General features: G+C 70.7%; 52 protein-coding genes and 2 pseudogenes (2 of these 54 cut by a window edge). 30 read left to right on the top strand and 24 right to left on the bottom strand.

Annotated features, from left to right (window positions below; genetic code table 11):
- Positions 1–516: the 3' portion of an alpha/beta fold hydrolase gene (locus tag OG734_RS43995; RefSeq protein WP_330292978.1), read on the top strand. 306 nt of this gene lie to the left of the window's left edge; 516 of the gene's 822 nt are visible here — the last part of the coding sequence; the start codon falls outside the window, past its left edge; it ends in the stop codon at positions 514–516.
- Here OG734_RS43995 and OG734_RS43990 read toward each other — a convergent pair.
- The gene (locus tag OG734_RS43990; RefSeq protein WP_330292977.1) at positions 506–1,309 is read right to left on the bottom strand and encodes a class I SAM-dependent methyltransferase; all 804 of its coding nucleotides are present in this window, start codon (positions 1,307–1,309) and stop codon (positions 506–508) included. The two genes, OG734_RS43995 and OG734_RS43990, sit on opposite strands and share 11 nt — an antisense overlap.
- Before the next feature lie 76 nt (positions 1,310–1,385).
- Here OG734_RS43990 and OG734_RS43985 point away from each other — a divergent pair, with 76 nt between their 5' ends.
- The 4 genes and pseudogenes from OG734_RS43985 to OG734_RS43970 all read left to right on the top strand — a co-directional run.
- A complete protein-coding gene (locus tag OG734_RS43985) occupies positions 1,386–1,787 on the top strand; it encodes a nuclear transport factor 2 family protein (RefSeq protein WP_330292976.1) in 402 nt (133 codons plus the stop codon).
- 28 nt (positions 1,788–1,815) lie between these two features.
- A complete protein-coding gene (locus tag OG734_RS43980) occupies positions 1,816–2,643 on the top strand; it encodes a class I SAM-dependent methyltransferase (protein ID WP_330292975.1) in 828 nt (275 codons plus the stop codon).
- A gap of 319 nt (positions 2,644–2,962) precedes the next feature.
- Positions 2,963–4,105, top strand: coding sequence for a transcription termination factor Rho (gene rho, locus OG734_RS43975; protein WP_330292974.1), 1,143 nt, complete (start codon positions 2,963–2,965; stop codon positions 4,103–4,105).
- A 210-nt stretch (positions 4,106–4,315) separates the two neighbouring features.
- Positions 4,316–5,188 (top strand): annotated as a pseudogene (locus OG734_RS43970) (D-alanyl-D-alanine carboxypeptidase family protein); the annotation flags it as partial.
- Between the two features lie 35 nt (positions 5,189–5,223).
- Here the strand turns inward: OG734_RS43970 and OG734_RS43965 are convergent.
- The 13 genes from OG734_RS43965 to OG734_RS43905 form a co-directional block, all read right to left on the bottom strand.
- The gene (locus OG734_RS43965) at positions 5,224–6,603 is read right to left on the bottom strand and encodes a glycosyltransferase 87 family protein (protein WP_443065129.1); all 1,380 of its coding nucleotides are present in this window, start codon (positions 6,601–6,603) and stop codon (positions 5,224–5,226) included.
- 5 nt (positions 6,604–6,608) lie between these two features.
- Positions 6,609–8,015 carry a polyprenol phosphomannose-dependent alpha 1,6 mannosyltransferase MptB gene (mptB, locus tag OG734_RS43960; protein WP_330292972.1) on the bottom strand — a complete coding sequence of 469 codons (1,407 nt, stop codon included), beginning with the start codon at positions 8,013–8,015 and terminating at the stop codon, positions 6,609–6,611.
- Between the two features lie 174 nt (positions 8,016–8,189).
- Positions 8,190–9,137, bottom strand: a complete 948-nt coding sequence (locus tag OG734_RS43955; RefSeq protein WP_330292971.1) for a glutaminase — start codon at positions 9,135–9,137, stop codon at positions 8,190–8,192.
- A gap of 151 nt (positions 9,138–9,288) precedes the next feature.
- Complete coding sequence (aspA, locus tag OG734_RS43950) at positions 9,289–10,713, bottom strand: aspartate ammonia-lyase (protein WP_330292970.1); 1,425 nt, start codon at positions 10,711–10,713, stop codon at positions 9,289–9,291.
- Between the two features lie 56 nt (positions 10,714–10,769).
- The gene (locus OG734_RS43945; RefSeq protein WP_330294010.1) at positions 10,770–11,789 is read right to left on the bottom strand and encodes an asparaginase; all 1,020 of its coding nucleotides are present in this window, start codon (positions 11,787–11,789) and stop codon (positions 10,770–10,772) included.
- Positions 11,790–11,839: 50 nt separating this feature from the next.
- Positions 11,840–13,324, bottom strand: a complete 1,485-nt coding sequence (locus OG734_RS43940) for an amino acid permease (RefSeq protein WP_330292969.1) — start codon at positions 13,322–13,324, stop codon at positions 11,840–11,842.
- A complete protein-coding gene (locus OG734_RS43935) occupies positions 13,321–14,010 on the bottom strand; it encodes a FadR/GntR family transcriptional regulator (RefSeq protein ID WP_330294009.1) in 690 nt (229 codons plus the stop codon). The genes OG734_RS43940 and OG734_RS43935 overlap by 4 nt, the downstream gene beginning before the upstream one ends.
- 154 nt (positions 14,011–14,164) lie before the next feature.
- Positions 14,165–14,998 (bottom strand): undecaprenyl-diphosphate phosphatase, encoded by an 834-nt coding sequence (locus tag OG734_RS43930; RefSeq protein WP_330292968.1) that lies wholly within the window; start codon positions 14,996–14,998, stop codon positions 14,165–14,167.
- 81 nt (positions 14,999–15,079) lie between these two features.
- A complete protein-coding gene (gene crcB, locus OG734_RS43925; protein ID WP_330292967.1) occupies positions 15,080–15,436 on the bottom strand; it encodes a fluoride efflux transporter CrcB in 357 nt (118 codons plus the stop codon).
- A complete protein-coding gene (locus OG734_RS43920) occupies positions 15,433–15,816 on the bottom strand; it encodes a DUF190 domain-containing protein (RefSeq protein WP_330292966.1) in 384 nt (127 codons plus the stop codon). Before OG734_RS43920 ends, crcB (OG734_RS43925) begins: the two co-directional genes overlap by 4 nt.
- Positions 15,813–16,271, bottom strand: a complete 459-nt coding sequence (crcB, locus tag OG734_RS43915) for a fluoride efflux transporter CrcB (RefSeq protein ID WP_330292965.1) — start codon at positions 16,269–16,271, stop codon at positions 15,813–15,815. The genes OG734_RS43920 and crcB (OG734_RS43915) overlap by 4 nt, the downstream gene beginning before the upstream one ends.
- A 547-nt stretch (positions 16,272–16,818) precedes the next feature.
- A complete protein-coding gene (locus tag OG734_RS43910; protein WP_330292964.1) occupies positions 16,819–18,390 on the bottom strand; it encodes a glycoside hydrolase family 53 protein in 1,572 nt (523 codons plus the stop codon).
- 116 nt (positions 18,391–18,506) lie between these two features.
- A complete protein-coding gene (locus OG734_RS43905; RefSeq protein WP_330292963.1) occupies positions 18,507–20,528 on the bottom strand; it encodes a beta-galactosidase in 2,022 nt (673 codons plus the stop codon).
- A gap of 203 nt (positions 20,529–20,731) precedes the next feature.
- On the opposite strand from OG734_RS43905, the gene OG734_RS43900 reads away from it, so the two are divergent.
- Genes OG734_RS43900 through OG734_RS43880 form a run of 5 tightly spaced genes read left to right on the top strand, consistent with a single transcriptional unit; the run spans position 20,732 to position 25,366 of the window.
- A complete protein-coding gene (locus OG734_RS43900; protein WP_330292962.1) occupies positions 20,732–22,048 on the top strand; it encodes an ABC transporter substrate-binding protein in 1,317 nt (438 codons plus the stop codon).
- Positions 22,045–22,968, top strand: coding sequence for a carbohydrate ABC transporter permease (locus OG734_RS43895; RefSeq protein ID WP_330292961.1), 924 nt, complete (start codon positions 22,045–22,047; stop codon positions 22,966–22,968). The genes OG734_RS43900 and OG734_RS43895 overlap by 4 nt, the downstream gene beginning before the upstream one ends.
- Complete coding sequence (locus OG734_RS43890) at positions 22,965–23,870, top strand: carbohydrate ABC transporter permease (RefSeq protein ID WP_330292960.1); 906 nt, start codon at positions 22,965–22,967, stop codon at positions 23,868–23,870. The genes OG734_RS43895 and OG734_RS43890 overlap by 4 nt, the downstream gene beginning before the upstream one ends.
- Positions 23,867–24,898 carry a LacI family DNA-binding transcriptional regulator gene (locus OG734_RS43885; RefSeq protein WP_330292959.1) on the top strand — a complete coding sequence of 344 codons (1,032 nt, stop codon included), beginning with the start codon at positions 23,867–23,869 and terminating at the stop codon, positions 24,896–24,898. Before OG734_RS43890 ends, OG734_RS43885 begins: the two co-directional genes overlap by 4 nt.
- A 60-nt stretch (positions 24,899–24,958) precedes the next feature.
- On the top strand, positions 24,959–25,366 hold the full coding sequence (locus tag OG734_RS43880; protein ID WP_330292958.1) for a MarR family winged helix-turn-helix transcriptional regulator: 408 nt from the start codon (positions 24,959–24,961) through the stop codon (positions 25,364–25,366).
- 105 nt (positions 25,367–25,471) lie between these two features.
- Here OG734_RS43880 and OG734_RS43875 read toward each other — a convergent pair whose 3' ends face one another.
- Positions 25,472–26,320 carry a LysR family transcriptional regulator gene (locus tag OG734_RS43875; RefSeq protein ID WP_330292957.1) on the bottom strand — a complete coding sequence of 283 codons (849 nt, stop codon included), beginning with the start codon at positions 26,318–26,320 and terminating at the stop codon, positions 25,472–25,474.
- Positions 26,321–26,671: 351 nt separating this feature from the next.
- On the opposite strand from OG734_RS43875, the gene OG734_RS43870 reads away from it, so the two are divergent.
- The 9 genes from OG734_RS43870 to OG734_RS43830 are packed head-to-tail and all read left to right on the top strand — an operon-like array spanning position 26,672 to position 35,656.
- A complete protein-coding gene (locus OG734_RS43870) occupies positions 26,672–27,400 on the top strand; it encodes an alpha/beta hydrolase (protein ID WP_330292956.1) in 729 nt (242 codons plus the stop codon).
- On the top strand, positions 27,397–28,248 hold the full coding sequence (locus OG734_RS43865) for a sulfurtransferase (protein WP_330292955.1): 852 nt from the start codon (positions 27,397–27,399) through the stop codon (positions 28,246–28,248). The genes OG734_RS43870 and OG734_RS43865 overlap by 4 nt, the downstream gene beginning before the upstream one ends.
- Before the next feature lie 52 nt (positions 28,249–28,300).
- Positions 28,301–29,179, top strand: a complete 879-nt coding sequence (locus OG734_RS43860; RefSeq protein ID WP_330292954.1) for an ABC transporter permease — start codon at positions 28,301–28,303, stop codon at positions 29,177–29,179.
- A gap of 5 nt (positions 29,180–29,184) precedes the next feature.
- Complete coding sequence (locus OG734_RS43855; RefSeq protein ID WP_330292953.1) at positions 29,185–29,934, top strand: ABC transporter ATP-binding protein; 750 nt, start codon at positions 29,185–29,187, stop codon at positions 29,932–29,934.
- Positions 29,931–30,902, top strand: coding sequence for an ABC transporter substrate-binding protein (locus OG734_RS43850; RefSeq protein WP_330292952.1), 972 nt, complete (start codon positions 29,931–29,933; stop codon positions 30,900–30,902). Before OG734_RS43855 ends, OG734_RS43850 begins: the two co-directional genes overlap by 4 nt.
- 47 nt (positions 30,903–30,949) lie before the next feature.
- Positions 30,950–32,053, top strand: coding sequence for an LLM class flavin-dependent oxidoreductase (locus OG734_RS43845; RefSeq protein ID WP_330292951.1), 1,104 nt, complete (start codon positions 30,950–30,952; stop codon positions 32,051–32,053).
- Positions 32,054–32,109: 56 nt separating this feature from the next.
- Positions 32,110–33,135: an ABC transporter substrate-binding protein gene (locus OG734_RS43840; protein ID WP_330292950.1), complete on the top strand. Its 1,026-nt coding sequence runs from the start codon at positions 32,110–32,112 to the stop codon at positions 33,133–33,135.
- Complete coding sequence (locus OG734_RS43835) at positions 33,132–34,283, top strand: acyl-CoA dehydrogenase family protein (RefSeq protein WP_330292949.1); 1,152 nt, start codon at positions 33,132–33,134, stop codon at positions 34,281–34,283. The genes OG734_RS43840 and OG734_RS43835 overlap by 4 nt, the downstream gene beginning before the upstream one ends.
- Entirely contained in the window at positions 34,280–35,656 is a 1,377-nt protein-coding gene (locus OG734_RS43830) for an FAD-binding oxidoreductase (RefSeq protein ID WP_330292948.1), read from the top strand. The genes OG734_RS43835 and OG734_RS43830 overlap by 4 nt, the downstream gene beginning before the upstream one ends.
- Positions 35,657–35,668: 12 nt before the next feature.
- On the opposite strand, the gene OG734_RS43825 is transcribed toward OG734_RS43830, so the two are convergent.
- On the bottom strand, positions 35,669–36,079 hold the full coding sequence (locus OG734_RS43825) for an SseB family protein (protein ID WP_330292947.1): 411 nt from the start codon (positions 36,077–36,079) through the stop codon (positions 35,669–35,671).
- A 447-nt stretch (positions 36,080–36,526) separates the two neighbouring features.
- Here OG734_RS43825 and OG734_RS43820 point away from each other — a divergent pair, with 447 nt between their 5' ends.
- Positions 36,527–37,792, top strand: coding sequence for an alpha-L-fucosidase (locus OG734_RS43820; RefSeq protein ID WP_330292946.1), 1,266 nt, complete (start codon positions 36,527–36,529; stop codon positions 37,790–37,792).
- Between the two features lie 121 nt (positions 37,793–37,913).
- A pseudogene (locus OG734_RS43815) lies at positions 37,914–38,066 on the top strand (helix-turn-helix domain-containing protein); the annotation flags it as partial.
- 20 nt (positions 38,067–38,086) lie between these two features.
- On the opposite strand, the gene OG734_RS43810 reads toward OG734_RS43815, so the two are convergent.
- Positions 38,087–38,581 (bottom strand): NUDIX hydrolase, encoded by a 495-nt coding sequence (locus OG734_RS43810; protein WP_330292945.1) that lies wholly within the window; start codon positions 38,579–38,581, stop codon positions 38,087–38,089.
- A gap of 66 nt (positions 38,582–38,647) precedes the next feature.
- Positions 38,648–40,258, bottom strand: a complete 1,611-nt coding sequence (gene lnt / locus OG734_RS43805) for an apolipoprotein N-acyltransferase (RefSeq protein ID WP_330292944.1) — start codon at positions 40,256–40,258, stop codon at positions 38,648–38,650.
- Positions 40,259–40,480: 222 nt separating this feature from the next.
- Between lnt and OG734_RS43800 the strand changes: the two genes are divergently transcribed.
- Positions 40,481–41,545, top strand: coding sequence for an O-antigen ligase family protein (locus OG734_RS43800; RefSeq protein ID WP_330292943.1), 1,065 nt, complete (start codon positions 40,481–40,483; stop codon positions 41,543–41,545).
- Positions 41,546–41,569: 24 nt separating this feature from the next.
- Here OG734_RS43800 and OG734_RS43795 read toward each other — a convergent pair whose 3' ends face one another.
- A complete protein-coding gene (locus tag OG734_RS43795) occupies positions 41,570–42,130 on the bottom strand; it encodes a hypothetical protein (protein WP_330292942.1) in 561 nt (186 codons plus the stop codon).
- Between the two features lie 84 nt (positions 42,131–42,214).
- Positions 42,215–43,000, bottom strand: coding sequence for a glutamate racemase (locus OG734_RS43790; RefSeq protein WP_330292941.1), 786 nt, complete (start codon positions 42,998–43,000; stop codon positions 42,215–42,217).
- 70 nt (positions 43,001–43,070) lie between these two features.
- Between OG734_RS43790 and OG734_RS43785 the strand changes: the two genes are divergently transcribed.
- On the top strand, positions 43,071–44,237 hold the full coding sequence (locus OG734_RS43785; RefSeq protein WP_443065128.1) for a glycosyltransferase: 1,167 nt from the start codon (positions 43,071–43,073) through the stop codon (positions 44,235–44,237).
- A gap of 10 nt (positions 44,238–44,247) precedes the next feature.
- Here OG734_RS43785 and OG734_RS43780 read toward each other — a convergent pair whose 3' ends face one another.
- Positions 44,248–45,519, bottom strand: coding sequence for a TerD family protein (locus OG734_RS43780; RefSeq protein ID WP_330294008.1), 1,272 nt, complete (start codon positions 45,517–45,519; stop codon positions 44,248–44,250).
- A 275-nt stretch (positions 45,520–45,794) separates the two neighbouring features.
- Here OG734_RS43780 and OG734_RS43775 point away from each other — a divergent pair, with 275 nt between their 5' ends.
- The 4 genes from OG734_RS43775 (at position 45,795) to OG734_RS43760 (ending at position 50,477) form a co-directional block, all read left to right on the top strand.
- Positions 45,795–46,232, top strand: coding sequence for a DUF6643 family protein (locus OG734_RS43775; protein ID WP_330292939.1), 438 nt, complete (start codon positions 45,795–45,797; stop codon positions 46,230–46,232).
- 42 nt (positions 46,233–46,274) lie between these two features.
- On the top strand, positions 46,275–47,099 hold the full coding sequence (locus OG734_RS43770) for an MOSC domain-containing protein (RefSeq protein WP_330292938.1): 825 nt from the start codon (positions 46,275–46,277) through the stop codon (positions 47,097–47,099).
- A 213-nt stretch (positions 47,100–47,312) separates the two neighbouring features.
- Positions 47,313–47,918, top strand: a complete 606-nt coding sequence (locus OG734_RS43765) for an Rv1733c family protein (protein ID WP_330292937.1) — start codon at positions 47,313–47,315, stop codon at positions 47,916–47,918.
- A gap of 117 nt (positions 47,919–48,035) precedes the next feature.
- Positions 48,036–50,477, top strand: a complete 2,442-nt coding sequence (locus OG734_RS43760) for a right-handed parallel beta-helix repeat-containing protein (protein ID WP_330294007.1) — start codon at positions 48,036–48,038, stop codon at positions 50,475–50,477.
- Here OG734_RS43760 and OG734_RS43755 read toward each other — a convergent pair.
- Positions 50,447–52,849 (bottom strand): hypothetical protein, encoded by a 2,403-nt coding sequence (locus tag OG734_RS43755; RefSeq protein WP_330292936.1) that lies wholly within the window; start codon positions 52,847–52,849, stop codon positions 50,447–50,449. The two genes, OG734_RS43760 and OG734_RS43755, sit on opposite strands and share 31 nt — an antisense overlap.
- Positions 52,850–53,229: 380 nt before the next feature.
- Between OG734_RS43755 and OG734_RS43750 the strand changes: the two genes are divergently transcribed.
- Positions 53,230–54,045: a DeoR/GlpR family DNA-binding transcription regulator gene (locus tag OG734_RS43750; RefSeq protein WP_330292935.1), complete on the top strand. Its 816-nt coding sequence runs from the start codon at positions 53,230–53,232 to the stop codon at positions 54,043–54,045.
- 74 nt (positions 54,046–54,119) lie between these two features.
- Here the strand turns inward: OG734_RS43750 and OG734_RS43745 are convergent, their stop codons facing one another.
- Positions 54,120–55,244, bottom strand: a complete 1,125-nt coding sequence (locus OG734_RS43745) for a PLP-dependent cysteine synthase family protein (RefSeq protein WP_330292934.1) — start codon at positions 55,242–55,244, stop codon at positions 54,120–54,122.
- Between the two features lie 335 nt (positions 55,245–55,579).
- On the opposite strand from OG734_RS43745, the gene OG734_RS43740 reads away from it, so the two are divergent.
- Both OG734_RS43740 and OG734_RS43735 read left to right on the top strand, forming a co-directional pair.
- On the top strand, positions 55,580–55,903 hold the full coding sequence (locus OG734_RS43740) for a hypothetical protein (RefSeq protein ID WP_330292933.1): 324 nt from the start codon (positions 55,580–55,582) through the stop codon (positions 55,901–55,903).
- A 240-nt stretch (positions 55,904–56,143) separates the two neighbouring features.
- Positions 56,144–56,719: an ATP-binding protein gene (locus OG734_RS43735; RefSeq protein WP_330292932.1), complete on the top strand. Its 576-nt coding sequence runs from the start codon at positions 56,144–56,146 to the stop codon at positions 56,717–56,719.
- An 82-nt stretch (positions 56,720–56,801) separates the two neighbouring features.
- Here the strand turns inward: OG734_RS43735 and OG734_RS43730 are convergent, their stop codons facing one another.
- On the bottom strand, positions 56,802–56,856 hold the 3' end of the coding sequence (locus OG734_RS43730; RefSeq protein WP_330292931.1) for an ABC transporter permease. Its footprint extends 2,528 nt past the window's final position; the window shows 55 of its 2,583 coding nt (coding positions 2,529–2,583); its start codon lies beyond the right edge, outside the window — the gene reads right to left on this strand; it ends in the stop codon at positions 56,802–56,804.

Below are 56,856 nucleotides of genomic sequence, written 5' to 3'. Positions count from 1 at the left end.
CGCTACATCGGCCGCCACGGCACGGCGCGCGTCGCCAAGGTCGTACTGCTGGGTGCGGTGCCCCCGCTGATGCTGAAGACCGACGCCAACCCCGAGGGCACGCCCATCGATGCCTTCGACGGTATCCGGGCGGGCGTCGAGGCGGACCGTTCGCAGTTCTACTGGGACCTCAGCGAGGCCTTCTTCGGCTTCAACCGGCCGGGCGCGACCCCGTCCGAGGGTATGCGCCGCGCGTTCTGGCTGTGGAGCATGCAGGTCGGCCTCAAGGCGGCCTACGACTGCATCAAGCAGTTCTCGGAGTCCGACTTCACCGAGGACCTGGGACGCATCGACGTACCGACGCTGATCGCGCACGGCGCCGACGACCAGATCGTGCCGATCGCCGCGTCGGCGGAGAAGACGGCGCAGCTGGTCAAGGACTCGACGCTGAAGGTCTACCCGGGCGCCCCGCACGGCCTGGTGGGCGACTTCGAGAAGGCGTTCAACGCCGATCTGCTGGAGTTCATCAAGAGCTGACCGAGTACCCGCCGGCAGTCCGCGTCGCCACCACCATCCGGCAGCGCGGACTGCCGTCCGGGCGTCGCCCGAACTCGGGCAGGGCACAGGTCTCCACACCGAAGCCGGCGTGCGTCAACTCCCTTCGTACGTCTGCCAGTCGGAAGTCCCGGTAGTACATGACGAACCGTGGCTTCCAGACGGTGTTGCGCACTCTCATCACCGCGTCGAAGCCCAGCAGCGCCCAGTAGGCGCGCGTTCCCGGGCGGGCGGGGGCCACCACGGGGAACGCGAAGCGCCCGCCCTGCCGCAGTACGGAGTGGACCTGGGCGAACAGTCCCGGCAACTCACCCGACAGGAAGTGTCCGAACGCCCCGAAGCTGACGACCAGATCGAAGGCGGGAGCGACGGAGGGGGCGGAGGGCGCGGAGGCGAAGGGCAGAGCGCGGGCATCGCCGCGCACCAGGGCGACGCGCGGCCCGTCGGGCCGGTCGTCCATCCCCGCCCGCGTCCCCGTCCGCACCCGCTGACGGGCCACCTCCAGCATGCCCGCGCTGATGTCGATCCCGGTGACACTCTCCCGGCAGACCCGCTCCAGCACCGCCAGGCCGGCGCCGGTGCCGCAGCACAGGTCGAGGCCGTCGTCGAAGGGCCCGACCGGTCCGAGCGCCGACGCCACCGCGTCGAGGATCGTGTCCGGCGTGCGGAACGGTGTGTGATCGAACTTCGGTGCGAGCAGGTCGTAGCCGCGCTCGACGGACGACAGTGCCTGCACAGCGAGTTCACGGAGAGTGGGGCCTTCGGGGCTGAACATCGGCCCAGCTTAGAAGGAGCCCTCGGGTCGGCACCTCGGACGCCCGCTCGGACGGTTCACACTTTAGGGTGAGCGGATGCGTGCATTTCGTGAGGCGGTGGAGGCCGGGGATCTCGACGCCGTCGAAAAGCTGTTGGCGGAGAACGTCGTGTTCACCAGCCCGGTCGCGTTCCGGCCGTACCCCGGGAAGGCGATCACCGCGGCGATCCTGCGTGCTGTGATCCGGGTCTTCGAGGACTTCCGGTACGAGCGGGAGATCGGCGCCCCCGACAGCCGTGACCACGCGCTCGTGTTCAGGGCGCGGGTCGGCGGGCGCGAACTCCAGGGCTGCGACTTCCTGCACCTCGACGAGGACGGTCTGATCGACGAGCTGGCCGTCATGGTCCGCCCGCTGTCGGCCGCGCAGGAGCTGGCGGCGGCCATGGGCGCCCAGTTCGAGCAGATCGCGCAGGAGGCGAAAGCCGCCGAGTCCGCCTGAGCGGGCGCGTTTTGGTTGGATGACCCCCATGACCACCGACGAGCACGCGCGGATGATGCGGGCCAACGAGGCCAACTGGGACGCCCGTACCCCCGTACATCTCGCCAGCCGTTTCTACGGGTTGCCCGAGAGCCTCGATCCGTCGCGCTGGTTCGCCTCCTGGGAGTGGGAGGACCTCGGCGCACTGGCCGACCGCGATGTGCTCCACCTGCAGTGCCACCTCGGCACGGAGACCCTTGCCTTCGCCGAGCGCGGGGCACGGGCCGTCGGGCTCGACTTCTCCGAGGCGTCCGTGTCGGCCGCGCGCGGCATCGCGGCGAGGGCGGGCCTCGACGTGGCCTACGTACGGGCGAACGTGTACGACGCCGTGGAGGCCCTGGCGGAGCGGCGGTTCGACATCGTGTACACCGGGAAGGGCGCCCTGTGCTATCTGCCCGACCTGGACAGCTGGGCGGAAACGGTGTCCCGACTCCTGCGCCCCGGCGGCCTGTTGTACATCGTGGAGTTCCATCCGCTGCTCAACTCGCTCGGCCCGAAGCCTACTCCGGACGACACCGGTGAACTCCTGCTGCGGCACGACTACTTGGGGGCGCGGGGCGCCGTGCACCGCGATGCGACATTCACGTACACCGACGGGCCGGCCGTGGCGGGGGCGACCGAGAGCTTCGAGTGGATGCACGGAATGGACGAGGTCGTCAACGCGTTGATCGGGGCGGGACTGACCATCCGACGGTTGCGCGAGAGCGACGAACTGCCCTGGCCACGCTGGCCCCGTATGGAACGTACGGCGTCGGGCTGGTGGCGGTTGCCCGAGCCGCGCATCCCGCTCCTCTACGGACTCCTCGCGAGCCGCTGAGTCACAAATCACAGCCACACCCGCACATCATGTGTTACGGTGCCATCAGCACTTGTGTACGCCCCTTCTCGGGCGCCGGTGTCAGTTCCTCCTCAGTTCGCTGACCCGCCCGTCGGTTTCCGATCGGCACATCAGCTCTTCCAGTACCACCTCACCAGCGGCGACGTAGCTCTGCCGTACCCGGGGTGTTGCTGTCTCCCGCCGCCCGTAGCGCGCTCGGCGCGCTCAGCTCTCGCGGCTTCCCCCCTGTTTCTTCCTTCTCTTCCCTCCGCGTGCCTCATGCGGCATGCGTCTCCGTCCGTGAAAGGACTGTCCGACCATGACCACCACACTCGAACACCCCCCTGTAGAACAACTGCCCCCGGCCCGGATCGCGACCGGTGTCCTCGACATCGACGGCAACGGGAAGGGGTACCTGCGGGCCGCCGACAGCTGCCTGCCCACACCCACCGACCTCCAGGTCTCCCCCGCGCTGATCCGGCGTTACAGCCTGCGCAAGGGCGACCTCGTCGCTGGCTCACAAGGCAGCCAGCGCGCTCTGACCGAGGTCGGGCTGGTCAACGGCCGTACGCCCGAAGAGCTGCGCGGCCGTCGCCACTTCCGCGACCTCACCCCGCTGCACCCGCGCGACCGGCTCCGCCTCGAACATCCGGCGGCCGGACTCACCGGGCGCGTCACCGACCTGATCGCACCCGTCGGCAAGGGCCAGCGCGGGCTGATCGTGGCCCCGCCCAAGACCGGCAAGACGGTGCTGCTCCAGCAGGTCGCGGCGGCCGTCGCCGGCAACCACCCCGAGTGCCACCTGATGGTGGTGCTGCTCGACGAGCGGCCCGAGGAGGTGACCGACATGCGGCGCTCCGTGCGCGGCGAGGTGTACGCCTCGACCTTCGACAAGGCGCCCAAGCAGCACATCGCGCTCGCCGAACTCGTCGTCGAGCGAGCCAAGCGGCTCGTCGAGGCGGGCGAGGACGTCGTGATCCTCCTGGACTCCCTCACCCGGCTGTGCAGGGCCCACAACAACGCGGCCGCCTCCGGTGGCCGCACCCTCAGCGGCGGGGTCGACGCCGCCGCGATTCTCGGGCCGAAGCGGCTGTTCGGCGCCGCACGCCTGGCCGAGGAGGGCGGCTCACTGACGATCCTCGCCACGGCCCTGGTGGAGACCGGCTCCCGCGCCGACGACTTCTTCTTCGAGGAGCTGAAGGGCACCGGCAACCTGGAGCTGCGGCTGAGCCGCGAGCTGGCGTCCCGGCGCGTGTACCCGGCCGTCGACATCAACCCTTCCGGCACCCGTCGCGAGGAACTCCTGCTGTCCCCGGCCGAGTTGACGACCGTGCAGGGACTGCGGCGGGCCCTGCAGACGCGGGACGGCCAGGCGAGCCTGGAGACCCTCCTGGAGCGGCTCCGCGACACGCCCGACAACGCGACCTTCCTTCGGCGGATCCAACCGACGCTGCCTGCGTAAGCCCTCCACTGGACGCACGATGCATCGCCTGCGGGTCCACCATGGCCGGCCGCGACCGCACCACCGAGCCGCATATTGAGACCGCCCCGCGTCCCTTTGGGGCGCTGTCACCGACGCTCACATGGTTTCGCGTGTGGCATCCGGGTGTTCGGGCCCGGTTCTCGGCCCCGGCACCACGGTGTTCGGCACGCGCATTCTTACGTTTGCGGTATGACCATCAGATTCTCTTCCCGGATCGCCGCCTCCTGCTGTGCGCTGTGCGTGACGGGGGTGCTGGCGCTCGCGCCCGTCCCGGCGTCCGCCCGCACACGTGCCGACCCGGTCACCCCGACGGCGACGGACACGCGGCTGCTGTACCGCTCGGGCACCCACGCCCGGCTCCGCGCCGGCGCACCCCGCCTCCCCCGGGACGTGTCCGCACTGTCATGGGTGGTCGCCGACGCCGGTACCGGTGACGTACTCGCCGCGCACAACGCGCACCGCAAACTGCCGCCGGCCAGCACGCTTAAGACACTCTTCGCCCTGACGGTGCTGCCCACGCTGCCCGCGGGCCTGCGGCACAAGGTCACCGAGGCCGAGTTGGCGGGCATCGGCGACGGCAGCAGCCTGGTCGGGGTCGCCGCTGGGCGCACGTACCGTGTCTCGGACCTGTGGCGGGGAGTGTTCCTCAACTCCGGGAACGACGCCGTGCATGTCCTGGCCGCCATGAGCGGGGGCTGGCGCGACGCCGCGGTCCGGATGCAGGCCAAGGCCCGTTCCCTGGGCGCCCGCGACACCCATGTGCGCTCGCCCGACGGCTACGACACGTCGGGGCAGGTGTCCTCGGCGTACGACCTGGCGGTGTTCGGGCGAGCGGGGCTGCGCAACGCGGACTTCGCCGACTACTGCGGCACGGCCTGGGCGAAGTTCCCGGGCGGGGGCGGCCGGCCGTACGAGATCCAGAACACCAACCGCCTGCTGACCGGCGCCAACGGGGTCGAGCGCTACCGGGGTGTGGTCGGCGTCAAGAACGGCTACACCAGCAAGGCGGGCAACACACTGGTCGCCGCCGCGCGCCGGGGCGGGCGCACCCTGGTCGTCACGGTGATGAACCCTCAGGAGGGCGACGGGTTCGCCGTCTACGAGGAGGCCCGCTCACTGCTCGACTGGGGGTTCGAGGCCGCCGGACGCGTCGATCCCGTCGGCTCACTGGTCGCCGCACGGCCGGTATCGCCCGCGGGGCCCGAGGCGCCGGTGCGGGTGCCGGTGCCGGTGGCCGCCACCGTGACGTCCGACAGCGGGCCTGGGTGGCCCGAGACCTGGACGATCGTGGGAGCGGCCGTGCTCGGTGCCGGAGCGGTGTCGCTGGCGCTGCGGATCGGGGGCGTGAAGCGGGTCTGACCGGCATCGTCCACCGGCAGCCACAGCAGCAACCCGAACGTGACCCAGACGTACGCGCTGCCGCCGACGAAGCCGTCGACGCCGGACGCGTCGTCGAACCACAGCCACACCACGCTCGTGCACAGCACCGCGTACAGAACACCCGCCAAGCGCGCGTGCCCGCCGCGCAGCAGAACGGCGAACGACGGGAGCAGCCAGACGAGATGGTGCACCCAGGTGATCGGGCTGACCAGACACGCGGTCAGCCCGGTGAGGGCGAACGCGGCCCACCAGTCCCCCACCGCGACGGCCCGACGAGCCCGCCACACCCAGACACCGAGAACGACCAGAACCACCACCAGCCACACGGCACGGCTCGGTTCGCCGGGCGCGGCCAGTCGCGCGAGCACACCCTGGAGGGACTGGTTGGAGACGTACGCCGCCTTCCCGATGCGCCCGGTGTCCCACAGCGCCTCGCTCCAGTAGAACCGCGAGGCGTCCGGCGCGACCCACGCCGCGAGCGCGGTGGCCGCACCGGCGACAGCCGTCGCGACCCCGGCGGCCCGCCGTCGACCGGCGAGCAGCAGCAACCCGATGAAGAGGGCCGGCGTCAGCTTGATGGCGGCGGCGAGCCCGATCCCGATACCCGCCCAGCGGGCCCGACCGGTCGTCAGCAGCCAGGCGTCGGTGAGGACAAGGGCCAGCAGCACGAGGTTCACCTGGCCGAAGCTGACGGTGTCGCGGACGGGTTCGAACAGCGCCAGTGCGCACCCGGTCAAGGCCCAGCCGTACCAGCCGTACCGGCGCAGCACGGGTCCGGCGAGCATCCACACCACCGCGCCGAGCGCCGCCAGGTTGAGGAGCAGCGCGGCGGTGATCGCGGCACGCAGCCCGAGCAGTGCCATCGGGAGCATGCTGACGGCCGCGAACGGCGGATAGGTGAAGCCGTACGCCGTGCCCGGCACCCGGTAGTCGTAGATCCGGCCGCCGTGGTGAACCCAGGTGTCGACGGTTCCGTAGTAGACGCGCAGGTCGAACCAGCCGCGCAGCAAGGGCACCGTCGCCGTGAACACGGTGACCGTGACGGCGAGGGCGAGCACCAGGAGCAGCCGTTCCCGGTCGGTGCGGGGCAGTCTCACAGGACTCATACCGTGCTCTCCCGCAGGGGTGCCGGGGCCGCTTGGTGGGCCTGCCAGAGGACGACCACGGCCAGCGCGCCGCCGGAGACGGCCAGGATCAGCTCCTCGGTCCCCGCGGGCGCACCGCTCGGCAGGGCGAGGAGCGCAACGACTCCGGTGACGGCCGCCAGGCGTCGGCGTATCGCCGAACTGGTGCTGGGCGCCGCGGCGGCGATGAGGAACAGGGCCCACAGGGCGTACCACGGCCGGATCGCCGGGCCGAGGACGACCACGACGGCCAGGCTGAGGCCGAGTGCGTAGAGCGGGCTGAGGCGCGGACGGCGCAACCATATGAAGGCGATGGCGAGGGCCGTGATCGCGAGGCCGAGCAGATGCCAGGCGGGGACGGCGAGCGGCGCCAGATCGCTGCCGATCTCCGTGAGCGCGGCGGCCGTCGCACGGCCGAGGAGGCTGGTGAGGGCCCAGTTCTGGGGCGACACCGGGGTTTTCAGGGCGCCTATCCAGCCGTATCCGGTGCCCGCCAGCGCGGTGGCGGCGACGGTGGTGGCGAGTGCCGCGCTCACCGTGGTCAGTACGGCCCGCACCGGGCTGCGGCCCGCGCGGATCTGGAGCGCCACGACCGCGGCGAGGCCGAGGACCGCGGGTGCCTTGACGAGGGCGGCGAGCGTGACGAGTACGGCGCCCAGGACCGGCCATCGGCCCAGCGCCGCCACCAGACCGGCGCCGAGCAGCCCGAGCATGATCGCGTCGTTGTGGGCACCGGCCACCAGGTGCAGCAGGACCAGTGGGTTGAGGGCGCCGAGCCAGAGCGCGGCTGCCGGGTCGGCGCCGCTGTGCCGGGCGAGGCGGGGCAAAGCCGCCGCCATCAGTGCCACGCCGAGCAGTGCGACCAGCCGCATGCCGAAGAGGCCTGCGGGGATCTCGCCGCGGGTCAGTCCGGAGAGCCCGGACGCGACGGCGAGGAAGACCGGGCCGTAGGGGGCGCCGGTCTGCTGCCACACGGGGGCGACCTCGGCGGCGAGCGGGCCGCCGAGCAGGGCGGGGCCGTGCGTGTACACGTCCATGTGCGCGTCGACCATCGCGCCCTGGGCGAGGTAGCTGTAGACGTCGCGGCTGAAGAGGGGTGGGGCGAGGAGGAGCGGGGCGGCCCAGATGACGAGGACGAGCATCAGGGACCGTACGGTGGGCGGATTTGTGCTGCGGACCAGCTTGCCGAGCAGGGCCCAGGCGGCGATCAGGAGGACGACGCCGAAGTAGACGCCGACCAGGCCCAGTGCGGCGCGGGCCGAAGAGGGTGTGATGAGTTCGTGTGCGGGGAGGGCTCCGGCGGTTTCGCCTCCGAGGGCGAGGCATGCGGTGCCGATGAGGCCTATGGCCTGGCAGCGGGGGAGGTTTGTCGGGGGAACCTGCACTTGGGCAGCGTGGCAAGGGTGGGTGGACGTAGGACTACGGGGTGCCTTCCAGGCGGGGGCCTGCGTGTTACCGGTGAGTGGTTGGTGGGGTGGTTTGTCGGGTGTGGACCCGGTGGGGGCTTGTCGCTCCCCCACTCTCGGCTTCACTCGAGCGGGGGGACCCCCATCGCCCGGTCAGAAGACCGACACTCCGGTCAGTGTCGTAAAACGGTCCAGGGCCGCCACCCCCGCCACCGAGTTGCCCCGTTCGTCGAGCCCCGGGCTCCATACGCACAGCGTGCAGCGGCCGGGGACGACGGCGATGATGCCGCCGCCGACTCCACTCTTGCCGGGAAGGCCTACTCGGTAGGCGAAGTCGCCTGCCGCGTCGTAGGTGCCGCAGGTCAGCATGATGGCGTTGATCTGCTTGGACTGGCTGCGGGTCAGCAGGCGGGTGCCGTCGGCGCGGACGCCGTGGCGGGCCAGGAAGCCGGTGGCGAGGGCCAGGTCGGCGCAGGACGCCTCGACCGAGCACTGGCGGAAGTACTGCTCCAGCAGGTCCGGCACCGGGTTGTCGATGTTGCCGTAGGAGGCCATGAAGTGGGCGAGGGCGGCGTTGCGGTGGCCGCGTCCGGCCTCGGAGGTGGCGACCTCCTTGTCGAACGTGAGGCCGGGGTTGCCGGACTCCGCGCGCAGGAAGTCCAGAAGTGCCCCGGCCGCGTCGCCGGTACGGGTGTGCAGGCGGTCGGTGACGACGAGGGCGCCCGCGTTGATGAACGGGTTGCGCGGAATGCCGTTCTCGTACTCCAGCTGGATCAGGGAGTTGAACGGGTTGCCGGAGGGTTCGCGGCCGACGTGCTCCCAGAGTTCGTCGCCCTCGCGGGCCAGGTCGAGGGCGAGCGTGAACACCTTGGTGACGGACTGCGCGGAGAACGGCTGCCGCCAGTCCCCCACCCCGTAGACCGTGCCGTCGAGTTCGGCGACGGCCATGCCGAAGCTGCGCGGGTCACGGGCGGCGAGCGCCGGGATGTAGTCGGCGGGACGTCCTCGGCCGGGGGTACGGCCGATCTCCTCGGCGATGCGTTCCAGGACCGGCAAAAAGGTCGGGGGCGAGGTCGACGGAGCTGATGCCATGATCGCCATTCTCCTCCGGGCCGGTCCTGATGCGCGTTCGTGTGTCCAAGCGGTCCTGGTGAATCGGGTGCGCGGGCTGTGACATGTGCGGCTCCGCCGAGGGTGAGGGAGCGACCAGCCCCCCGGCCCGCAGCGAAGAACCCGCCTATCCAGCGGAGCGCTACGCGCCGTTGCCCGCCAGGATCTCGGGGCGCAGCAGGTCGGCGAGTCGTTCGGCGGGCAACAGGCCCTTTTCCAGGACGAGTTCGGCGACACCGCGGCCGGTGACGAGTGCCTCTTTGGCGATGTCGGTGGCGGCCGTGTACCCGATGTAGGGGTTGAGGGCGGTGACCAGGCCGATGGAGTTCTCCACGCTCGCGCGCAGCGCCTCGGTGTTGGCGGTGATGCCGTCCACGCAGCGCTCGGCGAGGGTGAGGCAGGCGGCGCGCAGGTGGGTGATGGACTCCGACAGGGAGTGCAGGATGATCGGCTCGAAGGCGTTGAGCTGGAGCTGTCCGGCCTCGGCGGCCATGGTGATGGTGACGTCGTTGCCGATCACCTCGAAGGCGACCTGGTTGACGACCTCGGGGATCACCGGGTTGACCTTGCCGGGCATGATGGACGAACCGGCCTGTACCGGCGGCAGGTTGATCTCACCGAGGCCCGCGCGCGGCCCGGAGGACAGCAGCCGCAGGTCGTTGCAGCTCTTGGAGAGCTTGACCGCGACCCGCTTCAGCACCCCCGACATCTGGACGAAAGCCCCGCAGTCCTGGGTCGCCTCGACCAGGTTCGCGGCTGTCACCAGCGGCAGCCCGGTGATCGCGGAGAGATGACGGCGGGCCGACTCGGCATACCCGGCGGGGGCGTTGAGGCCCGTACCGATCGCGGTGGCGCCGAGGTTGATCTCATGGATCAGCTCGACCGCCTCCGCGAGGCGGCTGCGGTCCTCCTCGATCATCACGGCGTACGCCGAGAACTCCTGCCCGAGCGTCATCGGTACCGCGTCCTGGAGCTGGGTGCGGCCCATCTTCAGCACGTCGTGGAACTCGACCGCCTTGCGGGCGAAGGCATCCTGCAGCACGGTCATCGCCTGGAGGAGCCCGCGCACGGCGAAGACGGTCGCGACCTTGACGGCGGTCGGGTACACGTCGTTGGTGGACTGCCCGAGGTTGACGTCCTCGTTGGGGTGCAGGTGCTGGTACTGGCCCTTCTCGTGGCCCAGGAGTTCCAGCGCCCGGTTCGCGATCACCTCGTTGGCGTTCATGTTCGTCGAGGTGCCGGCCCCGCCCTGGATGACGTCGACGACGAACTGGTCGTGCAGCTTGCCCGCGCGGATCTCCTGGCACGCCTCGACGATCGCGGCGGCCTTCTTCGGCTCAAGGAGCCCGAGTTCCTCGTTCGCGAGGGCGGCGGCCTCCTTGACGGCGGCGAGGGCGTCGATGAGGTGCGGGTAGGCGGAGATGGTCATGCCGGTGATGGGGAAGTTCTCCGTCGCGCGCAGGGTGTGTACACCCCAGTACACCTCGGCGGGAACGTCCCGGTCTCCGAGCAGGTCGTGTTCGCTGCGGTGGACTGCGGCGGCGCTGCGCTGGGCTGCTGCGGTCATGGTGGTACGGGCCTCTTTCGGTGGGTGGGGAGGCGGGGTGAGCTGCGGGTGCGGTCTCAGGTGTACGCCGGTCCCGCGGGAAGCGGGTCCAGGGCGCGGACCGGGCGGATGCTGCCGACCGGTTGGCCGCCGCCGAGCAGCGGTTCGCCCGCGAACTCGGTGAGCACCGCCGGGTCGACGCCGGTCCGGGCGAGTGCCGCCGCCGTCACCGGGACGCGGGCCCGGTTCGCGCCGTCGGCGATCTTCACCGCGACGGCGCGGCCGTCCGGCAGGGCAGCGACCTGGACGCCCTCGAAGCCGTCCTTGCTGAGCAGCCCGGGTACGGCCCGCATCAGCGCGGCCACGTCCCGGCCGGAACCGGAGGCCATCTCGGCGTGGTCGCGCATCGCGTCGGCGACCAGCGCCTCCGGGGTGTCGGGGGCGGCGGTGGTGATCCGGGCCGCGGCGCGGGCGAGGCCGTGCAAGGAGATGGAGAAGAGGGGTGCGCCGCAGCCGTCGACGGTCACCTGGGCGATGCGCTGGCCGGTGAGGTCCTCGACGATCTCGGCGATCGCCTGCTGGAGGGGGTGGCCGGGGTCGAGGTAGGTGTCGAGGGGCCAGCCGTTGAGTTTGCAGGTGTAGAGCATGGCCGCGTGCTTGCCGGAGCAGTTCTGGGCGAGGCGGGAGGGCAGGCGACCCTCGCGTATCCAGGCGTCCCGGACGACCGGGTCGAACGGCAGATCCAGCACGTTGCGCAGGTCGTCCTCGGCGAGGCCGGCCAGCTCCAGGATGCGGCGGGAGCCGGCCAGGTGGCGTTCCTCACCGGAATGGCTGGCGGCGGCCAGGGAGAGCAGCTCGCCGTCGAGGGGCAGACCGGCCCTGAGCATGGCCACCGCCTGGACCGGCTTCAGGGCGGAGCGCGGATAGAAGGCCGCCTCGATGTCGCCCACCTGCAGCTCCACCTGGCCGTCGGCGCCGAGGACGACGACGGAACCGTAGTGGATGCCCTCGATGACCCCGCCGCGCACAAGGTGCGCGACGGGCGAGTGGAGAGGTTCGCGGATCGCGGGAGCGTCCGCGAGAGAACTGCCGTACATGGCTGCCTGCACTGCTTCCTGCATTACTGCATCCTGCATCACTGCGTGGTTCACGCGTCGGCTCCGGCCGACCCGCCGGCTTCGGTGGATTCATTGGTCCCGCGCGCTTCGGCGGCCTTGCGGGCCACCTGTCCGCGGACGCCGTACCAGCCCGCGACCAGTACCCCGGCGATCAGCGGGAGACACAGCACGGTGGTGCGGCCGGCGCCGCCGTCGGCGTACATCAGGACGAGGACGGAGGCGAGGAAGGCCAGCGTCACGAGCTCGGTCCACGGGGAGCCGGGGAGGCGGTAGCTCGGCCTGGTCAGCTCGCCGTTCTCGGTCTTCCGCCAGAACACCAAGTGGCAGATCATGATCATGCCCCAGGTGGCGAGGATGCCGATCGCGGCGAAGTTCAGCACGATCTCGAACGCGTCGGCGGGGACGACGAAGTTGAGGCCGACGCCGAGTACGCAGAAGCCGCTGGTGAGCAGGATGCCGCCGTACGGGACCTGGCTGCGGCTCATGTTGCCGGTGAACTTCGGCGCGGAGCCGGACATCGCCATCGAGCGCAGGATGCGGCCGGTGGAGTACAGGCCCGAGTTGAGGGACGACATGGCCGCCGTGAGGACGACCAGGTTCATCACGCCGCCGGCCGCCGGGATGCCGATGTTGGAGAGGACGGTCACGAAGGGGCTCTCCCCCGACGTGTACTTGTTCCACGGCAGCAGCATTGCGAGGAGGACGACCGAGCCGACGTAGAAGAGGCCGACCCGCCACATGATCGAGTTGATCGCCTTCGGCATGATCTTCTCGGGGTTCTCGGTCTCGCCCGCCGCGACACCGACGAGTTCGACGGAGGCGTAGGCGAAGACGACGCCCTGGATGATCAGCAGCATGGGCAGCAGGCCGTTGGGGAAGACGCCGCCGTTGTCGGTGATCAGGGACGGTCCGGGGGTGGTGCCGTCGACCTCGTGCTGGGTGACCAGCAGGAAGATGCCGATCAGCATGAAGACGACGAGGGCGCTGACCTTGATGATGGCGAACCAGAACTCCATTTCGCCGAACATCCTCACCGAGATCAGGTTCACGGTGAGGACGACCGCCAGGGCGATCAGCGCGAGCACCCACTGCGGGATGTCGGAGAACAGGCCCCAGTAGTGGGTGTAGAGGGCCACCGCGGTGATGTCGGCGATGCCGGTGGTGGCCCAGTTCAGGAAGTACATCCAGCCCGCGATGTACGCGCCCTTCTCACCCAGGAACTCGCGGGCGTACGACACGAACGCGCCGGACGAGGGCCGGTACAGGACGAGTTCGCCCAGCGCCCGGACGACGAGGAAGGCGAAGACGCCGCAGACCGCGTAGGCGATGAAGAGGGACGGGCCCGCGTCGGCCAGCCGGCCGCCGGCGCCGAGGAACAGGCCGGTGCCGATGGCACCGCCGATGGCGATCATGTTGACGTGCCGGGCCTTCAGCGACTTGCTGTAGCCCGCGTCACCGGCGTCGACGTGCACGGCCTTCTTCGCCGTACCGTCCTGGAGGGATTGCTCGCTCACGCCTCGGGTCCGCCTTCCGGGAATGTTTGTGCGGGGGTGTCCTTGTGCGCGGCGCGCACGATGTCGGTGAGGGTCGTGGAGACCCGGTCGAGGTGGTGGGACATGGCCGCCACCGCGTCGTCCTCGCTGCGGTCGATCAGCGCCTCGACGATCGCCCTGTGCTCGCGGTTGGACTGCTCACGCCGGCCGCCCAGCTCGTTCAGGAAGGCCGACTGGCGCGCCAGCGCGTCCCGGATCTCCTCGATCACCCGGCGGAACACCGGGTTCTGGGCGGCCTGCGCCACCGCGAGGTGGAAGAGGGTGTCCATGGCGACCCACGCGGTGGTGTCGGTCTCGTGCTCCATGCGGTCCAGCAGGTGCGCGAGGTGGTCGAGGTCCTCGGGGGTCCGTCGTACGGCCGCGTAGCCGGCGACCGGGATCTCGACGTGCCGACGGACTTCGAGGAGGTCGCTGGCCGCGTAGTCGCCGAAGGTGGGGTCCTCGACGGTGCTGGACACCACGAAGGTGCCCTTGCCGGTCTTGGAGACGGTCAGGCCCATGGTCTGCAGGGCCCTCAGGGCCTCCCGCAGCACGGGCCGGCTCACCTCCAGGCGCCGGCACAGCTCGGCCTCGGAGGGGAGCTTGTCCCCCACGGCGTAATCTCCGCGCTCGATGGCGCTGCGCAGATGACCGAGGACCGCTTCCATCGCGCTGACGCGCCGCGGTACCGAGCCACCTGTCTGGCTGTCTGACAGGTTCACGGGGGTGATCCTGCGGGTGAAGGGACGGGGCTGTCAAGGGTGTGAGGCCGGAACCGTCCTCACACCCGTCCTCACACTCGTTCTCGCATCCCGCGCCGCCTCAGTTCAGTACACCCGCGCCCAGCAGCCCGAAGAGCAGCACGCCCACGACGATCCGGTAGATCACGAAGGCGTTGAAGGAGTGCTTGGCGACGAACTTCAGCAGCCAGGCGATGGAACCGTAGGCGACGACGAAGGAGACCGCCGTGCCGACGGCCAGCGGCGCGACCCCCACTCCCGCACCCAGGGCGTCCTTCAGTTCGTACAGCCCGGCGCCGGTCAGGGCGGGGATGCCGAGGAAGAAGGAGAGCCGGGTGGCGGCGACCCGGTCGAGGTCGAGGATCAGCGCCGTCGACATGGTGGCGCCGGAGCGGGAGAAGCCGGGAAAGAGGAGGGCGAGGATCTGTGAACTGCCCACCAGCATCGCGTCCTTGAAGGACGTGTCGTCCTCGCCGCGCTTGTGCCGGCCCATCTGGTCCGCGGCCCACATCACGCCACTCCCGACGATCAGCGAGGCGGCGACCACCCACAGCGAGGCCAGCGGGCCCTCGATCAGCGGCTTCGCGGCGAGGCCCACGACGACGATCGGGATCGTGGCGTAGATGACCCACCAGGCGAACTTGTAGTCGTGGTGGTAGCGCTCGTCGCGGTTCCGCAGACCCCTCCCCCAGGCGGAGACGATCCGGACGATGTCCTTGAAGAAGTACACGAGCACGGCGGCGATCGCGCCGACCTGGATGACGGCCGAGAACCCGACCACGGCGTTGTCGTCGACGGGGATGTCCATCAGCCCCTCGACGATCTTCAGATGGCCGGTCGAGGAGACCGGCAGGAACTCGGTCACCCCCTCGACGGCTCCGAGGACGACGGCCTGACCGACGGAGATGGCGCTCATGGAATCCAGTTCTGCTGGGGAGGGACGGGCAGCGGCGGGGCCAGTCCTACTACACGCCGGCAAGGGCGGAACGCCCTCCGCCTACAGCGCCCCGCCCACCCACACACCCGCGAAAGCCGCCCCCAGACCGGCCGCCACGCTCACCATGACGTTGGCGACGGCGAAGAGCCCGGCCCCGTCCTCGGCCAGCCGCAGGGTCTCGTACGAGAAGGTCGAGTACGTGGTCAGCGCACCGCACAGGCCCGTACCCAGGAGCACTTGGAGGTTCGGGCCCGGGGCGGCACCGGTGAGCATGCCGAGGATCAGGCAGCCGGTGACGTTGACAGCGAGGGTGCCCCAGGGGAAGACCGTGTCGTGGCGGGACTGGACGATCCTGTCGGTGAGATAGCGGAGAGGTGCGCCGACCATTCCGCCCGCGATCACGAGCAGCCAGTTCACAACAACTTCTTACCCTTCTTGCCCGCTTCGCCCGGTTTCTCTTCGGTCCGGCCGACATACCGGATGACCTCGCAGTCGTCGAGGACGACGAGTCCCTCGGTGACGAGTTCGTCGAGCTGCGGCAGGAAGGACCGTACGTGTTCCTCGGTGTCGACGATGACGATCGCGACCGGCAGGTCCTCGCTGAGGGAGAGCAGGCGGGAGGTGTGGATCAGGGAGGATGCGCCGAAGCCCTCGATGCCGCGGAAGACGCTCGCGCCGGCGAGGCCGGCCGCGCGGGCGCGGTGGACGATCTCCGAGTAGAGAGGTTTGTGGTGCCAGGTGTCGTGCTCGCCGATGAGGACGGTCACGCGCAGGGCGCTGCCGGTCAGCCTGGTCATCGTCGCCTCCGCTTCAGGACCCGGCGGGTCGCGGTCGCCGCGAGTGTCACGGCTGTGAGCGCCGCGAGCAGGGTCGCGGCGAGGTAGGCGAGGCCGGTGCCGGGGTGGCCCCGGTCGACCAGCTTCTGTATGTCGACGGCGTACGTCGAGAAGGTGGTGAAGCCGCCGAGCACACCGGTGCCGAAGAAGGGGCGTACGAGGCGGTGGGCTGCCCAGGTCTCCGTGATGACCACCATGAACACGCCGATCACGGCACAGCCGACGACGTTGATCCAGAACGTGGTCCAGGGGAATCCGCCGGTCCGCGCGGGCCAGGCGAGGGAGGCCGCGTATCGGGCACAGGCGCCGATCGCGCCGCCGACCGCGACCACGGCGACGACGGGTGCCTGGCCGCGCAGGGCGGAGGGGCGCGGTCGGACGCTGACGGTCCCGGTCCGGATGTCGGGGGCTGTCATGGTCGTACGTCTCCTACTCGCCGGCGCCCGGGCGTGGGGCGCGAGCGGGGATCGCGGCCGGTCAACAGGGTAACGCCGGGGTGCGGGGGCTGCACCTGGGTCAGCACGTGCTGAGCGCGGATCGATGAATCCGGGTGCGGGGCTGTGACATTTGCGGCTCCGCCGCGTGGCTCGACCAGCCCCCACCGGCCCGCAGGCTTTCCACACACCTGGTCACGGCACCCCGGTCGTCCCGGCACCCCCAACAGCTCACGGCCCGCCGACATCCGCCCGACCGTCGGCGGACCTACCAGCCCTTCTCGAACATCCGGGCAACCTCGGCGATGCGAACCTCGTCGGGACGATAGAAGGCAGGATCTCCAGGCGTTGCCCGCCCACGGGCCTCTTCAGCATCGCGCCTCCTCGTCCCGGTCACCGCGTACCGTGCTCCCAAAGTCCCGCAGTCGAGGCCGCCGCGTCCGCGGCTTCGCACCTCTTGGCCGAGGTCGAACAATGAGCAGGGGCCCGGCCGCCTCCCCCACGCGGCCGGGCCCCCGTCCATTCGGGCTCAGCGGTGGCTGAACCACGTCATCGCGGGGAGCGCCTTGTCGTCGTAGCCGAACAGGGCCTGGTTCTCCCAGCCGTTGCCGGAGGAGGCGTCCGTGGGGTCCCAGCCGTTGCCGGTGACCGCGGTCCAGGTCGCCTCCCAGTAGAAGACGCCGAGTCCGCGGCCGTTCGGAACGGCCTCCACGATGTTCAGGATGTCCCGGAACCAGGCCGACTGCCCGGCCGTGGACGCCGCGTACCCGGAGACCAGCTCACCGGTCGTGTCGATGATGTTCTCGTGCGAGTCCTTGCTGTCGAGACGGAAGGGATAGGCCGTCTCGGCGACGAACACCGGCTTGCCGTAGCGGGAGGCCGCGTCGTCCAGGGTGGTCTGGAAGTCGTAGAGCGAGCCGTGCCAGTAGCCGTAGTAGGACAGGCCGATGGCGTCGAACTTCACTCCGTTGGAAACCGCGCTGTCGAACCACCAGCGGGTGCCCGACAGGTCGCCGCCCTTGGCCAGGTGCAGCGCGACGGTCGTGCCGGAGTTGACCGCCTTGACCGCGTTGTAGCCGGAGTTGAGCAGCCCGGCGAGCTGCGACCAGTTGTCGGTCGAGCCCTCGGACCACAGCATGCCGCCGTTGATCTCGTTGCCGACCTGGACCATGTCGGCGGTGGTGCCCTGCGCCTTGAGGGCGTTGAGGACGTCGTACGTGTGGTTGTAGACGTCCGTCTTCAGCTGACTGTAGGAGTGTCCGGCCCATGCGGACGGCTTGCTCTGGGCGCCCGGGTCGGCCCAGATGTCCGAGTAGTGGAAGTCGACCAGCAGCTTCATGCCCTGCGCCTTGATGCGCTTGGCGATGGCGAGGACGCGCGCCTTGTTGTTGTAGCCGTCGGCCGGGTTGACCCAGACCTTGACGCGCGCGTAGTTCATGCCGGAGTTCTTCAGGACGGTGAGCGCGTCGCTCGTCGTCCCCGAACTGGTCTTGTAGACACCGCCCTTGGCCTCACTCTTGGGGAGGGAGGAGATGTCGGCGCCCTTGACGGGCACCCCGCCGGTGCCGGAGGCGAAGGTCAGGTCGTCGACGTTGATCCAGTTGCCCGCGTTGGCATCGGAGTTGACGCTGATCGTGCACTGGTTGTTCGTCACCGCGATCGGCACGACGATGCGGATCCACCCGCTGGCGGAGACGGGCAGGTCGGTGCGCTGCTCGGAGCTGCCGCAGTTCTTCAGCGCTATGTAGGCCGACTTCTGGCCGCCGCCCGAGCGCACCCACGCGGTGAGCTTGTAGTTGCCGTTGGTCAGCCCGGACAGGTACTGGTAGGTCTCCACCTTGTAGGCGGAGGCAGAGTAGTGGGACAGGCGGTAACTGCCGCTGCGGCCACCGGACTCCACGTACGAGGCGCCCGTGTCGCCGTACTCCGACCAGCCGTTGGGGGTGGCAGCGCCCGAACCGTCGGCCTCGAAGCCGCCGTTGGTGAGGGTACTGGCCGCCTGCGCGGAGGTGGCGGGGAGGGCGGTGAGGGCGAGGCCTGCGGCGAGCGGGAGCAGCAGGGCCTTGAGTGTGCGCCTGGGTGTGCGTCTGGGATGGAACATCGTCGTCCGTCGTCCCTTCGACGTGATGGGTTGGGGGTGCCCCTCCTGAGTGGCGGGAGGGAGACCCCTCCGCCCGCGGCTCTCGTGGCACGCACGGGCGGAGGGGAACTTGCGGCTCAGCCGTCGAGTCGTACGACCCGGACGGCTCCGGCGGGCAGCGCGAGGCGGCCCGCGGCTCGTTCGCCCGTCAGCAGTTCGGTGCCGGGTGCCTCCAGGGGCACCTTGGTGTCCGACGCGGTGTGGTTGACGGCGAACAGGTAGGTGCCCGACTCGCCGGTGCGGCGGACGAGTTCGACGTCGCGCGGGAGGTCGGCGCGGGGTGCTAGGTCGGCGTCCTCGGTGGCCCAGCCGAGCAGGGCGTCCAGACCGTGCGTGTCGAGGCGCGTCGACACGTACCAGGCGGTGCCTTCGCCGAGGCGGTTACGGGTGACGGCCGGGTGGTCGGCGGTGAGTCCGTCGGCGTACGTCCACACGGTCTCGGCGCCGCGCGGGACGACGAACTCGGTCCACACGTCGCCGGTCAGCTCGGAGCCGTCGGGGCCGGTGATGCGTACGTCCTCGCCCTGGAGCAGCGGCGAGAACTCCTCGACGGTCAGGCCGAGTACGTCACGCAGGGCGCCCGGGTAGGGGCCCTCGTGCACGGCGTCGTGCTCGTCGACGATGCCGGAGAAGTACGAGACGACGAGGGTGCCGCCGTTCTCGACGTACTCCCTGAGGTTGTTCCCGGCTGCCTCCGTCATCAGGTACAGGGCGGGTACGACGACAAGGGGATAAGCCGACAAGTCGGCTTCCGGGTGGGCGAAGTCGACCGTGAGGTGGCGGTCGTACAAGGCCTCGTAGAAGGCGTCGGCGCGCTCGCGCGGGTCGTGGTCCTCACTGGGGCGCCACTGGAGGTTCTGCGCCCACCAGGAGTGCCAGTCCCACAGGACGGCGACGTCGGCGACCGTACGGGTGGAGCGGATGGAGGCCAACGAGTCGAGGGAGGCGCCGAGTTCGACGACCTCGCGCCAGACGCGGGTCTCCGTGCCGCCGTGCGGGAGCATCGCCGAGTGGAACTTCTCGGCGCCGCGCCGGGACTGGCGCCACTGGAAGAACATCGCGCCCTCGGAGCCCCGGGCCACGTGGGCGAGGGAGTTGCGGGCCATCTGGCCCGGTGCCTTCGCGGGGTTGCGGGACTGCCAGTTGACACCCGAGGTGGAGTGTTCGAGGAGGATCCAGGGGGCGCCGCCGCCGACGGAGCGTGTGAGGTCGGCGGCCATCGCCAGGTTGACGTGGGTGCGGCGGCCGTCGGTGATCAGGTAGTGGTCGTTGGTGACGATGTCGACCTCGCGGCCCCAGGCCCAGTAGTCGACGGAGTCGCACTGGCTGAGCGCGGTCATGAAGTTCGTGGTGACCGGGATGCCGGGCGACAGACGGTGGAGGATGTCCCGCTCCATCACGAAGTTCTCGCGCATGGTGGCGTCGGCGAACCGCTTGTAGTCCAGCGCCTGTCCCGGGTTGCCGACCGTGGGTGCGGCGCGCGGCGGGTTGATCTGCTCGAAGGTGGCGTACCGCTGGCCCCAGAAGGCGGTTCCCCAGGCCTCGTTGACGCCGCCTACCGTCTCGTACGCCGTCTCCAGCCAGCGGCGGAAGTGGGCCGCGCAGGAGTCGCAGTAGCAGGCCGACACGGGGACGCCGTACTCGTTGTGCACGTGCCACATGGCGAGCGCCGGGTGGGCGCCGTAGCGCTCGGCGAGCTTCGTGGTGATGCCCGCGGCGGCGGCGCGGTAGTCGGCGTTGCTGTGGCAGATCGCGGCGCGGGAGCCGAACTCGTAGCGCACACCCTCGGGGGTGACCGGCAGTGCGTCCGGGTGCTCGCGGTAGAACCAGGCGGGCGGCGCCACCGTGGGCGTGCCGAGGTCGGCGCGGATGCCGTTCTCGTGCAGGAGGTCCAGCAGGCGGTCGAGCCAGCCGAAGTCGTACACCCCGGGTGCCGTCTCCAGCATGGCCCACGAGAAAATTCCGACGCTGACCATCGTGACGCCGGCTTCACGCATCAGCCGAACGTCTTCCTGCCAGACGCTTTCCGGCCACTGCTCGGGGTTGTAGTCCCCGCCGAAGGCAAGCCTCGTGAGGCCCGTGGGGGTGGTCTCCGGCATGGAATGTCTCCCGGTTGGTCGGTCACTGTGGAACATATCTTGGGAACGTGCACACACAGCTATTCGCGGTGCGGGGCCTAGATAACCGCATGGCAACAACCATTGACAAGTGTCCAGTGTGTTTCTCTACTGTGAACGCTCACAGAAGCATGGCGGGCTCTTGCAGCAGGCGAGGGCCCCACCAGGTCAGGGGAGAACGTTCCATGCCGAACACGAAGCAGTGGCGCCTCGTGGCAACCGCAGTCGCCGTCACACTCGGCGCCACCACACTCGCCGCTTGCGGGTCCGACGACGACAGCGACGCCCAGTCGGGCCCGGTGTCGCTGACGTACTGGACCTGGACGCCCGGCATGGACAAGGTCGTCGACCTGTGGAACAAGGGGCCGGGCAAGGAGCAGCAGATCACCGTCACGGTGAAGAAGCAGGCGTCCGGCGACACCCTGGTCACCAAGATCCTCACCGCGCACAAGGCCAAGAAGGCGCCGGACCTGGTGCAGGCCGAGTACCAGGCCCTGCCGACGCTGGTCAGCAATGACGCGCTCGCGGACATCTCGGGCGAGGTCGGCGACGCGAAGAAGGACTTCGCCGAGGGTGTCTGGCAGCAGACGACGCTGGGCACGGACGCCGTGTACGCGGTGCCGCAGGACATCGGGCCGATGATGTTCTACTACCGCGAGGACCTCTTCAAGCAGTACGGCCTCAAGGTCCCGACCACCTGGGCCGAGTTCGCCCAGACCGCCCGGGACCTGAAGAAGAAGGCCCCGGACAAGGACCTCACCACCTTCTCCGCCAACGACTCCGGCCTCTTCGCAGGGCTCGCCCAGCAGGCCGGCGCCAAGTGGTGGACGACCTCCGGCGAGAAGTGGAAGGTCGGTATCGACGACGCGGCGACCCAGAAGGTCGCCAAGTTCTGGGGCGACCTCGTCAAGGAGGACGCCATCGACAACCAGCCGATGTACACCCCGGCCTGGAACAAGGCGCTCAACACCGGCAAGCAGGTCGCCTGGGTCAGCGCGGTGTGGGCACCGGGCACACTGACGACGGCCGCCCCGGACACCAAGGGCAAGTGGGCCATGGCCCCGCTCCCCCAGTGGTCGGCCGGCGAAGACGTGACGGGCAGCTGGGGCGGCTCCTCGACCGCCGTCACCACCGACTCCGGCAACAAGTCGGCCGCCGCGAAGTTCGCCGCCTGGCTGAACACCGACCGTGACGCGCTGGCCGCGCTCGCCAAGGAGGGCGGGATCTACCCGGCCGCCACGGGCGCCCAGCTCAGCGGCGCGTTCGTCAAGTCGCCCGACTTCTTCTCCAACCAGGCGGACTTCTACCCCAAGGCCGCCGAGATCGCGAAGACCACGGCGCCCTCCGCGTGGGGTCCGAACGTGAACGTGGCGTACACCTCGTTCAAGGACGCGTTCGCGTCGGCCGCGAAGAACAAGTCGGACTTCGGCGCCGCTCTGAAGACGATGCAGGACGACACGGTCGGCGACCTGAAGAAGCAGGGCTTCGGAGTCGCGGAGTGACCAGCGCACGCCGGAGGTCGTACGGGGTCAGGTCGGCCCCGTACGCCTTCCTCCTTCCCGCGGTGATCCTGTTCGCCCTCTTCTTCGCGCTGCCCATCGGCTACGCGCTCTGGCTGAGCCTGCACAAGGTGAAGGTGTCCGGCCTGGGCCTCGGTGCCGGGGCGCGGAAAGAGGTCTGGGCGGGCATCGAGAACTACACCGATGCCCTCACCGACAACGAGCTGCTGAACGGCGCGCTGCGCGTGGTCGGCTACGGCGCGATCGTGGTCCCGGTGATGCTGGGTCTCGCCCTTGTCTTCGCGCTGATGCTCGACGCGGACAAGGTGCGGTTCACACCCTTCACCCGGCTCGCGATCTTCCTGCCGTACGCCATTCCAGGAGTCGTCGCCGCGCTGCTGTGGGGCTTCCTGTACCTGCCGGACGTCAGCCCGTTCTATTTCGTCCTCGACAAGCTGGGGATGCCGCAGCCGGACCTGCTGGACGGCGGTCCGCTGTACCTCGCTCTCTCCAACATCGCGGTGTGGGGCGGTACCGGCTTCAACATGATCGTCGTCTACACCTCGCTCCAGTCCATCCCGGCCGAGGTGTACGAGGCGGCGAAGCTGGACGGCGCCACCCCGCTGCAGATCGCGCTCAGGATCAAGATCCCGATGGTGGCGCCCTCGCTGGTGCTGACCTTCTTCTTCTCGATCATCGCGACGCTCCAGGTGTTCAGCGAGCCGACCACCCTCAAGCCGCTCACCAACTCCGTGTCCACGACATGGAGTCCGCTGATGAAGGTGTACCAGGACGCCTTCGGCAAGGGCGACATCTACTCGGCCGCGGCCGAGGCGACGATCATCGCGATCGTCACGCTGGTCCTGTCGTTCGGCTTCCTGCGGGCCGCGAACTCCCGTAACAAGCAGGAGGCAGCACGATGAGTTCTCTTGCCGTGGGCAAGGCCGAGACGGCGACGGGCACCAGGCCCGGCACCGCGCAGCGCCCGCCGCTGCGCAACAGGATCGCCCTGGTCCCGACGATCACCCTGCTCCTGGGTGCCCTGTACTGCCTGCTGCCGGTGGCGTGGGTGGTGATCGCGGCGACGAAGTCGGGCAGTGAACTGTTCTCCACGTTCACGTTCCTGCCCGGCAGCGGCTTCACGGACAACGTGAAGGAGCTGAGCGCCTACCGCGACGGCGTCTACTGGAAGTGGATGGGCAATTCGGCCTTGTACGCCGGCCTCGGCGCCCTTCTGTCGACGGCCGTCTCCGCGATCAGCGGCTACGCGCTGGCGATCTACCGCTTCCGCGGCCGGGAGACGGTGTTCAGCGTCCTGATGGCGGGCGTGCTGATGCCGCCGGTGATCCTCGCGATCCCCCAGTACCTGCTGCTGGCGAAGGCCGACATCACGGACTCCTACGCGTCCGTGCTGCTGCCGCTGATCCTCTCCCCGTACGGCATCTATCTCGCCCGGATCTACGCCGCCGCGGCGGTGCCGGCCGACGTGGTCGAGGCCGGGCGGATGGACGGAGCGAGCGAGTGGCGGATCTTCACACGGGTCGCGCTCCCGATGATGATCCCAGGCCTGGTGACGGTGTTCCTGTTCCAGTTCGTGGCGGTGTGGAACAACTTCCTGCTCCCCTACATCATGCTCAGCGACGACGAGAAGTTCCCGATCACGCTGGGTCTGTTCACGCTTCTCGAACAGGGAGCGAACACCCCGGCGCTCTACACGCTGGTGATCACGGGCGCGTTCCTGGCGGTCCTCCCGCTGATCGCGCTGTTCCTGGTCATCCAGCGGTTCTGGAGCCTCGACCTGCTGTCCGGAGCCGTAAAGTCATGACCATGAGCAATACCGGGGGCCGGCGCAAACCGCCGACGATCCACGACGTGGCCCGCGAGGCAGGAGTATCCCGAGGCACCGTCTCGCGTGTGCTCAACGGCGGGCACTACGTCAGCCCGACCGCCCACGAGGCGGTGAACGCCGCGATCCGCAAAACGGGTTACGTGGTGAACCGCCACGCCCGCTCGCTCATCACCGGGCGCTCGGACTCGATCGGCTTCCTGCTGACGGAGCCTCAGGAGCGGTTCTTCGAGGACCCCAACTTCAACGTGCTGCTGCGGGGTTGCACCCAGGCACTGGCGGCGCACGACATCCCCCTGCTGCTGATGCTGGCGGGCACGGAGGACGAACGGCGCCGCCTCACGCGGTACATCACCGCCGGACACGTCGACGGGGTACTGCTGGTCTCCAGCCACTCCGGTGACCCGGTGGCGCAGGAACTGTGCGAGGCGGGCGTACCGCTCGTCGCGTGCGGCAAGCCGATCGGCCTCGGCTCCAAGGTGAGCTACGTGGCGGCGGCCGACCGCGACGGCGCCCGCGACATGGTCCGCCACCTCCTCTCCCTGGGCCGCCGCCGCATCGGCGTCGTCACGGGTCCACTGGACACCCCGGGCGGTGTGGAACGCCTCGCCGGCTACCGCGAGGTCCTGGCCGAGGAGGGCATCGAGTACGACGAACGCCTCGTCGTCTCCGGCGACTACAGCCGGGCCAGCGGCGAGGCGGGCGCGGACCGGCTGCTGGCCCAGTGCCCGGACCTGGACGCCGTGTTCGTCGCGTCCGACCTGATGGCCCAGGGTGTGCTCACGGCACTGGAACGGGCGGAACGGAGCGTCCCCGGGGACGTGTCGGTGGGCGGCTTCGACGACTCCTCGGCGGCCCTGGCCGCCCGCCCCCAGCTGACGACCATCCGGCAGCCCTACGACCGGATCAGCGCCGAGATGGTCCGGGTACTGCTCGCCCAGATCGGCGGCGAGGACCCGGCGGCGGTGATCCTGCCCACCGAGCTGATCAAGCGGGGGTCTGCCTGAGCCGGCGGTCACACCACTCGGGCCCGTCGGTTTTTATGCATACGCATTAACATGGGGTGCATGGCAGCGAACAAGGCCGGTACGGGGCTGGCGGACCAGTGGCGGGACATCCTGGCGGCGCACGCGCGCACGATGTGCGAGATCGACCGCGCGCTGCATCCGCACGGCCTGGGCGCCAGTGACTTCGAGGTGCTCGACGTCCTGGTCTCCGAGGAGGCCGCCGCGACGAACCCCTCCGCCCCGGGCGAGCAGTGCCGGGTGCAGGACATCGCCGGCCGGGTCCATCTCAGCCAGAGTGCGCTGTCGCGGCTCATCGGGCGGCTGGAGAAGGACGGGCTGGTGGAGCGCAGCATGTGCGTGGAGGACCGGCGGGGGGTGCGGGTCGCTCTGACGGCTCGGGGGCGTGCGCTGCACGGTGAGGTTCTGCCGCTTCAGCGGGCCGCTTTGGCGCGGACGTTGGGCGAGTAGGCGTTCTTCGGCAGTTCGTTGGCTGCGGGCCGGTGGGGGCTTGTCGCTCCCCACGGCGGAGCCGCATATTGACACAGCCCCGCGCCCCTGTCGGGGCGCTTCGGCTCAGCTCAGTAGTTGGCGTACCGCCGCGAAAGCTGCTTCTACCGTTGCCGGGTCCGTGCCCGGGCGGGCCAGGGCGCTCATCGGGATCGGGGGGACCGGGGGCAGGCCCTCGTACGGGGTGAGGCCGTCGGGGGCCGGGCCGACCGTTGCCAGCAGGGCCACGCCCCGGCCGGTGCGGGCGAGGTCGAGGACGCCCGCCAGATAGCCCGCGTCGCCGACCACCGACGCCGCGACGCCCTGCTCGGCGAGGGTCGCGATGGCTCGACGGCGGATGGCGCAGGGGTCCTCGATGGCGACCAGCGGAACCGGCGCCGGGGCGGCCGGGGGTGCCCAGCCGGGGGGAGCGTGCCAGGTCAGCGGCAGCCCACCGACCGGTGTGCCCTCCGTCGCGGCGGCCTCCGTGACGTACACGGCGACATCCACGCTGCCGCGCTCCACCGCCTCCACCAGCCGCGCCGACCGGTCGATGCGGAACCGCACCCGACAGCCGGGGCGCACCGCTTCGACGGCCGCGGTCAGCAGTGGCAGGAACTGGTCGGCGGCGTGCTCTGTGGAGCCGAGGGTGATCGTGTCGCCGTCGACGTCGAGCAGGGTGCGTACGGCCTCGTCGTGGACGGCGAGGACACGGCGGGCCTGTTCCAGCAGCAGTCGGCCCTCCGGGGTGAACCGCATGCCCCGGCCCTCGCGCTCGACGACGGGCCGGCCCAGGGTCTTCTCCAGCCGGCGGACGTGCTGGCTGACCGCGGACTGACTCAGGGCGAGCGCCTGGGCCGCGCGATGGAAGCCGCCGTGGTCGGCGATCGCGGTCAGGCTGCGCAGCGCCACGATGTCGAGGACAGGTTGGGGCATACGGCGACCGTAGCCCGCACGGGTCATCGATCGCCATTCCTGATCGATCACGGATGCTGATCGATTTCGATGCGGAATCGTCGTTGGACGTGGTGCACCGGTGCCGGTCATGATGAGCGCATGGCGTATCCGACCGCATCTGCTGCTCTTCTCACGCAGCGCCGAGTCATCGACTTCGGCGTGGCGTGCAGCGCGCGCTGTCGTTGATCCCACGCCGTCTCCCGGCGTTTCCGTACGGCCTGAACTGACCGGCTCCGTGCTGCCCGCACGCCGGTAGGCCGTTCTCCGACCCCCTCCTCTCACGCCCTCCGCATGCCCTTTTCCCTGCCCTGGAACAGGAGTTGCCCCCTCATGCCCTCTTCGTCGTCGCCCCCCGCCCCCACCCCCGCCTCCTGGGACGAACCCGAAGGTCTCGCCGCGCGCGGCACGCTGATCGTGCTGCCCGGCCGGGGCGAACACGGCGGTGTGTACGAGCGGTTCGGCCGCCGTCTCGCCTTCGACGCCTACCGCGTACGGGCGTTGGGTGACCCGTCCGCTGATCCGTCCGTGCTCGACGAAGCGGCCAAGCTCCTCGCCGACGAGTCACTGCCGGGCCCGAAGGTCCTGGTCGGTTCGGACACTGGTGCCCGGTACGCCGTCCAGCTCGCCGCCGAGCACCCGGTGGGCGTCGACGCGCTGGTCCTCGTGGGTCTGCCCACCGGCCCCTGGACGTCCGGGAGTTGGGAGGAGGAGCTGGCCGCACGGACCGCTTGCCCGACCCACCAGGGGCGCCTCGCCGACGACCCCGCCTTCCGGCGCGGCGCGATCGAGGCGGCCGTCGACCTGCCGGAGCCGCAGCTCGACCAGGTCCAGGTGCCCGTGCTCGCCCTGCACGGCAAGGACGACACGGTCAGCCCGCTCGACCGGGCGCTGACCGTCTACGAGGGGCACACGAACGTCCGGAGCGTGACTTTCGCCGGCGGCCGGCACGACGTGCTCAACGACGCGCTGCACCGCACCGCCGCCGCCACAGTCGTCCTCTTCCTCGAACGGCTGCGCCTGTCCCCCGAGCTGCCCGCGATCGCGGAGGGCCTCGCATGAGCACCTCGCGTGTGACGACCACCGTCACCCAGCTTCGCGACGCCCTCGCCTCCGGGCAGCCGCCCCTGGTCCTCGACGTCCGCTGGGCGCTCGGCGACCCGTACGGCCGCGATCACTACACCGACGCGCACATCCCGGGCGCGGTGTATGTCGACCTCGACACCGAACTGGCCGCGCCGCCCAGCCCGGAGGGCGGCCGGCATCCGTTGCCCCGCCTCGCGGAGTTGCAGAAGGCGGCCCGCGGCTGGGGTCTCCGGCAGGGCCAACCGGTCGTCGTCCATGACGACTTGGGCAACACCGCCGCCGCAAGAGCATGGTGGCTGCTCCGGTACGCCGGAGTGGCCGAAGTGACTCTGCTGGACGGGGCGTTGGGTGCCTGGAGGGCGGCGCAACTGCCGCTGGAGTCCGGTATTCCCGTCGATCCGGAACCCGGCGATGTCGTTCTGAGGGCGGGCGGGCTGCCGCTCACCGATGCCGACGGTGCCGCCGAACTCGCCAGCGTCGGGCTGCTGTTGGATGCTCGCGCCGCCGAACGGTACCGGGGTGAGGTGGAGCCGGTGGATCCCCGCGCGGGACACATCCCGGGCGCGGTCTCCGCACCCACCGGGGAGAACCTCGCGGCCGACGGCACGTTCCTGTCGCCCGAGCTACTGCGCAAACGGTTCGAGGACCGGGGTGCCGGTGAGGCGTCGCGCATCGGCGTGTACTGCGGTTCCGGTGTCACCGCCGCCCACCAGATCGCCGCGCTCACCATCGCCGGTTTCGACGCGACCCTCTTCGCCGGTTCCTGGTCCGCCTGGTCCGCCGATCCCACCCGCCCGGCTGCGACCGGCCCCGAGCCCTCCTGACGCCGAACACCGTCCGGGGCCACTGCCCGAGCCCCGCGAGAGGAACCCCGCCATGACAACCAAACCGCTCGACGCGGCGCCCCTGGCCCTGCCGACCCCCGACACTCCCCCGGACCGGGCACCCCGGATCACCATCCGCGGCGCCGCCCGCACCACCCGCCGCTTCCAGCTTCCCCGTTCGGTACGCCGGTCCGCCGGTCCCGTGGGCCTCGTACTCCTCTGGTTCCTGACCTCGGCCACGGGTGTGCTGCCCGAGTCGGTGCTCGCCTCACCCGTGGACGTCCTGAAACAGGCCGTCGACCTGACGAAGAACGGTGAACTGCCCAGCGCCATCGCCGCGTCGGGCCGCCGGGCCGCCATCGGCTTCCTCATCGGAGCGACCGTCGCGCTCGTTCTCTCCCTGCTCGCCGGGCTGTTCCGGCTCGGCGAGGACGTCATCGACTCGTCGATGGGCATGTTCCGGGCGATCCCCTGGGTGGGTCTGATCCCGCTGTTCATCGTCTGGTTCGGTATCGAGGAGACCCCGAAGATCGCGCTGGTCGCCCTCGGTGTCACCTACCCGCTGTACTTCAACATCTACGGCGGGATCAGGTCCACCGACGCCCAACTCGTCGAAGCCGCACGGATGATGGGGCTCGGCCGGCTCGGGCTGATCCGGTACGTCATCCTGCCGAGCGCACTGCCCGGAGCACTCGTGGGGCTCCGGTACGCGCTCTCCACCGCCTGGCTCGCCCTCGTCTTCGCCGAGCAGATCAACGCGGACGCGGGACTCGGCTATCTGATGAGCAACGCCCAGCAGTACTTCCGTACCGACATCATCGTGCTCTGCCTCGCCGTGTACGCACTGCTCGGCCTCGCCTGCGACTTCGCCGTACGGGTCCTGTCCCGCCGCCTGCTGACCTGGCGGGCCAACTTCGAAGGCGAGGCGTGATCACCATGGCCGACACCACGAGCCACAGCGTCATCACGACCAACAGCGTGGAAATACGGGGGCTTTCGCGGGCCTTCGACGGCAACACCGTCCTGCACGAGCTCGATCTCGACATCCGGGAGGGCGAGTTCGTGGCGCTGCTCGGGCACAGCGGCTGCGGCAAGTCGACACTGCTGCGCATTCTCGCCGGACTCGACGAAGAGATCGGCGGCGAGGTGACCGTGCCCGCGCGGCGCAGCGCGGCCTTCCAGTCGCCGCGGCTGCTGCCCTGGCTGAAGGTGTGGCGCAACGTCGTCCTCGGGTTGCCCGGCCGGCCCGACCGGGCGCTCGCCGCGAAGGCGCTGGACGAGGTCGGTATCGCGGACCGCGCGACCGTCTGGCCCAAGACGCTGTCCGGCGGCCAGGCCCAGCGGGTCTCGCTGGCCCGCGCCCTGGTCCGCGAGCCCGAACTGCTGCTCCTTGACGAGCCGTTCGGCGCCCTCGACGCGCTGACCCGGGGCAGGGTGCAGCAGTTGGTCGCCGAGCTGTGGCAACGGCACGGCTGCGCGATCCTCCTGGTCACGCATGACGTGGAGGAGGCGCTGCTGCTCGCCGACCGGGTCCTGGTGATGGACGAGGGGCGCATCGCCCACGACCTCACCGTCGACCTGCCCCGCTCCCGCGATCTCACCTCGCCCGAGTTCGTCACCCTCCGCGCCCGCCTCCTCGGCTGGCTCGGCGTCACCGCACACACCCTCGAAGGGACCCCCTCGTGATACGCAGAATCGCCACCGCCGCGCTGAGCCTCACCGCCCTGCTGGCGCTGACCGCCTGCGGCGCGGACTCCTCGGCGGACGCCGCCGGAAGCGGCTCCCGGGTGACCCTCACCCTCGGCGACCAGGCCAAGACGCTCCAGACGCTCGTCGACGCGTCCGGCGCGCTCAAGGGCGCCAAGTACAAGGTGAAGTGGGCCGAGTTCGAGGGCGCGGCCCCGCTGTTCCAGGCCGTGCAGGCGGGCGCCGCCGACACCACCTACTCCGCCGATCTGCCCGCCCTGCAGGCGCTCAGCGGTGGTGTGAAGTTCAAGAACGTGGCCGCGCTGAAGAACGACGGCCACCACACCGGGATCATCGTCCGCAAGGGCTCGGAGGTGCGAAGCGTCAAGGACCTCAAGGGCAAGAAGGTCGTGGTGTCCTCGGCGAAGGGCAGCATCGCCGAGTACCTGCTCGCCAACGTCCTGAAGCAGAACGGCCTCGAATATTCCGATGTGAAGGTGCAGTACCTGCTGCCGACGGACGCGCAGGCCGCCTTCTCCTCCGGGAAGATCGACGTCTGGGCGACCTTCGGTGTCTACCAGGCCGTCGGCCTCCAGCAGGGCGGCCGGCTCCTCGTCGACGGCGCAGACGGCCGGATCAGCGGCTACGGCTTCATCGGGGCCTCGGACAAGGCCCTCGCGGACCCGGCGAAGAAGGCCGCGCTCGGCGACTTCCTGAAGCGGCTCGGTACGGCGCTGAAGTGGACGAGCACGCACCAGGACGCGTACGCCGACGCCATCGTCGAGCGCAACGGCGCCACCCCGGCGATCGCGAAGACACTTGCCTCGGCCGCGTACAGCAAGGTGCTGCCGATCACACCGGAGGTCAGCTCGACCGTCCAGGACGTGGCCGACCTCATGAACGGCATCGGTGTCCTCGACCCGAACGTCGACGTGGCCGATTCGGCCGACACCTCCGTCCTCAAGTAATCGGTATCGCGGTACGGCAAAACCGCTGTACAGCAAAGGAGTTCATCATGCCTGTCGAGTTCATCAGCGCCGTGCACACCGACTCCGGGGCCTCCGGTCCTGCCGCGGCGAGCCGCACCGGTTTCGACCCCGACCACCTCCGCAAGTACGCCCGCGCCCTCGACGACGGCGGCTTCGACCACACCCTGGTCGCCTATCACTCGGCTTCGCCGGACGCCTTCCAGGTGGCCCAGTTCGTCGCCACGCACACCGAGCGGGTGCGGCCGATCCTGGCCCACCGGCCGGGGGTGATCTTCCCGACGCACGCGGCCCGGGCGCTGGCCACCCTGGACCGGATCAGCGACGGTCGGCTCACGCTGCACATCATCTCCGGGGGCAGCGACGAGGAGCAGCGCCGCGAGGGCGACTATCTCGACAAGCGGGAGCGGTACGAGCGTTCGGACGAATACATCCAGATCCTGCGCAAGGTGTGGCAGGCCGAGGGGCCCGTCTCGCACGAGGGCAAGTACTTCCGGTTCGAGGGCTACTACTCCGATGTGAAGCCCGTGAACGGGCTGGTGCCGATCTCCGTCGGCGGGTCGTCCGAGGACGCCTACCGGGTCGGTGGGCAGCAGGGCGACATCTTCGGGCTGTGGGGCGAGCCGCTCAAGGAGACGGCCGAGCAGATCGCCGCCGTCAACGCGGTCGCCGCTGCCGCCGGGCGCCCCGACCCCCGTATCTGGGTGTCGTTCCGTCCGATCATCGCGCCCACCGACGAACTGGCCTGGGAGAAGGCCCACCGCACGCTCGGTGTGCTCAAGGACCAGGCGTCGAACACCGAGCTGCTGCGCCACTACCGGACCAACGGCCGTCCCGCGAACGTCGGTTCGCAGCGGCTGCTGGACATCGCCGAGCGGGGCGAGGTCCACGACCGGTGCCTGTGGACCGCCCCGGCGGTCGCCACCAACGCGGCCGGCGCCTCCACAGCACTGGTCGGCTCACCGGAGACGGTCGCGAAAGCGCTCCTCGACTACGTCGACATCGGCTGCGACCTGCTGTCGATCCGCGGCTACGACCCGCTCAACGACGCGATCGACTACGCCCGTTACGTCCTTCCGCTGGTCCGCCAGGAACTCGCCCACCGCGCGGCCAGCTCAACTCGAGCCGCCTGACACCGACTTCCCCACCACCTCCTCACCCCGTCTGCGAACACCCCTATGGAGACTCCTTGTTCCGCCGCTCACGTTCACTGCGCTCACTGCGCACGTCCGCCGCCGTCCTGCTGCTCGCCCTCACGGCGGCCTGCGGTAGCCAGGCCAAGGCCGAGTCGTCGTCCGACCAGTCCGCCGTCACCCTGAGGGTCGGTGCGACCGGCTGGAAGGTCGAGGAGGCGATCCTGAAGTTCGCCCACCTCGACGACACCCCCTACGACGTCAAGTGGAGCGTGTTCCAAGGGGGTGACCTCCAGCTCCAGGCGATCCGCGCAGGCGCCCTCGACGTCGCCTCCTCCAGCGAGATCCCGCCGATCTTCGCCGCCGCCGACGGCAAGCCGAACTTCAAGGTCGTCGCCGTGCAGCGCGGCGCCACGCTCAACCAGGAGGTCGTCGTCCCCAAGGGCTCGAAGGTGACCGACATCGCCGGGCTGAAGGGCAGGAAGGTCGGCTACGTACAGAACACCACCGCCCACTACTTCCTCTACCAACTGCTGAAGCAGGCGGGCCTGAAGTGGTCCGACGTCGACGCCAAGCCGTTGCTGCCCAACGACGGCCTCGCGGCCCTGAACGGTGGTGGCATCGACGCCTTCGCCTCCTACGGCACGTCGATCATCACCGCCCACCAGCAGGGCGCGACGACTGTCGGCTCTGGCAAGGACATCCTGTCGGGCAACTTCCTGTGGACGGCCCGCGACAGCGTGCTGAAGAACCCCGCCCAGCAGGCGGCGACGGCCGATCTGATCGCCCGGATCACCCAGGCGTACGCGTACGTCAGGGACGGCCGCGAAGCCGAGTTCGCCGAGGTCGTCTCCAAGAACACCCACCAGCCGCTCGCTCAGGCGAAGAAGGACCTGGTCGACCAGCAGACCCAGCGTCCGACGCAGGCCCGCACGGTCGGCGACGACACCATCGCCTCGCAGCAGAAGGTGGCGGACGTCTTCACCGAACTCGGCGCGCTGAAAGAGCACTTGGACGTGAAGTCGTTCTGGACGACGAAGCTCAACACCGAACTTGCCGCCGACCTGAAGAAGACGCCGTGACCACCCGCATCGCCGAACTGGCCGCCGAGTACGACAGGTCGGGCGCGTTCCCCGCCGAGTCCCTGAAGGCCGCCCACGAGGCCGGCCTGCTCACCGCCACCATCGGTGAGCGGTACGGCGGCCGGGGCGCCGGCGTCGAGGAGACCGCGCGCATCCTGCACACCCTCGGCCAAGGGGACCCGTCCGTCGCCCTGATCGCCGCGATGACCCTCACCACCCACGGCCGGCAGTCCGTCCAGCCGCACTGGCCCGAGGAGTTGTACGCCCGGGTCGTCAAGGAGTCGTTCGTGCGTCCCGTGCTCATCAACCACGCCCGCGTGGAACCCGAGTTGGGCTCCCCCGCGCGCGGCGGACTGCCCGCCACCCGGGCCCGGCACACCGGGGACGGCTGGTCGGTCAGCGGGACGAAGCGGTTCGTCACCGGCGCCGAGGGCCTCGACTGGTTCCTGGTGTGGGCCACCACCGACGAGCCGGAGCCACGCGTGGGCACCTTCCTGGTGCCCGGCGACTCGCCCGGCATCGAAGTCACCGGCCACTGGGACCAGTTGGGGCTGCGGGCGAGCGGCAGCCACGACGTGACGTTCCGGGACGTGGAGGTGCCGGCCGAGCACGTCATCGGCCTCGCACCGTACGGTCCGGCCGCCGAGCAGGACAACCGGGCGGGCGCCTCCCTTCATCTACCGCTCGCCGCGCTGTATTTGGGGGTCGCACGGGCCGCGCAGGCGTACTTCCACACGTTCGCGCGGACACGGGTGCCCGCCAACCTCGGGTATCCGGTGGCCCGTACGGAACGGTTCCGGCGGACGGCCGGCGAGATCGAGGTGCTGCTCACCGGAGCCGAGCAGCTGGTGTTCGGGGGTGCCGCCCGGGTGGACGCCGCCGACTCCTCGTACACCCCTGAACAAGCCCTGGGAGCCCGGGTGTTGGCGGACCGCCATGGCGTACAGGCGGTCGGGCTGGCCGTGCGGCTGCTCGGCAATCCGGGGCTGGCCCGGGGAAACCCCCTGGAACGGCACTTCCGCGACATCCAGTGCGCACCCGTGCACGCGCCCCAGGAGGACATCTCCGTGCTCGCGATCGGAACGAAGGCCCTTGAAGCGAATGTCCCGGAGGCATCGGTCCGGGACGCCGAGGAGCAGGACCGGTGACCGCCCCCACGACTACCGCATCCGCCCAGCTCCTCGGCCTGCTGGCCCGTGATCTCCCGCCCGACCGGCTGGCCACCGACCCGGCGACGCTCGCCGCGCACGCCACCGACCGCTCCGGGACCCGAGCGTACGGCGGTCCGCTCGCCGTCGTGCACGCGAGGCGGACCGGGGATGTGACCGTCACCCTCCGGCACGCGCACGCCCTGCGCGTGCCGGTGGTGCCGCGCGGTGCGGGCACCGGGCTGTCGGGCGGCGCGACAGCCGGCGAGGGCACCCTCGTCCTCGACCTGTCCGGCATGAACCGCATCCTGGAACTGTCGGCGGACGACCAGCTCGCCGTCGTGGAACCCGGCGTGATCACCGCCGAGTTGGACCGGGCGGCGGGCGCGCACGGCCTGCGGTACGCGCCCGATCCGGCGAGTGCGGCCCTGTCGACGATCGGCGGGAACATCGCCACCAACGCGGGCGGACTGCGCTGCGCCAAGTACGGCGTGACGCGTGACAGTGTGCTCGGTCTGGAGACGGTGCTCGCCGACGGCACGGTGGTGCGCACGGGCCGCCGTACCGTCAAGGGCGTCACCGGCTACGACCTGACCGCGCTGCTCACCGGCTCGGAAGGCACCCTCGCGGTGATCACCTCGGCGACGCTGCGGCTGCGCCCGCTGCCGGTGGCCACGGCCACCCTCGCCGCGTACTTCCCGTCCTTCGAGGCAGCCGCCGAGGCCTCGTACGCGATCAGCAGGGCCGGGGTCGTACCGGCGCTGGCGGAACTGGTCGACGGGCCGGTGCTGAACGCCGTCGACCCGGCGCTGCGGGAGCGCGGCGCCGCGCTGCTGCTGGTGCAGTGCGACGGGGCCGGCGCCGGGGCGGAAGCGGCGGCGGTCGCCGAGGTCCTCGCCGGGACGGGCGCGACGTCGGTCGAGCGGACCGAGGACCCGGCCGAGGCCGAGGCCCTGCTCGCCGCCCGCCGAGGCGCCCTGCCCGCGCTGGAGCGGCTGGGCCGCCCGCTGATCGAGGACATCGCGGTACCCCGCTCCCGGCTCGCTGAGGCGGCCCGCGAGATCCGGGACATCTCGCGGCGTCACGGCGTCCCCGTGTTCACCATCGCGCACGCGGCGGACGGGAACCTGCACCCGATCATCGTCGTCGACCCGGCCCTGGACGGGCTGCCGGACGCCGCCTGGGAGGCGGCGGGCGAGATCTTCGCCCTGGCGCTGCGGCTCGGCGGGACGCTGACCGGCGAGCACGGGGTGGGCGTGCTGAAGCGGCAGTGGGTCGCCGACGAACTCGGGCCCGCCGCCCATGCGCTGCAGCGGCGCATCAAGGACGCGTTCGATCCACGGGGCATCCTCAACCCCGGCAAGTCCCTTTAGCCGTACGGGGGTTCAGTACTCGAACGGCCTGGCCAGCAGGGTGCGTACGCCCTCGGAGGTGACCGTCATCCCGTGCGGGGAGGCCGCGTCGATGGTGAGCGAGAGGTCACCGGTGGGCCACTGGTCGGCGAGCGCGCCCAGCGGGATCACACGGTAGCGGGAGACGGACGGCAGCAGCTCGGCCAGTTCGGGCTCCGAGGTGAACACGGGCACGGCCTCCCGCCCGTCCGGCTCCTCCAGGACGGGCAGCGCGACGGTCGAGGGATTGCCGGCGTCCACGTCACTGACGTCGTCAGGTACGGGGACCAGTACGTCGCTCATCGCGAGGACGTCCAGCGCGGCCGGATCCTGGCTGTTGTCGGCCAGGGCGTCGAGCGCCCGCCGGGCCGGTGTGGCGGTGTGATGGCGTGCGGGTGTCTCCATGGTGGGTCCCCTGGTAGCGGCGGTCGTACGGGCCGCCCGGGACACGGTCGGCCCCGGGCACAGTGTGGGTCGCCTACCCGACCGGGTCGCGGGCATGCGCGCCCCGGACAGGCGACGTCGGGGACGCGCCGCCCCTGCCCCGCAGTGCCGCGGTCAGCGGCTCCGCCGGTATCCGTGACAGTCGCGAAGCTGTCCGTCGAGCCGTCGAGCCGCTGATGTACCGGCATTGGTTTTTCGACCAGTCCGTTGAAGTCGCCACGGAACACGAGGTCGTTGTTCGCCGCGTCGCCCGACTTGGCGTGCCGGCTGCCGCCGCGGCCGTTGGCCGTACGCCTCGTGCGCGACTCCGATACGCCCATGCGACGTCATCTGCCGATGGTGAAAACAGACCAGTAATGGTGACCGGTGCCCACGCGCGCGCCGGGAGCCCGTGCCTAGCGTGGGCGCATGCCGATGCAACCCTGGTTCTCCGATGCCAAGCTGGGCATCTTCATCCACTACGGCATCTACGCCGTGGACGGCTGGGCCGAGTCCTGGTCCTTCTACACGGGCGAGGTCACGCACGAGGAGTACATGAAACAGCTCGACCGTTTCACCGCCTCGCGCTACGACCCGCAAGGATGGGCTGAGCTGTTCGCCCGCGTCGGCGCCCAGTACGCAGTCCTCACCACCAAGCACCATGACGGCGTGGCCCTGTGGGACACCGACCACCGCAATCTGGACGTGGTCCACGACACACCGGCCGGCCGCGACCTGGTCACCGGCTTCGTCGACGCCCTCCGCGAGCAGAACCTGAAGGTCGGCCTCTACTACTCGCACTCCGACTGGAACCACCCCGACTACGCGAGCGAACGCCACCCCGGACCCCACATCGTCGAGCCCAACGACTACTCCCAAGCCCGCCCCGGCGAGGAGGACCCGGAGGCCTGGGCGCGCTATCTCGCCTACCGCGACGGCCAGGTGGGAGAGTTGGTCGAGCGCTTCCGCCCCGACATCCTCTGGTTCGACGGCGAGTGGGAGCGAACCGAGGAGCAGTGGCGGATGCGGGAGCTGTCCGAGCTGATCCTCGCGGGCAACCCGGACACCGTCCTCAACGCCCGCATGCTCAGTTACGGCGACTACGCCACCCCTGAGCAGGGCGTTCCGCTGATCGCCCCGGACGGCCCGTGGGAGCTGTGCCTGACGATCAACGACTCGTGGAGCTACCGGGCCAAGGACCGCGACTTCAAGTCGGTCCGCCAGCTGGTGCGTTACTTCACGGAGACGATCGGCATGGGCGGCAACCTGCTGCTCGGGGCCGGCCCCATGGAGGACGGCACGATTCCCGCGGAGCAGGTAGAGCGCCTGGAGGGGCTCGGTGCCTGGGTCACCAAGCACGCCGACGCCGTGTACGGCACGGTCGCGGGCCTGCCCGCCGGCCACCACTACGGGCCGAGCACGCTCTCCGCCGACCGGCGCACCCTGTACCTGATCTGCTTCGACGCGCCCCGCGAGGCCGTGTCGATCCGTGGCCTGCGCAACGCGGTACGGCGCGTCTCGGTCGTCGGCACGGGCGTCGAGCTGGGCCACCACGTCACCGGCGGTCTGGACAAGGTGCCGGGCGTGACCTGGATCGACGCGCCCAGGGCGGCCGACCTGGACGAGTACGCGACCGTCCTGGCCGTGGAGCTCGACGGTGAGCTGGACCTCTACCGGGGTGCGGGCCGCGACTGACAGCTGACAGGCAGCGTCCCGGCCGACCCACGGCCAACAACACGCCGATGACACCACAGGACATGACATCCAAGACAGGAGTTCGAACGAACACCCTCTGGGCGGAAACCCCGCCAACGGCCGGGCGCGCACGGCCACAGCGTTGAACGTCCATCCCCGCACCCTCGACTACCGCCTCCGGCGCGCACACGAGCTCACCGGCATCCATCCGGGCTCCACCCGCGGCGTACGGGTCCTCAGCGCCGTCATGACACGCTCGCTCGCCCGGGGCTGAACCACTCAGCGCGGCCCGAGTCATTCGAAACTGGCGAAACCCGTGGTGTCGAACCAGGTGGGCGCCTCGGCATCGGACATCGCCTGCTTGATCCGGAACAGAGCGAACTCGTTCAGTTCAGGCAGCGCGTCCACCGTGAACCAACCGACGTCCAGGGACTCGTCGTCGTTGACCCGAGCCTCCCCGCCGACGGCCCGACAGCGGAAGGTGATGTCCATGTACTGACAGACGTCACCGTTCTCGTACGTCACCGGGTCCAGTGCCTGGACGAGCACGACCCGTTCGGGCACGCACCGGACCGCCGTCTCCTCGTAGACCTCCCGCACCGCGCACGCCGCCGGCTGCTCGCCCGGGTCCGGGATGCCGCCGACCACCGACCACTTACGGGTGTCGGTGCGCCGGCCCAGGAGCACTCTGCCCTCGTCGTCGAAGACGAGGGCAGTGACACCGGGGAGCCAGAGCAACTGACGGCCGGCGGAGGAACGTAGTGCGCTGATGAAGTCAGGAGTAGCCATGCCCCGACCCTAACGGGCCGGTCCTGTCACCCTTGTTGATCACGGGGGCGTGCAACCGGCGTACCGCTACACGCCACCGGCGCGCCGCCCGCGCACCCCGGCGCCGACAGCCCAGCCGAGACCGCCGGCGGCAACCAGGACGAGGAGCATCTCGGGCAGAATGCCAAGCTTGGTGGCGGGCGTCTCCGAGGAGCGCAACGGCACCTTCTGGACGAGGGAGTCGGCCACGAACATGCCGGTCTTCTGGGTGATCTTCCCGTCCGGCATGATGATCGCGCTCACACCGCTGGTCACGGGGACTGTGACGGTCCGGCTGTGCTCGACCGCGCGGATACGGGACATCGCGAGCTGCTGGTAGGTCATCTCGCTGCGGTCGAAGGTGGCGTTGTTGCTGGGCACGGAGATCATCTGGGCGCCGTGGGTGACGGTGTCGCGCACCGCCCAGTCGAAGGCGGCCTCGTAGCAGGTGGCGAGGCCGACCTTGGCGCCGTCCATGGTGAACACACCCGGCTTGCTGCCCCGGCTGAAGTCCTGGCGGACCATGGTGGTCCAGTTCTTGTTGATGTGTTCGAGCACCGAGCGCAGCGGAAGGTACTCGCCGAAGGGCTGGACCTGCCGCTTGTCGTACGTGTCGGTCGGACCCTTCGCCGGGTCCCACAGGATCTGCTCGTTGTAGAGCTTGCCGTCCCGTTCGACGACCCCGCCGACCGAGATGGGCGCGCCGATCGCGTTGGCCGCGTCCTCGATGACCGCGGCGGCGTCGGGGTTGGCGAACGGGTCGACGTCGGAGGAGTTCTCCGGCCACAGCACGAAGTCGGGCTGTGCCACCTTGCCGGCTTTGACCTGGGCGGCCAGCCGCTGGGTCTCCCGCGCGTGGTAGTCGAGCACGGCACGGCGCTGGGCGTTGAAGTCGAGGCCCGCGCGGGGCACGTTGCCCTGGATGAGGGCGACGGTCGCGGTGCCGTCCTCGGCCTTGTCGCTCACCAGCGTCCGTGCGGCCAGGGCGCCCACCACGGGAACGGCCACGCTCAGCGCGGCGACGACCGCTGCGGCACGCGGTACGGCGCCGGTACGGCGCCAATCGCTCACCTGGCGCACGACCTCGTACAGGCCGAATCCGCACAGGACGACCCCGAAGCCGAGCACCGGGGTGCCGCCCAGCGCGGCGAGCGGCAGGAAGACGCCGTCCGCCTGGCCGAAGGCGATCTTGCCCCAGGGGAAACCGCGGAACGGCACACGCGCGCGTGCCGCCTCGCCCGCGATCCACACGGCCGCCGCCCACAGCGGCCACCCGGGCAGCCTCGACACGGCGGTGATGCCCGCGCCGACCAGAGCGACGAAGATCGCCTCGACGGCCACCAGTGCCAGCCAGGGACCGGAGCCGACCTCCACGCCGGTCCACACCAGCAGCGGAAGCAGGAAACCGAGACCGAACAGATAGCCGAGACCGAGTCCCGCCTTCCAGGACCGGCCGCGCAGCACCCAGCCGAAGAGTCCGAAGGCGGGCAGCGCGAGCCACCACAGGGTGCGCGGCGGGAAGCTGACGTACAGCAGCACTCCGGCGAGCGCGGCGGTGGCGGCCGGCCAGAGGCGCAGCAGCCGCGCGCCGCGTGAAGCGGGCGCGAGCTGCGGTTCGAGCTGGTCCGGCTCGGCTGTGGAAGGAGCGGTGGCGGTCACTCCGGGAGTGTACGGCGCCTGCCCCGGGAGCCGACAGCACGGTCCGGCCCGTACCGGTGGGCCCGCTCCGACCCACCTGCCGCATCGTTTCTGCGCAACTCGTCCACAAATGACGCATCAGCCGTTACGGTGTGCCGGAGCCTCTGACGTGCGCGCCGGTGACGGCCCCGTGCGGTCGGGGCCCGTCACAGGTCGGGGGGCGACGGGTTGGGGTCCACGGGGATGACGTCGGCGACGGGTGCGCCGCCGGACAGTGAGAGACGAAACGTTTCCGACGCGGCGGGCGTCGTCGTGCTGGGTACGTGTGCCACCTGGTCGCTGATCACGGCGGCCACGCACGACGGCCGCCCCGAGGGCGTGCTCCTGGCAGTGCTCGCGGTGGCCGCCGGTTACGCGGCGGGACGGATCTGCGGAGCGCTGCTGCCCGTCGCCGCCCCCGGTACGGCGGCGCTGGCCGGGCTGGGCCTGGCAGTGGCCGCCCCGCACGCTCTGCCGGGGCCGCAGATCGCCACCCCGGCCGGGCACCTCGGGGCGGTGTCCGCGCTGCTGGTCCTGGCCACCGGCGCCGCCTGCTGTGCCGCCTGGGCGGCCCGCCCTCCGTCGCTGCGACTGGCGCTGCGCGCCCTGGCCGCCGGGATCACGATCGCGTCGGCGGTTCTCGGCCCGATCGCCGGGTTCGTCCTCTGTGCCGCCGTCCTGCTCTGCTCGCTCGCCGCCGACCACATGCCACGCCGGGGCGTGGGCCTCGCGGGGCTGGCGCTGACGACGGCCCTGGTGACCGGGACGGCGTGGGCGATCGCCGAGGACGTACTGCCGGACGGGCTCGCCGACTCGCTGGAGGGACAACTGAGCGCACACCGGGTCCAGCTGTGGCGCGACGCCCTGCTGCTCGCCCACCGGGACCCGGCACTGGGCGTGGGACCGGGCAGGTTCGCGGAACTCAGCCAGACGGCGTCGCAGTCGCTGCCGACGGACACGAAACCGCACTCCGCGCCGCTCCAGCAGGCGGCCGAGCAGGGCGTGGTCGGCGTGGCCCTGCTGGCGGCGGTCTTCTGCTGGGTGCTGTACGCCCTGTGGCGCACCCCCCGCCCCACGGCCGTCGCGCTGACCGCGGGCGCGGCCCTGACAGCTCTGGCCGCCCTCGCGACGGTCGGCAACGTGCTGAGCTTCACCACGGTGACCGTGGGCGCGGGCCTCCTGGCGGGTCTGGCGACGGCCCGCCCGCTCGTCTACGAGACACCGGACCCGGCGACCACACGTGCGCGGGAACAGCGGGAACACCGGTAGGCCACCGGGAGAGCGACCGGAACGTCAGGTCGCGGCCCCTGCCGCACTCGACCGCAACCGGTCCCGGATGACCCGTACGGCCGCCTCCGCGTTGTCCACCGTGATCGTGAACGTGTGCCCGTCCCCGAGGCGCAGCACCATGCCCTCGCCCCGGCGCACGACGACCGCGGTGCCCTGATGGGGCCGCCAGCGATAGCCCCAGCCGCCCCACTGGCGGGGGGTGACCCTGGCCACGAAGTCGGCACCGACGATCTGGGACAGCGGAATACGGCGGCGCGGCAGGCCGATGTGGCCACAGCGCACTTCGAGGGAGTCCTTGTCGACCTTCACGGCGACGTGCACGAACGCGATGGTGCCGAAGAGGACGAGCAGTCCCGCCGCGATGCAGCCCACGACGGCCATGGCGAGCGGTGCGACGCCGGACGTCCACGCCGAGTCGACCGCCAGTTCGATGCCGAGCGCCATGAAGGCGCAGCCACCGAGCGCGAGCAGCCACTGGGCGCGGTTGGTCGCCCGACCGGTCCAGATCTCGGTCGGCACGGCTTCGTCGTGTTCGTCGCGTTCGCTGTAGGGCCGGTCCCTCATGCCTATGAGATTACTCAGGTTCCGCTGCGCGGGCACCGGGTTGCGGAGGGTGACTGCTCCGACTGGCCGCCGTACGGCCGTCGGTCAGCGGACGGGGATGGCCGCCTGCAACAGCCGGCCTTCCTCGTAGGCGAGCGCGGGCGCGGGCAGCGGGCCCGCAGTGCCGTTCAGGAGCGCAGTGAGCGTGCCGTCCGCCGGCGCCTCGGGGGCGGCCTGCGCGCCGAGCCTGCGGAGCGTCTGGGCGGCCACCGCGCCGGCCGAACCGTGCAGGACGAGCGGCGGGCGGCCGGGCTGCTGGACTGCCGCGCGGATGCGCTCGGCGACGAGTTCGTAATGGGTGCAGCCCAGGACGACGGTCGTTACCTCGTCGGGGGTGAGGGCGGCTGCGGCGGCGATGGCGGCGGCGATCGCCGTCTCGTCCGCGTGTTCGACGGCTTCGGCCAGTCCCCAGCAGGGCACCTCGGTGACCGCGACGCCCTCGGCGAAGTTCCGGATGAGGCCCTGCTGATAGGGGCTGCCGGTGGTGGCGGGGGTCGCCCAGATCGCGATGGGCCCGCCTCCCGCAGCAGCCGGCTTGATCGCCGGAACCGTGCCGATGACCGGCAGCTCCGGTTCGAAGCGAGCACGCAGTGCGGTCAGGGCGTGCACGGTCGCGGTGTTGCAGCCGACGATCAGGGCGTCGGGCCGCTGCGCGGCGGCGGCCTCGGCGACGGCCAGGGCGCGCTCGGTGAGGTCCTGCGGGGTCCGCGGACCCCAGGGCATGCCCGCAGGGTCCAGGGAGAGCACGAGATCCGCGTCGGGCCGCAACCGCCGTACCGCCGCGGCTGCCGGCAGAAGTCCGATTCCGGAGTCCATCAACGCGATCTTCACCCGGTCACTATAAACGGCGCGCCCATACGGCCCTCTGGGGTGGGGCAGACTGCGGCGGGTGAGCGCCGTTGTGTGGATCGCCGTGGGATCACTCGCCGCCTGGCTGTGGCTGCTGCTGTGCCAGGGCTTCTTCTGGCGTACGGACGTCAGACTGCCGTCCTACGCCCGGGAACCGGAGACCTGGCCGTCCGTCTGCATCGTCGTGCCGGCGCGCGACGAGGCCGCCGTACTCCCCGCGAGCCTGCCGTCGCTGCTCGCGCAGGACTATCCGGGGCGTGCCGAGGTCTTCCTGGTCGACGACGGCAGTTCGGACGGGACCGGGGAGCTGGCCCGGGAGCTGGCGCGGCGCCACGGCGGGCTGCCGCTGACCGTGGACTCGCCCGGTGAACCGCCCGCGGGCTGGACGGGCAAGTTGTGGGCCGTACGCCATGGCATCGGCCTGGCACGCGCGCGTGGACCGGAGTTCCTGCTGCTGACGGACGCGGACATCGCCCACGCGCCGGACAGTCTGCGGGAACTGGTGGCGGCGGCGCGGGGCGGAGGCTTCGACGCCGTGTCGCTGATGGCCAGGTTGCGGGTGGAGAGCGTCTGGGAGCGGCTCGTCGTGCCGGCTTTCGTGTACTTCTTCGCGCAGCTCTATCCCTTCCGCCGGATCGGCAGGAAGGGGACGCGGACGGCGGCTGCCGCGGGCGGGTGCGTGCTGCTGCGTACGGAGGCGGCAGAGCGGGCCCGGATCCCGGACGCCATCCGCCACGCCGTCATCGACGACGTGGCACTCGCACGGGCCGTCAAGGGCGGCGGGGGCCACATCTGGCTGGGGCTCGCCGAGCGGGTGGACAGCGTGCGGCCCTACCCGCGGCTGCACGACCTGTGGCGGATGGTCTCGCGCAGCGCGTACGCGCAACTGCGCCACAGCCCGCCGCTGCTGCTCGGCACGGTGCTCGGCCTCGCCCTGGTGTATCTGCTGCCCCCGTTCGCCCTGCTGGCCGGGCTCACCACCGGGACGACGCCGGCGGCGGTGTGCGGCGGCTTCGCGTGGCTGGTGATGGCGGGGACGTACGCCCCGATGCTGCGCTACTACGGGCAGCCGCTGTGGCTCGCTCCTCTGCTGCCGTTCACCGCGTTCCTGTACCTCCTCATGACGGTCGACTCGGCGGTGCAGCACTACCGGGGGCGCGGCGCGGCCTGGAAGGGACGGACGTACGCGCGTCCGGAAACCGCCGCGGACGAGAGCTGATCCGCGTGCGTCACTTGCGGCCGGGCGTCCAGTTCATGCCCCAGCCGTAGACGCGGTCGACGGTCCGCTGGGGGCTCACCCCGCGCTCGGGCACGAGATAGCGGGCCTCGCGCTGGACGATCAGATCGCCGCCGTTGTTGGTGATCAGGGCGAGCGCGCACACCGTGGAGGGCACCGTGCACTCGTCGAGCGAGAAGTCGACCGCCGCTCCGTTCGCCGGGGTCAGGGTGACCGTGGCGTGCAGGTCGGCGAAGGAACGTGCCCCCGCGTAGATGGTCACGAAGATGAGGATGCGCCGGAAGGCCTGCTTGCGGTCCAGGTTGACGGTGAGGTTCTCGCCGCTCGACAGGGACCCGGTGCGGTCGTCGCCGTCGAGGTGGATGTAGGGCGGCTGGTGCAGCGCCCCGAAGGCGTTGCCGAGGGACTGTACGACGCCCTTGCTGCCGTCGGAGAGCTCGAAGAGGGCGCACAGGTCGAGGTCGAGATCGGAGTGCTGGGCGACCGCGCGGCCGAGTTTGCTGCCCCACCCCGAGAACTGCTTGTGCACCTGCCAGTTGAGGTTGACGCGCAGGGCGCCCGAGGTGCCGCCCTGCTTGGTGAGCGAGACGGACGGGGCCTCCTTGGTGAGCGTCACCTTGGTCAGGCGTACCGGCGTCGTGGGAGGGGCGGGCGGAGGCGCGGTCACTGGCCGTGCGGGCGGCGGGGTCATGGTCACCGGAGGTGCGACGAGCGGCGCGGCGATCGGCGGGGCCGGCGTGTGCTGGGGCTCGTCCACGGTGATGCCGAAGTCCGTGGCCAGGCCTGCCAGCCCGCTGCTGTAGCCCTGTCCGACCGCGCGGAACTTCCAGGCGCCCTGGCGACGGTAGAACTCGCCGAGTACGAACGCGGTTTCGACACTGGCGCCCGGGTTGTCGAAGCGGGCGACCACCGTGTCCTGCGCCGCGTCACGGACCTCGATGTACAGGTCGGGAACCTGCCCGAACGTTCCTCCGTCGGCAGAGGCCGCGAGGACCACGGTCTCGACCGCCGGCTCCACGCGCGCGAGGTCGACGAGAAGGGTGTCCGTCACCCGGCCACCCCCGTCCCGCTTGCCCTCGTGCCGGACCGCGTCGGAGGAGTGCACAGGCTGGTTGTAGAAGACGAAGTCGGCGTCGGAACGGACCTTTCCGGCCACCAGCAACAGCGCGGACGCGTCCGCGTCGGGCACGCCCGCACCGGAACGCCAGCCGAGTTCGACCCGGAGCGCCGCCGTCGGCACCGGAGCGTTCGATCCCTTAGGCATTGACATGGCTGCCCCCATCTCTGCTCGCCTCGCGACCCAACCTATTCTCCCGGGCCTGTGAACTCCCGTTGAACTCCCCTACCGAACGCGGGAAGAACGCGGGGCGACCCGTCGGTAACCCGCCCGGAACCTGGCCTTTACCTGATCTCAGCATGATCAGATGCCCCTTTTTGGCAAGTTCGCTCGCATTAGGGGTCCCAAGTCACTGCCGACACGGAAAACAACCCTCTTATCGGTCTCCCCAACCAGCTCATCGTGGGCTTAACTTATGTGCCATGACCTCCCCCCGCTCCACCTACGGCGGCGGCTATTACTCCGCCTTCCCGGACACTCCGATCTACGACTCGCTCGTCGCCGAGCGGGGTACCCCTCAGATCGCCCCGATCCGGGTCCCCGCCGCGTACGACACAGGCAGCAGCAACCTGCCGGCGCTGCCGTCTGCGCTCCCCGCCCTGCCGGCCGGCCCGTCCCAGCAGGCCCCCTCCTACGGCTACCCGCAGGCGCAGCAGCCCTCGCCGCTGCAGCAGGCGCCGGCGGCGTACATCCCGCAGCAGGTACCGCCGCGCGGTTACCCCGGCGGCCAGCCGATGCAGCAGCAGCGTCCGGCGGCTGCCACCGGTTACGAGGCGATGCGTCCCGCGGCTCCCCGGCCCGCCCAGCCGCAGTACCAGGACCCGTACAACAACCAGCAGCAGCAGTACCGCGGGTACTGATCTCGCCCCCGGAGTGTCCGTGCCTGCTGGCACGATGGCGGTATGGGGAATGCGGAGCTGCACTCGATTCACATTCATCCGGTCAAGGCGTTCCGGGGCCAGGCGCCCCGGCAAGCCGTGGTGGAGCCCTGGGGGCTGGCCGGAGACCGACGCTGGGTTCTGATTGACGCCGGGGGAAAGGTCGTCACACAACGCCAGCAGCCGCGCCTGGCGCAGGCGGCCGCCGAGCTGCTGCCCGGCGGCGGGATCCGACTGTCCGCGCCCGGTCGCGCGCCCCTGATCGTGCCCGTCCCGGAGGTGATGGGCACGACGACGGTGGACATCTTCGGCACCAAAGTGCAGGCGGTGCTCGCGGGCGACGACGCGCATGACTGGTGCGGCGGATATCTGGGCGAGGACGTACGTCTCCTGCACATGGACGACCCGGGCACGCGTCGCGCGGTCGACCCGGAGTTCGCGCTGCCCGGCGAGACCGTGAGCTTCGCCGACGGCTTCCCGCTGCTGCTCACCACGCTCGCGTCGCTCGACGCCCTCAACTCGCTGGTCGCGCAAGGGGATCGCCCTCAGGAGGGCCCACTGCCGATGAACCGCTTCCGGCCCAACGTGGTGGTGTCGGGGACGGCCGCCTGGGCCGAGGACGGCTGGTCCCGGATCGCCATCGGCGAGGTCTCCTTCCGGGTCGCCAAGATGTGCGGGCGGTGCGTGGTGACCACCACCGACCAGGAGACCTCCGAACGCGGGCGGGAACCGCTGCGCACGCTCGGGCGTCATCGCCGCTTCGGCAACCAGTTGGTCTTCGGCCAGAACCTGGTACCCGAGACTCCCGGCACGATCAGCGTCGGCGATCCGTTCAGGGTCCTCGAATAGGCGGGCGTGATCTTCCGCCGTGCCCTTGGACGTGATCTTCCGATTGGTCCCGGGGGCGGGAACACCGGCACGGGGCCTGGCCGTTGGGTTGGTGAGAAGTTCATGAGACGGCCGGTGAGAGCCGGTGAGGGGTGATTTCGCTCTCTCTTTGACCGGCAGCGTGCGTGAACTCCTCCGACCGGGGTTATCACGGAGCGGGAAGGGGGTGCGGCTGTGCGGGCGATCGGCGGACTCTGGCGCTGGCGGCACAATCCGCTGCGCCGCGCGACCGACCTGGCGGAGGCCTGGGTGGCGCTCACGGCCCTGTTGCTGATCCTGCTCGCGGCGCCCCTGATCGGCGTCCTGGTCGGCGGTGCCGCCCAGGACGCGCTGCAACAGGCCGTACGGGACCAGCGCGAGGCCCGCCATCTCGTGACGGCCACCGTGGTCAAGAAGCTGGCCCGCTCCCCGCTGGAGCCCGACCCCGAGTCGACCTCCGGGCGGGAGGCGAGAAGCCGTGTGGAGGCCGACTGGGCGGGGCCTGACGGCACGGCGCAGCACGGCCAGGTCATGGCGAGCCTCAAGTCCCCGCACCCCGGCGACCACTTCACCCTGTGGACGGACGGACAGGGGCGAATAGCCGCCCGCCCACTGGACACTGCCACCGCGACGACACACGCGGTTCTCGCCGGGGTCGGCGTGACCGCCCTGTCGGCCGGGTTCTTCGAGGGCGGCCGACGCCTGATCGTCTGGCGCATGGTCCGTCGCCGGTACGCCCGTTGGGACCAGGCCTGGGACCGGGCCGGACCCGACTGGGGCCGGACCGGGACCGGCAGTTGACCGCCTTCCCGCTCTGGTCAACCCACCGTGCCCACGCACGCTACGGTGGACCGGCCGACATCGTTCGGCACCTTCCGCGACTTCCCGCGTTCCACGAGGTGGGGGCACAGCAGCGCCATGGCACAGGGCACGGTCCAGGTGACGCACACCGGCACATCGAGGTGGCGGCGCCGCACGGGTGAGTACGCTTCGCTCGCCGCCGCCCTGGAGGCCGCGGCGGACGGCGACGTCCTCACCGTCGCCCCCGGCACCTACCGGGAGAACCTCGTCGTCGAGCGCGCGGTGACACTGCGCGGCCCGGAGGGCTCTCCCGGCTCGGTACGCATCGCGCCCGTGGACGGTGTGCCCCTCACCGTGCGCGCCTCCGCTGTGGTCCAGGACCTGCATGTGGAGGGCCAGGACTCGACCTCGGCCGCCGTGCTCGTCGAGGAGGGCACACCGGAGCTGCTGGACATCCGGATCGTCACCCGGTCCGCCGCGGGCATCGAGGTGCGCGGCGGCGCGCGCCCGACGGTGCGGCGCTGCACGGTCGACAACCCGGCGGGTGCTGGCATCGCCGTACTGGACGACGCGGGCGGGGTGTTCGAGGAGTGCGAGGTCGTCGCGGCCGGGCAGGCGGGGGTGACCGTGCGCGACGGCGGGCATCCGCGTCTGGAGCGCTGCCGGGTGCACCACGCCTCGGGCGTCGGTCTGTCGGTCTCGGGCGAGAACTCGGCGCTGGAGGCGGTCGGTTGTGAGGTTTACGAGGTCAAGGGCAGCGGCGTCCAGATCACCGGCCGGGCCACCGCCTTCCTCACCGACTGCGATGTGCACCGTACGTCCGCGGACGGCGTGACGCTCGACACCGACGCCGTGCTGACGCTCGCCGACTGCCGCATCCACGACATCCCGGAGAACGCGGTCGATCTGCGGTCCCGCTCGGTCCTCACGCTGACCCGTACGACGGTGCGTCAGTTCGGGCGCAACGGGCTGTCGGTGTGGGACCCGGGCACGCGGGTGGACGCGAACCAGTGCGAGATCTTCAACAGCACCGGCGACTACCCGGCGGTGTGGATCAGCGACGGCGCCACGGCGGTTCTCGAATCGTGCCGGGTGCACGACGTGCCGGACGCGCTGTTCGTGCTCGACCGGGGCTCGCGCGCGGACGTCATCGACAGCGACCTCTCGCAGGTGCGCAACACCGCCGTGTCGGTCAGTGACGGCGCGACGGCGCAGCTCGACGACTGCAGGATCCGGGACGCCGCGACGGGCGCCTGGTTCCGCGACCACGGCAGCGGCGGCACGCTCAACGGCTGCACGGTGGTCGGCACCCAGACGGGCGTGATCGTCACCAAGGGCGCCGATCCCACCATCGAGCGCTGCACGGTCGACTCCCCCGCCGAGGCGGGCTTCTACGTGTCGGCGGGCGGCCGGGGCAGTTTCCTGCACTGCCGGGTGACGGGCAGTGAGGGCTACGGCTTCCATGTGATAGACGGCTGCCGTTCGACGTTGACGAAGTGCCGTACGGAGCGGTGCGCGCGCGGTGGCTACGAGTTCGCCGACGGCGGCTCCGGCACGGCCTCCGGCGGCGGGCCGGTCGTCGAGGACTGCACCAGCGACGAGAGCGCGGCCCTGCGGACGCCTCCGCTGCCGGAGACAGCCGTACAGACGGCGGTGGCTCAGTCGCATGGGCTGCTGGGCTCGATCCCGGGCCAGCGCACCACCGAGCCGGAGCCGGCCGTCGCCGCCCCGGAGTCGGAGTCGGCCGCGCGGTCCTCCAAGGATGTCCTCGGTGAACTCGACGCGCTGGTGGGTCTGGAGAGCGTCAAGCGCGAGGTGCGAGCCCTCACCGACATGATCGAGGTCGGCCGGCGCAGGCAGCAGGCGGGCCTCAAGGCGGCCTCCGCCCGACGCCATCTGGTCTTCACGGGCTCCCCCGGTACCGGCAAGACGACGGTCGCCCGGCTCTACGGCGAGATCCTGGCCGCGCTCGGTGTCCTGGAGAAGGGCCATCTCGTCGAGGTGTCCCGGGTGGACCTCGTCGGCGAGCACATCGGTTCGACGGCGATCCGTACCCAGGAGGCCTTCGACCGGGCGCGCGGCGGTGTGCTGTTCATCGACGAGGCCTACGCGCTGTCCCCGGAGGACTCCGGCCGTGACTTCGGCAAGGAAGCCATCGACACGCTGGTGAAGCTCATGGAGGACCACCGGGAGGCCGTGGTGGTGATCGTCGCGGGTTACACGGCCGAGATGGAGCGCTTCCTGTCGGTCAACCCCGGTGTCGCCTCCCGTTTCTCGCGGACCATCACCTTCGGTGACTACGGCCCCGAGGAGCTGCTGCGGATCGTGGAGCAGCAGGCGGAGGAGCACGAGTACCGGCTCGGCCCTGGCTCCTCCGAGGCCCTGCTGAAGTATTTCGAGGCGATCCCCAAGGGGGCGACGTTCGGCAACGGCCGTACGTCGCGGCAGACGTTCGAGGCGATGGTCGAGCGGCACGCGGGCCGCGTCGCCCAGCACGCCGAGCCGAGCACGGACGACCTGACCCTGCTCTACCCGGAGGACCTTCCCGAGCTGCCCTGAGCCCCGGCGCCGGGGCGTGGCCCGGGCAGTGCCTCGCGGGGCCTGAGTCGCCCCAGCAGCTCTTCGCGCTCCTCGGCGAAGGCGGGGTCGGCCTGGTAGTCGGAGTGACCGAGGATCGGCGAGGGCAGCGGATGGTCCTTGTTGCGGCCGTAGGCGAGCGGGTCCTTGAGTGGTCCGCGGTCCACCTCGGGGCCGCAGTCGCCGGGCAGGTGTACGGGGCCGCCGATGGGGTCGGTGAGCCGGTACAGGTTGCGCCAGCAGGCCACATCGTGGTGCAGCGAGGTGAGCGCGGCCGGTCCGAAGTGGGCCGGGAACCAGCGCCCGTACAGGCGCTCCAGCGGTGAGCCGTACGTCAGCAGCGCGACGCGCTTGCGTACGGATGGCTTCAGCTGCCAGGCGGCGGCTGCCGCGAGGACGCTGCCCTGGGAGTGCCCGGAGATGACCAGGCGGCCGCCGGTGGCCTCGGTCCAGGTCGCCATCCGCCAGGTCAGGTCAGGTACGGCGCGCTCGGCGTAGCAGGGCGGCGCGAAGGGGTGGGAGGCGCGCGGCCAGAAGGTGCCGACGTCCCAGAGGATGCCGATGGTGCGCCGCGCGGCCGGGTCCTTGTAGGCGCGCCGCCCCCAGGTGACGAACAGCAGGAAGCCGACTCCGATCAGCCAGGACCCGAGAGCCTGGGCGGTCTCGGCGGCGCCCTGGACGACCGCGTACGAGGCGTGCGAGGCCTCTCCCGGCGTGTCGTCCGTGATCTGCGCGCCGGCCAGCGCGGTGGCGCCCAGGAGCAGTGTCACCGCGGAGGTGATGCCGACGATGCGGGGGGCCCGGTCGGTGAGGGCGGCCATCGCGCGCATGCCGGCGATCCGGCGGGTGCGCGCGGCGTCCATGGGCTCCCCTGAGCCGGCGTCGTAGTCCTGCTCCACGGCGTCCAGCCCGGCGCGGCGCAGTTGCAGGGTGCGTCGGGCCAGCCAGCCGATCAGGCCCAGGACGACCAGGAGGACGGCCGGGATCACGGATGCCTGCCAGGTCAGCAGGACGGGCGGTCCTGCGATGGTGCCGCCGGTGCCGTCCAGCCAGTCGGCGACGCGCTGGGACACGCCGCCCGACATCACACCGCCCAGCGCGCAGGCGAGCGTCGCGACGGCGGGCCCGCCGAGGCCGCGCATGGCGGCGCGCGGGTCAGGGTGCGCGCGGTACAGCAGGTGGGCGACGACAGCCAGGACGACGACGACGAGGCCCTGGAGGAGGGCGAGGGTGCCGAAGGTCGTGTCGCCCGGCAGCCGTCCCGTCGACTTCCACCCAGGACGGGACCAGCAGGCGTACACGGACGTCAGGAGCAGCAGGGCGAGCGCGCTGCCCGGGAGGAGACGGACGAGCCGGCGGTCGAGTGCCTGATCGAGGCGTCTCTCGCTGCGCCCCCGGCGGCACACCACCCACACCACGGCGACGGCCCCGGCGATCAGCGCCACGTACAGGAGCCCGGCGAGGGTTTCCAGCGTCGCCGGGCCGCCGGGCTCGCGGTCGTGACGGGCGGGGGCGGAGCCCAGGGCGGCGGCGACGGTCAACAGGCCGGCCGCGGTGTGCGCGGCGCGCAGCCGGGCGACCAGCCGCCGCCCGTACCAGAACCCGGGCCGCCCCAGCGCCGTACGGATGTTCTCGTCGGCGGGCTCGGGGGCCTGGGCCATCGGCCGCTGGGACTCGTAGGCGCTCCAGGTGCGGCGGGAGAGGAACCACAGCAGGCCGGTGAGCACGGCGGGCACCACGGCGGCCAGGGCGAGGCGGCGGCCCGGCGCGCTCCACCAGCCGCCGTCCGACTCGGTCGGTGAGAGGAAACCGAGCCACGAGTGCGCCTCGGCACACGCGCGCCTGCCCGCGCACTGCCAGGCGGTGAGGTCGAGGGCGACCTCGCAGGCGGCGGCGACCAGGAGGACGGTGAGGGTCAGGCCCGCGAGGCGCACCAGGAGGCCGTAGAGACGGACCATGCGCGGCCGGCTGCGGGCGGTGGGGCGCATCCAGTGGGCAAGGTTGACCACCATGAACGGCAGCAGCAACAGCCACAGGGCGCGCGTGCCGTTTCCGGAGGTGAGGTTGCACCAGACGTAAGCCTCGCGCACCGGTGCGCCGTGCGGGTCGGCGGGCCGGTCCTCCGCCTCGGCGTCGTCCGCGCGCCGGAAGACGGCAGCCGTGTCGTCGCCGGTGATGCGGACCGTCCGCGGATCGTTGAGCATCTTCTCGGGCGTGGCGCCGCCCACCCCGTGGACCAGTAATTCCAGGGCGATACCGCTGGTCGCTCCGGCCCCGGTCCGCTCGGCTCCTTCGGGCGACTCGGCCACGCCGTTCGCCCCGGCCTTCGAGGCCTGTTCCTGTGCATGCTCCACTGTGCGCACTTCCCCCGTTGCTCGTGCTTCCCCCGTGCCGCGCCGACGGCCTGCGTCCTGTCCGAAACGATGCCGCGCGGGACTGGAGGATCTCCGCCCGGTGGGCTCCGTACACCTCTCGTCACGGAATCTCCCCGATCCGTGCGACAAGCAAGGAGCCCGTTGTTGCCAGAGTGACATGTTCGCGTCGTGACGGGCAGTGGCGCGACGAGTACCGGCCCATGCGAGTATGGGACGTCCGCCGGGCCGGTAGCAGGAGGAAAGTCCTTGTCGGAGCGGGTTCGCAGCAGGTTCGCAGCGGGTGTGCGGGACGTGTCGGAGTTGGTGGGGGCGAGTGGACCGGCAGGCCCGAAGGAACCCCGGAAGGACGTGGAGCGATCGTGAATGACAACCAGAACCTCCTCGCGGAACAGCGCCGCGCCCTGATCCTCGACGAGGTACGGCGTCGTGGTGGCGTTCGTGTCAACGAACTGACCCGCAAGCTCGGCGTGTCGGACATGACGGTCCGCCGTGACCTCGACGCGCTGGCCCGCCAGGGTGTCCTGGAGAAGGTGCACGGCGGCGCGGTGCCGGTGGTCGAGGCGAGCACCCACGAGCCTGGGTTCGAGGCCAAGTCCGGCCTGGAGCTGACGGCCAAGGAGGACATCGCACGGGCCGCGGCGGAGCTGGTCGCGGCGGGCTCCGCGATCGCCCTGTCGGGCGGTACGACGACGTACGCGCTGGCGCATCAGCTGCTGGACGTACCTGATCTGACCGTGGTGACCAACTCGGTGCGCGTCGCCGACGTCTTCCACACCGCGCAGCGCGTGTCGGGGCAGCGGCAGGGGGCGGCGACGGTGGTGCTGACCGGTGGGGTGCGGACTCCGTCCGACTCGCTGGTGGGGCCGGTGGCCGACCAGGCGATCGCGTCGCTCCACTTCGACGTGTTGTTTCTCGGGGTCCACGGGATATCGGTCGAGGCGGGGCTGTCGACGCCCAACCTCGCGGAGGCGGAGACGAATCGGCGGCTCGTGCAGTCCGCTCGGCGGGTTGTGGTGGTCGCCGACCACACCAAGTGGGGGACGGTGGGGCTCAGTTCGTTCGCGGCGTTGGAGCAGGTGGATACGTTGGTGACGGACTCGGGGTTGGTGCCTGAGGCTCGGGGTGAGGTTTCGGAGCATTTGCGGCGGCTGATTGTTGCGGGTGAGGCCGCCTAAGGGGGTGCCTTGGTAGGTGCGTTTGCGGGTGCGGCGCCGCGGTGGCTTGTCGCGCAGTTCCCCGCGCCCCTGGGTTAGTTGGGCCACATCCCTGTTTTCAGGAACCCCTCGATTCTCGCCCCGTAAGGCGCGATGTCCAGGCCCTGTTCTTTCAGCCACTCGTCCGAGTAGTACTTGTCCAGGTAGCGGTCGCCGTGGTCGCACAGGAGGGTTACCACGCTGCCCTGTTGGCCCTCCGCTACCATTTCCGCCACGATCTTCAGGGCGCTCCACAGGCCCGTGCCCGTGGAGCCGCCCGCCTTGCGGCCGATGGTCTGCTCCAGGGCCCTTACCGCGGCGATGCTGGCCGCGTCGGGGACCTTCATCATGCGGTCCACCGCGCCTGGGACGAAGCTGGGTTCCATGCGGGGGCGGCCGATGCCCTCGATGCGGGAGCCGCAGTCGCAGGTGACGTCCGGATCGCCGGTGGTCCAGCCCTCGAAGAAACAGGAGTTCTCCGGGTCGGCGACACAGATGCGGGTGTCGCGCTGCGTGTAGTGGACGTAGCGGGCCAGCGTCGCCGAGGTGCCGCCCGTGCCGGCCGTGGCGACGATCCACGCGGGCTCCGGGAATCGTTCCCACTCCAGTTGGCGGAAGATGGATTCGGCGATGTTGTTGTTTCCGCGCCAGTCCGTGGCCCGTTCCGCGTAGGTGAACTGGTCCATATAGTGGCCGCCCGTCTCCGCCGCGAGGGCTGCCGAGGCCTCGTACATCTTCCGGGAGTCGTCCACGAAGTGGCACTGGCCGCCGTGGAACTCGATGAGGCGACCCTTCTCGGCGCTGGTCGTGCGCGGCATCACCGCGATGAAGGGCACGCCGATCAGTTTCGCGAAGTACGCCTCCGAGACGGCGGTGGAACCGCTGGAGGCCTCGATCACCGGGCGGCCCGGGCGGATCCAGCCATTGCACAGTCCGTAGAGGAAGAGCGAGCGGGCGAGGCGGTGTTTGAGGCTGCCGGTGGGGTGGGTCGACTCGTCCTTCAGATACAGGTCGATACCCCACTTCTCGGGCAGCGGGAAGCGCAGCAGGTGGGTGTCAGCCGAACGGTTGGCGTCTGCCTGGACCTTGCGGACGGCTTCTTTGAGCCAGGCGCGGTAGCCCGCGTCGCTTCGGTCGACGTCGAGGGTTTCGGCGGTCCCGGTGGGGTCGGGGATGCTCACGTCAGGCTCCTTGTGCTGCGCACGCCGACGGCTCCTGGGGCAGCCGGACACGTCGATCATAGACACCTTCCGTACGCCCCTCACCTGCATAAACACACCTTTGGGCGACTCAAAGGCAAGCCTGGGGTGAGGGGGCGGGGGCAGGGCGGGCGGAAGCCGGAAGAACCCGGGGCGCATCCTGGTGAGTGCTTCCACCGGTTACCGGAGAGCGTCGTACGCTCTGGTGCTCGGCGCCGGGGGCAGGCAGACTGCACGGCACGGGGGCGCACAATGGATCACGTTCCACGCGGGATCACCACGCATCTCGGCGGAAGCCGACTAGGGGGCGGAGCATCATGGCGGAGCCGGAGTTCACGGCCACGGGCGTGCGGATCGGGAAGAGGCTGCGCTCCCTCACCCGGGCCGGGCAGGTCCGGATCAGTGGCGGCAGGCTGGAACTGCTCACCAGTTACGGGAGCGAGATCGACAGCGCTCCCGTGCAGGCGGTGCGCGCGTCGAAGCCCTGGTTCGCGAACGGCGACCGGGCGCTGGCGGACCTCAACGGCAAGCGTTACCAGCTGACTCTGGGGGAACACGACCCGGCACCGGGCGAGCCGGGGCCGCCCGCGGCACGCCGGTTCATCGAGGCCGTACGCAAGGCGGCGGGGCGCGGGCACTGAACAGGGCGGGGACCGTGAGGCCGTAGCTCGCGCGGACACCGAGGGTGCCCGGAACCGTGCCGCGAGTTGCGGGTTTCCGCCCCCTGAGCCACGCTTGTCACACATCACTCTGGGTTTACCGGCGATAACGCTGCGAACCAGCCCGTCGGCCATCGACAGCAGGCGGCCATTGCACGCAGGCACTCTGCTGGATCCGATCTCGTGTCTTCTTCCGGACCTCAATTCGGGGAGTCGCAAGCCGTGATCAGTCACCCAAGCAGGCACTGCACGGTGGAGCTCCAAGCCCTGCCGTCGCGGATCGGCCAGGTCCGCAGAATCGTCTCTGCACAATTGCGCTACTGGCATCTGGATCCCTTGATAGACCGGGCCTCGCTCGGTGTGACCGAACTGCTGACCAACGTCCATCGCCACGCCCAGCCCGACAAGCTGTGCACCGTGGAGATCGAGGTCCTGCTCGACCGGCTCACGGTCTCGGTGCACGACCACGATCCCCGCATTCCCGAGCTGCGGGACGCGGATCTCACCGCCACCTGCGGACGAGGTCTCGCGATGGTCGCCGCGGTGAGCGAGAGCTGGGGAGTGCGGCCGGACGGCGAGTCCGGGAAGGTCGTGTGGTTCACACTGCCGACGGTCACGCCGGTGCTGGCGACCCCGGAGACCAGGCCCGTTGCCGCGGTGCCCGTACGTCAGTCGTTCGAGGAGAAGCTGGGTGACGGTGCCGGGTACGACGAACCGCCGTACGACAAGGGACACAAGCCGGGGGTTCACCGGCGCAGGCCGGAACACGCTCCCGCCCGGTCGGCCGTTGCCGGCTGACCGGGCGGTGACCAGCGGTGTCCCGCCTCCCCCTCTTGGCCCTTCTTGGCCCCTCTTGGCCTTTCTTGGCCGCGACCGTGCGTCACTCGGTGGCGATGGCGCGCAGTACGTCCAGGCGCGCCGCCCGGCGGGCGGGG

Source organism: Streptomyces sp. NBC_00576 (genome assembly GCF_036345175.1).
GTDB lineage: Bacteria > Actinomycetota > Actinomycetes > Streptomycetales > Streptomycetaceae > Streptomyces.
Note: the sequence above shows the minus strand (reverse complement) of the source record. Positions and strands in the feature narration are given on the sequence as shown.

What these genes read in the sequence shown, in the direction of transcription:
- OG734_RS43990 (WP_330292977.1), bottom strand. Translation starts at nt 1,309, where the DNA reads ATGTTCAGCCCCGAAGGCCCCACTCTCCGTGAACTCGCTGTGCAGGCA.
- OG734_RS43985 (WP_330292976.1), top strand. Translation starts at nt 1,386, where the DNA reads ATGCGTGCATTTCGTGAGGCGGTGGAGGCCGGGGATCTCGACGCCGTC.
- OG734_RS43980 (WP_330292975.1), top strand. Translation starts at nt 1,816, where the DNA reads ATGACCACCGACGAGCACGCGCGGATGATGCGGGCCAACGAGGCCAAC.
- rho (WP_330292974.1), top strand. Translation starts at nt 2,963, where the DNA reads ATGACCACCACACTCGAACACCCCCCTGTAGAACAACTGCCCCCGGCC.
- OG734_RS43955 (WP_330292971.1), bottom strand. Translation starts at nt 9,137, where the DNA reads ATGGCGATCATGGCATCAGCTCCGTCGACCTCGCCCCCGACCTTTTTG.
- aspA (WP_330292970.1), bottom strand. Translation starts at nt 10,713, where the DNA reads ATGACCGCAGCAGCCCAGCGCAGCGCCGCCGCAGTCCACCGCAGCGAA.
- OG734_RS43945 (WP_330294010.1), bottom strand. Translation starts at nt 11,789, where the DNA reads ATGTACGGCAGTTCTCTCGCGGACGCTCCCGCGATCCGCGAACCTCTC.
- OG734_RS43935 (WP_330294009.1), bottom strand. Translation starts at nt 14,010, where the DNA reads ATGGAAGCGGTCCTCGGTCATCTGCGCAGCGCCATCGAGCGCGGAGAT.
- OG734_RS43930 (WP_330292968.1), bottom strand. Translation starts at nt 14,998, where the DNA reads ATGAGCGCCATCTCCGTCGGTCAGGCCGTCGTCCTCGGAGCCGTCGAG.
- OG734_RS43920 (WP_330292966.1), bottom strand. Translation starts at nt 15,816, where the DNA reads ATGACCAGGCTGACCGGCAGCGCCCTGCGCGTGACCGTCCTCATCGGC.
- crcB (WP_330292965.1), bottom strand. Translation starts at nt 16,271, where the DNA reads ATGACAGCCCCCGACATCCGGACCGGGACCGTCAGCGTCCGACCGCGC.
- OG734_RS43910 (WP_330292964.1), bottom strand. Translation starts at nt 18,390, where the DNA reads ATGTTCCATCCCAGACGCACACCCAGGCGCACACTCAAGGCCCTGCTG.
- OG734_RS43905 (WP_330292963.1), bottom strand. Translation starts at nt 20,528, where the DNA reads ATGCCGGAGACCACCCCCACGGGCCTCACGAGGCTTGCCTTCGGCGGG.
- OG734_RS43900 (WP_330292962.1), top strand. Translation starts at nt 20,732, where the DNA reads ATGCCGAACACGAAGCAGTGGCGCCTCGTGGCAACCGCAGTCGCCGTC.
- OG734_RS43890 (WP_330292960.1), top strand. Translation starts at nt 22,965, where the DNA reads ATGAGTTCTCTTGCCGTGGGCAAGGCCGAGACGGCGACGGGCACCAGG.
- OG734_RS43885 (WP_330292959.1), top strand. Translation starts at nt 23,867, where the DNA reads ATGACCATGAGCAATACCGGGGGCCGGCGCAAACCGCCGACGATCCAC.
- OG734_RS43880 (WP_330292958.1), top strand. Translation starts at nt 24,959, where the DNA reads ATGGCAGCGAACAAGGCCGGTACGGGGCTGGCGGACCAGTGGCGGGAC.
- OG734_RS43875 (WP_330292957.1), bottom strand. Translation starts at nt 26,320, where the DNA reads ATGCCCCAACCTGTCCTCGACATCGTGGCGCTGCGCAGCCTGACCGCG.
- OG734_RS43870 (WP_330292956.1), top strand. Translation starts at nt 26,672, where the DNA reads ATGCCCTCTTCGTCGTCGCCCCCCGCCCCCACCCCCGCCTCCTGGGAC.
- OG734_RS43865 (WP_330292955.1), top strand. Translation starts at nt 27,397, where the DNA reads ATGAGCACCTCGCGTGTGACGACCACCGTCACCCAGCTTCGCGACGCC.
- OG734_RS43860 (WP_330292954.1), top strand. Translation starts at nt 28,301, where the DNA reads ATGACAACCAAACCGCTCGACGCGGCGCCCCTGGCCCTGCCGACCCCC.
- OG734_RS43855 (WP_330292953.1), top strand. Translation starts at nt 29,185, where the DNA reads ATGGCCGACACCACGAGCCACAGCGTCATCACGACCAACAGCGTGGAA.
- OG734_RS43845 (WP_330292951.1), top strand. Translation starts at nt 30,950, where the DNA reads ATGCCTGTCGAGTTCATCAGCGCCGTGCACACCGACTCCGGGGCCTCC.
- OG734_RS43825 (WP_330292947.1), bottom strand. Translation starts at nt 36,079, where the DNA reads ATGGAGACACCCGCACGCCATCACACCGCCACACCGGCCCGGCGGGCG.
- OG734_RS43820 (WP_330292946.1), top strand. Translation starts at nt 36,527, where the DNA reads ATGCCGATGCAACCCTGGTTCTCCGATGCCAAGCTGGGCATCTTCATC.
- OG734_RS43810 (WP_330292945.1), bottom strand. Translation starts at nt 38,581, where the DNA reads ATGGCTACTCCTGACTTCATCAGCGCACTACGTTCCTCCGCCGGCCGT.
- OG734_RS43800 (WP_330292943.1), top strand. Translation starts at nt 40,481, where the DNA reads ATGACGTCGGCGACGGGTGCGCCGCCGGACAGTGAGAGACGAAACGTT.
- OG734_RS43795 (WP_330292942.1), bottom strand. Translation starts at nt 42,130, where the DNA reads ATGAGGGACCGGCCCTACAGCGAACGCGACGAACACGACGAAGCCGTG.
- OG734_RS43780 (WP_330294008.1), bottom strand. Translation starts at nt 45,519, where the DNA reads ATGCCTAAGGGATCGAACGCTCCGGTGCCGACGGCGGCGCTCCGGGTC.
- OG734_RS43775 (WP_330292939.1), top strand. Translation starts at nt 45,795, where the DNA reads ATGACCTCCCCCCGCTCCACCTACGGCGGCGGCTATTACTCCGCCTTC.
- OG734_RS43770 (WP_330292938.1), top strand. Translation starts at nt 46,275, where the DNA reads ATGGGGAATGCGGAGCTGCACTCGATTCACATTCATCCGGTCAAGGCG.
- OG734_RS43760 (WP_330294007.1), top strand. Translation starts at nt 48,036, where the DNA reads ATGGCACAGGGCACGGTCCAGGTGACGCACACCGGCACATCGAGGTGG.
- OG734_RS43740 (WP_330292933.1), top strand. Translation starts at nt 55,580, where the DNA reads ATGGCGGAGCCGGAGTTCACGGCCACGGGCGTGCGGATCGGGAAGAGG.